Source organism: Myxococcales bacterium, from assembly GCA_012517325.1.
In the GTDB taxonomy this organism is placed as follows: Bacteria; Lernaellota; Lernaellaia; order Lernaellales; family Lernaellaceae; genus JAAYVF01.
In genome coordinates this window covers 1-44,534 of record JAAYVF010000044.1, presented here as the reverse complement: position 1 = coordinate 44,534, position 44,534 = coordinate 1, and the positions used below count along the sequence as shown (strand labels likewise).

Here is a 44,534-nt window from a genome sequence, read left to right as displayed (position 1 = left end):
TCCGGTTTCTTGCTTTTCGATTATAGAGGTTGACCCGGATCGGGCAAGGCATGGTCTTGACAAAGTCCGGCGGATGGTCGAGACCGGAATCATTCCTGCGGCACCAAAAAAGGAGACCGACCGTGAAGGTTTTCAACGACCCGCAAGCCGTACTGCGGCAGACCAGACTCGTCGCCTCGTTCCTCGAATTCGTGAAAATCGACACCCAGTCCGACGACACCAGCAACACGAACCCCTCGACGGCCAAGCAACTCGCGCTGCAGACCGTGCTGCGCGACCGTCTGACAGCCCTGGGCTGCACGGAAATCGTCCTGGATGAGAAGGGCTACCTGTACGCCACGCTGCCGGGCAACGCGCCCGGCGCGCCGGTCGTCGGCCTGATCGCCCACGTGGACACGGCGCCGGATTATTCGGGCACGAACGTCCGGCCGCGGCTGCACGAAAACTACGCCGGCGGGCCGCTCGTCCTCGAAAACGAGGTCGTCATCACCCCGGCCGATTCGCCGGAACTCGACCGCTGCCACGGCGACACGATCATCACCGCCTCCGGCGACACCCTGCTGGGCGCCGACGACAAGGCCGGCATCGCCGAAATTCTCGCCGCGCTGGAAATCCTGGCCGCCGATCCCGCGATCCGCCGGCCGACGATCCGCATCGCCTTCACGCCCGACGAGGAAGTCGGGCGCGGCGCCGAATTCTTCAACGTCAAGGGTTACCGGGCCGACTGCGCCTACACCCTCGACGGCGACGTGGCCGGCGAGGTGAATTTTGAAACCTTCAGCGCCGACAAGGCCGAGGTCACCTTCACCGGCGTCGCGGTCCACCCGGGCATGGCCAAGGGCAAGATGGTCAACGCGATCCGCCTGCTCGGCAAGTTCGTCGACAAGCTGCCCAAAAAGGAAAGCCCCGAGGAAACCGCCGACCGCGAGGGCTTCTTCCACCCGACCAAGATCGAGGGCAACGCCGCCGAGGCGCGCGTCGAGATGATTCTGCGCGACTTCGACAACCGCCGGCTGGCGCGGCGCGGCAAGCGCGTGAAGGCGCTGGCCGAGCGCTTCGTCAAACTCGAACCGCGCTTGAAGGTGAAGGTGGAAATCAAGAAGCAGTACCGCAACATGGCCGACATTCTGAAGAAGCACCCGCAAGTGCGCGACCACCTCATGCAGGCGGTGCGCGACGCCGGGCTGGAACCGAAGATCCTGCCGATCCGCGGCGGCACCGACGGCTCCGGGTTGACCGCCATGGGCCTGCCGACGCCCAACCTCTTCACCGGCGGCATGAACTTCCACGGCCCGCGCGAGTGGATTTCCACCCGCGTCATGGGCCTGGCCGTCTGCACCGTGCTCAACCTCGTGCAGCGCTGGGTGGAATAGCGGCCGGACTCAGTACGCCGCCTCGATCAAAAACGACGGATTTTCTCCCGCGTCGCACGCCAGGCCGTCCCACGCGCCGTAGCGGCGTTCGCCGCCCGGGCCCAGCGACGCGCAGCGGCCCGTCGGCGTCAAATCCACCAACTCGAATTTGGGCGAGGCCCAGAGCGTGCCGCCTTTGCCGCCCGCGGCGGATTTGTTCACCGCCGGCGCGTTCACCGTCGGGCCGGAAACGAGGATTTCGTAGCCGAACGGATCGCCGTCCAGATGTAGGAAAATCGTCGACTGCACCGTCGCCGGGTCCACGGCGACGACGAGGAACCGCGACTCGTCCTCGCGATCGACCAGCACCGTCGTCGCGGCGTCCGGCGCGACGCCCGACACCGTGCCGCCGCCCAGACCCCGCACCGCGACGTTCGCCACGGCCACAGGCGCGTCCGGCAGGCCGAGCGCCGGGTCGTACGGAACGTAAAGCCAGAGATCGGTGCCCTCCGCCGCCGCGACCGCGCTGACGAAAACCGGCGGACCGAGCCGCGCCGGAACGGGATCGACCGCAGCGAGCGTGGCGTCGGGCGCGAAACCGGGGAAATACTCGTCGGCGAACGCGTAAACCTCCGGGTCGTCGCCGGTGGTGCGCTGGTGATTGAGGGCGGCGTTGGACACGCCGTTGGTCATGGCGCGGAAGATGTCGTAGTTGCCGCCGAACACGACGGTCGTCGTGTACACGCGGGTCAGGCGCTGGGCGGCGCGGACGCCGGCGATCAATTCCAAGTCATCGAGGCTGTCCTGCGAGTTGTTGCTGATCTGGCCGTCGCCGGCCATCAGGAAAAAGTAGGGCTGCGTCGCGGCCAGCGAATCGCCGACCTCGAACACCACCTTGCCCTGCAGCTCGCGCACGGTCGGATAACCCAGCACCCGCGCCAGATCGGCCGGCGACAGCGCGCGGATCGCGCCCTGCGTCGCCTCGTCGAGCGCCGTGACGCGCTCGTCGGTCCAGGCCGCTAGGTCCAGCAGCGGCCCCGCGGCGGTCAGCGGCGACGGCTCGACGAAAAATTCCTCGATCAAGGCGCGCAACGCGGCGGTTTCCGCCTCGCCGGTGCCGACGTTCCACTCGAAACCCAGGTTGATCGGCGGATGGCCGGGATGGATGTCCGACCACCAGCGCACGTTGCGAAAAACGCTCGACAGGCGGACGCGATTGGTCGTCTCGCTGTGGCTGATCAGGAAGTCACCGTCCGCCGTGGTTTCGTTTACGTCCAGTTCGATGAATACCTGCTGTTTTTGCAGCGCGTCGAGCACGCCCATGCTGGCGACGACCGTCAGTACGCCCTGCAGGCCTTTCCAGATGAAGGTATTGTGCGAGGCCGCGAGGTGATAGGCGTTGAGCGGCAGATCGGGCTGGACGAAATAGAGCAACGGCGCGGGTGTGTCGTCGTCGTCATTGTCATCATTATCGTCGTCGTTATCGTTGTCGTCGTTATCGTCGTCGTCATCATCGAGGGGCGAGGTGTCATCATTATCATCATCAGCCTGCCCGGGGTCGGTCGAAGGGTCGTCGTCGTCGCAGGCCGCGAGTGAAAGCAGCAAAAAAATGGCGCAGATCAGCAGCCAACCGCGCGGGCTCATCGGCTTTCTCCCATCTTCCAGACGTAAACGAAATAGTCCGTCTGGTTGGGCAGCAGTTGCGGCAGGGATTCCCGCGCGCCCTGCACGGTGACCGTGCCGGAGCAGGTGCGGATCTGCACGGCGAAGTTGCCTTCCTGGGTCACGTCGAGCACGGTCTGCGACGAGCCCGCGAAACCCAGCCGGAACAGCGCCGGCAGCGCGGTCCGGCAGGAGGCGGTCGCGCCGGGCCGGACGACCGTCGGCTCGCCGGCCGTGCAATAAGCGGCGATGGTCTGCGGCGGGTCGGCCAGATTGGCGATGTAAATCCGGGTCAGGGCTTTTTCGGCCCCGACCGGCGATCCGGGCTGAATGAAGAGGGTGCCGATCAACGTCAACAGAACGACGGTCAGGCGCTTTTTCATGCATACCTCCAAGGGCGAAAATACGATTGTAACACAATTGTAACCTTCGCCGACCGCCCCTTTTCAAAGCAAAACAACCAACCTAAACTAATCCGGCCCTGCGAACTCAATTTCAACCTGCTGGAGGAATGCCATGAAAGTCTTGCTGCTGGGCGGCGCCGGCGACATGGCCGTGGAAGCGCTGCGCGAACTCAATCGCGATGCCAAAAACGTCGAACTGGTCACGATCGTCGACCTCAACGTGCCCAAGGCCGAGGACCGGATAAAAACCCTCGAACTGGGTTACAAAACCGCCGTCGAGGGACATGACATCATGGACCGCGAATGGCTGGTCGAAAAAATCAAAGCCCACGATGTGGTGCTGGGCTTCGCCGGTCCGTTCTACATCATGGAAAACTACTGCGCCGAGGCCTGCATCGCCGCGAAACGGTCGTACGTCTCGATCTCCGACGACTACGACGCCTACCTCGCGGTCATCAAGCTGGACGACGAGGCGAAAAAAGCCGGCGTGAAGATTCTCACCGGTTTCGGCAACAGCCCGGGCATCACCCAGATGCTGGCCCGCAAGGGTTACAACAGCATGGAAAAGTGCCGGCGGATCAACGTCAACTGGGCGGCCGGCAGCAACGAGGACGTGGGCGCCACCAATTTGATGCACTTGTTCCACATCTTCAACGGTACGACGCTGCAAACCTTCCGGGGCAAGGAAATCGCCGTGAAAACCGGCGAAGGCCGCAAGATGGTCGAGTTCCCCTACCCGATGGGCTGGCTACCGGTCTACTACACCGGCCACGCCGAAAGCGTCAGCCTGCCGCGCAACCTGCCCGGCCTCGAGGAAGCGACGCTGCACGGCGGCGTGCAACCGCCTTACATTCCGCCGCTGATCAAAACCTTGTCCAAGACCGGCATGTTCAAGACCCACGAGCGGCGCAAGAAGGCCGCCAACTTCTTCCACAAGGTCGAGGGCGTTTTCGCCTCCGGCGGACTGGACAAATCGGTCGGGCGCGTCGACGTGTACGGCGTCCACAAGGACAAGGCGGTTTACCGTTACTACACCTACATCGGCCACATCGCGCAGTTGACCGCCTTCCCCGCCGTCCAGGCGGCCTGGTGGATCGTCAACAAGAAGTTCGACAAACAGCCCGGCGGCGTTTACAGCGCCGACCGCCTGCTCGAAAACCCCGATCCGTTCCTGGCGGAACTGATCGCCCGCGGGCTCGAAATTTACTATTACGAATAAGATCGGTCCGGTTAACCGAAAAAGCCACGCCGCCGGGCGTGGCTTTTTTTATTGGCCGGAGCGTGCCAGGTAGGCCTCGAGGTTGAGGCGATAACGGATTTCCGCGCGAATCCGCTCGAGCGACCCCGAACGAGAGTCGTCGGCAATAGCCGCCCACCGCCGCCGGTACTCTTCCGCGCCCGGCCAGTCGCCGTACCGCAAGGCGGCTTGAATCCGATTGCGATACACGGTTTCGAGAAAATCCCTCTCCGGCGCGGTGTTTCGCAGCAGGCGATCGGTTTCGCTTTGGCAGGCCGCATAAGGCCCGAGCCGGCAGAAGGTCTCCACCAGTGAGCGGTGCATCTCCATTTTACCGCCGGTGACCTCGGCGAACGAATCGGCCAGACGGATCAACTCTCCGGCGTCGGGCGGCGCCCACGACCAGTAGGTGCTGTCGAAGTATTGGAGATCGTATTGGAACCGCACCTGAAGGTAGCCCGGATCGGTTCGTTCCCGTTCGGTCAGCGGATTTTCCAACACTTGAAACGTCAGCGGTTCGCGGCGCAGCAGATCGAGGTAAAAGGTCGCCAACATGCCGCCGGCTTCTTTGAAGCGCGGGCGGATCAACCGCGCCAGGGCCTGGCCCCGGTCGCCCTTGAGCCCCTGCGGGCCTTGCCCGCGATAGAACAGGAAGAGTTTTTCGATGTCGTCCGACTCGATGGGATAACGGCGCGTATAAGCCGCCCACAGCAGGCCCGGACTGTCGAATTGCCGGTCGTCGAGCCGGTTGAGCAAGCTGCTTTTCTGCTGGGTGAACAGCGGCAGCGCGGCCAGATGTTCCAACCGCGGCAGGTACTCGGAGTGAACGGTCTGGCCGTCGAATTCCAGCCGGGCTTGCAGCGGCTGCTTGCACTGCATCGACAAAATCACCGCCGGGTTGTCGGCGTGAATCCGTGCCAGGTCGGCGCGCACCTCCGGCCGGTTGAATTTTTCGCGGAACCGCTCCGGCGAAAACGGCAGGGGGGCGTCGGAGGCCAGGAACAGGTAATCGCCGGGCAGGCTTTCAAAAATGGAAACCCGGCGAAACGAGCGCAGCAGGGTATCGACGACCATTTCGACGGCGGCATCGTTGGCGTTATAGGTATGCATCCATTGCACCAAGAGACCGTCCGGCCGCAGCGATTGTTTGACCAATTGGTAGAATTCCAGGGAAAAGAGGCTGGCGTTGCCGCTTTGCCAGGGATTGCTCGGCTCGGAGATGACCGCATCGTATTGCCGGCCGAGGAACCGCAGCGCCGTGGCGGCATCCTCGGCATAGAGCGAAACCCGCGGATTCTTCAGCGCCTCGTGGTTGTAAGGCGCGAACCACTTTTCCGCCGCGATGACCTCCCGGCTGATCTCGGCCACGTCCACCCGGACCCCGTGCGTCAGCGCCGCGCCGACCGTCACCCCCGAACCGAGACCGACGACGAACACGTCGCGCGGCTCGTCCAGGAACAGCAGCGGCAGATGGCCGAGCAGCGTCTGGGTATACATATCCGAGCCGGTGCCGGCGTCGGGCTTGCCGTTGATCACCAGGCTGCGCATCGGCGCGTCGATCACCGGCGACTCGTCGTTCTCCACCACGGTCACGTAGGCGTGCGGGCCCTCGCCGAGGTAGAGCAGCTTGCCGTGCAAGGCTTCGGCGCGCAGTTGCCCGAAGGTGGTCGTCGGCGGCAAATTGCGGCGGTACAGTCCCAGCCCCACGACCCGCGGATCGATCGGCCGGTAGACGGCCAGATGCAGCGCGATCAGCAAAACGGCGGCCAGCGCGAAACCTCGGGCGCGGCGGCGCAATCCGGCCGTCAACAAAACGGCGGCGATCGCGTAGCTTAAAAACAGCACCCGGAAAATATTGAACAGCCCCAGGGTCTGAAAGAGCAGCAGGCCGGTCGTCGCCGCGCCGGCCAGGGTGCCCAGCGTATTGATCGCATAGACCGCGCCGACCCGGCCGCCCAGCACCCGGCGTTGGGCCGCCAGGCGGATCGTGGCCGGAAAAACGACGCCGGCCGCGATCGTCGGAAGGAACATGCAGAGGAAGCAGGCGGCGTAGATCGCCCCCTGATAATAGGGAAAGTTGCCTTCAATCGGTCGGAACAACAGGCGCAGGCGCCAAAGGAAAAACGGCACGCGATCGTAAAATTGCAGACTGAGCGCCAGAAACGCGGCGGTCGCCAGCAGCGCCCCGGCCAACAGCGGCACCAGCGGAATCCGGCCGGCGCGCGCCGAACGGAGCCAGGCCGAACCGGCGGCGATGCCGGTGATGAACGCCGCCAGCATCAGCGTGAAGGCATAGGTCGAACTGCCCAGCACCAGGTAAAAATAGCGGATCCAGGCGATTTCCAGCGCCATGGTGGCAAAACCGGAAAAACCGGCGAGCGCCAGCGCCGCGGTCCGCTCGGCGCGGGAATAGACCGCCTCGTCCGGCGCCCCGGTTTCGACCGCCGGCGGTTCCACCGCGTTTACCTCGCGGGGCACCGACCGGCCGACCAACGCCATGGCCAGGCCCAGCAACGTGTTGAGCGCGCCCACCAGCATCATGGATGCCGGCAGTCCGAGGTGAAACACCAGGTAGAATCCCGCCAGCAGCGTACCCAGAACCGCGCCGGCGGAGTTGATGGCGTACAAGGCGCCCACGTTGCCGCGCAGTTCGGATTCTCGCGCGGTGATCGCCCGCGTCAGGATGGGCAACGTGCCGCCCATCCAGATCGCGGCAGGCAAAATGCAGAGGATCGCCAGGCCGAATTGCCACAGGGTCGAGAGCATTTCCCGCCCGTACGTCAGGCGGCCGAGCGGCACGAACCAGTCGAAATACAACCGGAAGATCGCGTCGAAAAAGAAGGCGTACAGGCCGATCGCCGCTTCCAGCCAGCCGTAAACGCGGATGGGCTTCCGCAGGCGGTCGGCCAGCCGGCCGAAGGCGAACCCGCCGATCGCCAGGCCGCCCATGAAGGTCGCCAGAACGATGGTGTGCGCGTGGGCCGTGTTGCCCAGCAGGATCGCCAGGTAACGCGACCAGACGACCTCGTAGACCAGACCGCAGGCGCCGGTCAGGAAAAAACAGAAATATAACAGGGCCCGCAGGCGGGCGCCCAATGGTTGGATTGGCGTTGGCAGAACATCCTCCCAATCCGTTGATAGGCCATCGGGAAAATGTTTGTCAAGGCAAAATGGCTTTACGGCGTCCGCAACATCCGCACTTCCTCGGCGCGGCGGCGCGCCCAGGCGTGTTGTGGTTGCGCCTGACAGGCGGCGCTGAATTGACGGTAGGCCTCGTTCCACTCGCGGCGCGACTGGAAGCCACGGCCCGCTTGATAGAGGCGGTCGGCGAGCCGCCACCCCATTTTGTTCAGTTCCTTGTCGCGGGCATCGATCCGCCAGCCGCGCGCCAGCAGGCCGGCGGCCTCGACATCAGCGCCGTTTTGTTCGGCGGCCGCGGCGGCTTGCCGGTAGGTTTCCAGCCGTTGCCGATCGATTTTCGCCACTTCTCGATGTACGGCCTTGGCGCCGAGAATCTGCTCCGCGCGGCGCAAATATTGCGGCGCCTCGTCCGCGCCCGCCGCGTCGCGCTCCGCCGCCGCGCGGGCCTTGGCCAGCAAATCATCGGCGGCCTGCCGGCCCGCTGCTTCGCCGATCGTGACGCTTTGCGGAATCTGGAAAATCTGCCGGTCGCCTTCATCCGAGGTGACGGCGAGATAAACGAAATACTCGCCGTCCACCGTCGGCGCCGTCAGCGGGACAACCTCGCGCAGGTAGCGGTCGGTCGGCCATTTCGTCGGCGGCAGCCAACCCATCAACGGCGAGTAATCGACGAAATTCAGCGCCTGACCCGGGCGGGTGATGGCGATGGAAAACCGGCCCGGCGCCGCATCCGCCGTTTCCCGTTTCCACGTCAGGAAAATCGGCGCCCGGCGGCCGGGCGGCAGAGCGGCGGGGATTTCCGCGCCGTACAAGCCCACGCCCGCGCGGAAGACGAACGGTGGGAAATCGGCGGCCGGCGGCGTTTCCCGTTCGAACCAGACGCGGCGCACGAAATTGCCGTTGGGAATCGAACTGAATTTGCGATCCTCGGGCAGGCGCAGGTAATCCCTCTCGAATTTCGGATTGCTCGGCACCGTCGTCGCCTGGCCCCACCCGCGCCGCATGTGAATCAGGTCCGGCTGGCGCTCGGTGAAGAAATATTCGTCCATCATGCGGCGCCAATCCTTGGTGTAGCGATGCCGGGCCATCGGCACGTCCAGCAGGTAGCCGATATCCAGGATCCGGCCCGTCCAGTTGTACGATGAACCGCCCATGTCCATGTCGCAGTAAAGCAGGTCGGCGGGGCGCAGGGCCGCTTTTTCGGCGACCTTGTCCCACCATTTGACGCGCTTGGCGATCCCTTTGGCCGAGACCTCGCGATCTTCCATGAAACCGGCCAGCGCCTTTTTCGAACCGGGATAAGTCATCCCGAGCGGCAATAACGCATACGCCGCGGCGACCGCGATCGCCAGCGCCGCCGCCACCTTTTCGCCGCCGAAGCGGCGCGCCGCCGCGGCGCACCAGTTGCCGACCTGCCAGCCGGCCAGGCCGAGCAGGATCGCCACCGGAACCGGGAAGTAGGAGAGGAAGCGCCACGATTTCATCCAGTCGCCGTTGGCGACCAGCGGGAAAAAGGCCACGTAGGTGGCGGTCAACGCCAGGTACAAACTCTCGCGCCAGAATCGCCGCGAAAGAAACGCCGGCAACAACAGGGCCAGCACCGGCCAGAAGTTGTATTCTTTCAAATAGCCCAGCAGGTAGACCCAGCCGGGGCTATCCAAATCGAACAGGCGCTCCATCAAGGCCGGTCGGACCTTGGCGTAATAGGTGTTGGGCAGCGGCCAGGCGAAATAAATGTAATGCCAAAGCTGGTAAAGCCCGAACAACCCGCCGAAGGCGAGCGCCCAATAAAGCAAGCGGCGCGTCGGGCGGCGCCAGGTGAACAGGTCGCTCAAAAGCAGGTAGCAACCGGCCAACGCGGCGTGGCCGACGCCCTCGGGTCGCGTCACCGCCAGGGAAAACAACGCCAGCGCCGACCAGGGAATCGCCCGCTCGCGCCGCGCTTCCCGCACCGCCAGCAAGAGGGCGGCCGCGAGCAGAAAGCCGTAGACGCCGTTTTCCAAGCCCGACTGGTTCCAGATCGCGAAGCCGGCGTTCGACGCGATGAGCGGCATCGCCAGCGCCACCGTCCAGGGCCGCCGGTCGTCGCCCAGCGGCAGATAGGCGAAGAGCGCCAGGATCAGCAGGGTGCCGATGGCGAACGCCATGCCCAGGTACTGCGAGGCCGCGAACGGCTCGACGCCCACGCGGTAGGCCAGGACCAACAGCCCGACCCACGAGGGATTCGAAAAGCCCTCCACCCGTTCGCCGCCCGGATAGGCGACCGAGCCGTAGCCCTCGGCGATATGGCGCACGAAAGTGAAACTGATGGCGGCGTCGTCGACCCAGTACTTCTGAAAAAACGCCTTGGCGGCGTCGGCATACAAAATAGACGAAGCGACCATGCCGGCGACAATCAGCAAGGCAATGGCCACCACGGATCGGGTAGGAAGCGCTTTCGTTGGCGCGGCCACGGTACTTCTCCAGTGTTATTTCCGGCGATGCTAATGTCCGCTAGCGGCCCGGTCAAGCGAGACGGTCGGAAACGGCCGTCGTTCGACGGCGGAGGAAGCGGGGAAAAAACCGGCGGACCGGCGGCCGGTCAGTTGCCGAAAGAAACTCCGGTATCGATCGCCGTCCGCACCCAATCGCTCTCGGGATCCACCAGGCGGATTTGCGCGATCGCCTCTTGAATCGGCACGGCTTCGATGCGGCTGTTGCGCAGCACGACCATCTTGCCGAAATCGCCGCGCACCGCCGCGTGGACGGCGCCGGCGCCCAAGCGGGTGCACAGGTTGCGGTCGAAGGCGGTCGGCGTGCCGCCGCGCTGGATGTGGCCGAGTACCGTGGCGCGGCATTCGCCGACGTCGTACTTTTCGAGCCAGCCGGCCAGCCGTTCGCCGATGCCGCCCAGGCGCACCGGTTCGGCGCTGTCGGCCACCATTTTTTTCACCACGACGTCGCCGCCCTTGGGCTTGGCGCCCTCGGCCACGCAGATGATGGTGAAATTGCGGCCGGCTTTGCGCCGGTGCAGGATCGTGTCGTAGATCTTCTCGACCTCGAATGGAATCTCGGGGATGAGAATCACGTCGGCGCCGCCGGCCAGTCCGGCTTCGAGCGCGATCCAGCCGGCGTTGCGGCCCATCGTTTCGATGATCATCACGCGATGATGGCTCTCGGCCGTGGTTTGCAGCCGGTCGATCGCGTCGACCACCACGTTGACGGCGGTATCGAAGCCGAAGGTGATGTCCGTCGCGCCCAGGTCGTTGTCGATCGTCTTCGGAATTCCGATGACCGGCACGCCGCGCTGGAAAATCTTGTAGGCGATGGCGTTGGTGCCGTCGCCGCCGATCACGAACAGGCAATCGAGTTCCAGGTCGTGGATGTTGCTGAGCACCTCGTCGCTGCGATCGGTGGACATCACCTTGCCGTGGTCGACGGATTTGTAGGCGAAGGGATCGCCCTTGTTGCTGCTGCCCAGGATGGTGCCGCCGCGAAAGAGCAGACCCTTGACCATGTTGGTGGTCAGGCTGACGGTCCGCGGCTCGCCCAGCAGGCCCTCGAAGCCGTCGCGGATGCCGATGACGTTGATGCCGTAGCGCGACACGGCGCAGCGGGTGATGGCGCGGATGACCGCGTTGAGGCCGGCGCAATCGCCGCCGCCGGTCAGGACACCGATTCGTTTCAACGACATGAAATTCTCCTCCGGAAAGGCGCTCCGTTCGAGATCGGGTTTTTTATGATTAGTACTCAGTTGCGCGCCATTATCAAGGGGAGGCTCTTGCACCGGCCGGCGGGCAAGGCTACCGTCCTGGCATGTTGTCGCAACCACCGAACGACGGAATTCTGGCGGCCCGGATTCGCAACGAAAACGCGACCGGACGGCCGATCGTTTTCATTCACGGCGCCGGCGGACGCAAGGAAATCTGGGCCCTGGTGGCGCGCCGCCTGGCGGCCCGCCTGCCCGCCCGGCCGCTGGTGACGGTGGACTTGCCCGGCCACGGCGACTCGCCGCCGCCCGCCGCCGAACGGATCGACGACTACGCCCAAGCGGTGTCGATCTTTCTGGAGCGGCGCGGCTGGCCGGCGATCGACCTGGTCGGCCACAGCATGGGCGGCGCCGTCGCGCAACGGCTGGCGATCGCCGAACCCGCGCGCGTGACGCGCCTGGCGCTGCTCGCCACCGGCGCCCGCATGCCCGTCGCGCCGGTCCTGTTCGACCTGCTGCCCGACAATCTGCCGGCGGTCGTCGAAGCCTACAAAAGCTTCGGCTTCGGCCCCGACACGCCGCCGCTGCTGCTCAACCAGACCATGGAGCCTTTCGCGCAAATGGACGGCGCCGTCGTGCGCGGCGATTTCGTCGCCTGCCGCGAATGGCGGGCCGACGACCGGCTGGGCGGCATCACCGCCGCGACCCTGATCCTGGTCGGCGAACTGGATCAACTGACGCCGCTCAAACGGGCCCGCGAGCTGGCCGCGGGCATTCCCGGCGCCCGCCTCGAAATCCTGCCCCACGCCGGACACATGCTGCCGGTCGAAAAAGCCGAGGACGTGGCCAGCTTGCTGGCGGCGCATCTGGTAGCCGAACCGTGAGCCTGACGGGCGAACTGACCCGCATTGTCGGCCCGGCCGGCGTGCTGACCGAGGCCGGCGATCTGATCGCCTACGCTTCCGATCACAAGGCGGTCGGCGTGCCGCCGCTCGTCGTCGTCCTGCCCGCCGAAACCCGTCAGGTGGCCGAGATCGTGCGCGTCTGCGCGGCGCGGCGGATCGCCCTCATTCCGCGCGGCGCCGGCACGGGCACGGTCGGCGGCGTGGTGCCGGAAGCGCCGGCGGTGGTGCTCGATCTCTCCCGCCTGAATCGGCTGCTCGGGGTGGATCGCGCCAACCTGTTAGCCGACGCCGAGGCCGGAATGATCACCGGCGATTTTCAGCGCGCGATGGAAGACCAGGGATTGTTTTTCCCGCCCGACCCCGCCAGCCGCGACATCAGCACCCTGGGCGGCAACGCCGCCACCAACGCCGGCGGCATGCGCGCGGTGAAATACGGCGTCACCGCCGACTGGATCGCCGCGCTGGAGGTCGTCCTCGCCGACGGCCGGACGATCCGGGCCGGCGTGCGGACGCGCAAGGGCGTGGTCGGTTACGATCTGAAGCACTTGTTCATCGGCAGCGAGGGCACGCTGGGCGTCATCACCGCCCTGACCCTGCGGCTCATCCCCAAGCCGGCGGCCCGGCATACCGTGCTGGGAATTTTTCCGGAACTCGCCACGGCCGGACGGGCGATCCACGCGATCCTGCACGGCGGCGCGACGCCAGCGGCGATGGAACTGATGGATGCGGTGGCGCTCGACGCGGTGCGCGGCCGGATCGGCGACCTGATCCCGCCCGGTCACGCCACCCTGCTGATCGACACCGACGGCGACGCCGACCGCGCGGCCCGGGACGCCGAGACGATCGGCCGCCTGCTGCGCGAGAGCGGCGCGACCGAGGTCCGCCGAGCCGCCGATAAAAAGGAAGCCGACCAGTTGTGGAGCGCGCGCCGCGCCATCAGCCCGGCGCTGTACGAAATCCGCCCGAATAAAATCGCCGACGACATCACCGTGCCGGTCAGCCGGCTGATCGAACTGTTCGCGGGAGTCACGCGGATCGCCCGCAAGCACCGACTCCTGCACGCCTGCTACGGCCACGCCGGCGACGGCAACGTGCACGTCAACCTGCTGTACGATCCGCAAAACGGCGACGAGGCCGAGCGCGCCCGCCTGGCGCGGGAGGAAATCTTCCGCCTGACGCTGGCCTTGGGCGGCACGCTCAGCGGCGAACACGGCGTCGGCTCGACCAAGCGGGCCTTTCTGCCGTGGGAACAGAGCGCCGCGCTGATCGACCTGCAGCGCCGCCTGAAGCGGACCTTCGACCCGCTCGACATCCTGAATCCCGGCAAGGTCTTTCCATGAGCGCCGACCGCCCCGAACTTGACCGCTGCTCGCGCTGCGGCGAATGCCGCGCCGTCTGCCCGGTCTTTCGCGAAACCCGGCGGGAAACCGACGTGGCGCGCGGGCGGCTGCTGCGCTACCGGCTGGCGCGCGACGCCGGTCGCTTTTCCGCCGCCGACCGCGAGGCCTTTTCGCGCTGCCTGCTGTGCGGTCGCTGCCTCGAAGCCTGCAAGGCTCAGGTGGACGTGCCCGCGCTGATGCAAATCGCGAAAACCGATAGCGGCTTCGCCGCCGGCTGGCCGTCCCTGCTGACGGAAAAAACGCTGGCCGACGACGGTCGCCTGGACGCCGCGGTGCGCCGCTACCGGAGCCTCAGCCGCTGGCTCGGTCGCGCCACCCCCGACGACAGCGGCCTGCGTCTGCGGTTCGCCCTGCCCTACCTCGACGCCGGGCGGCTGTATCCGAAACCGCCGGCGCGCGGCTACCTCGAACAACACACCGGCCGGCGGGCGAGCGGCGTGCAAAAACTCGCCTTCTTCGCGGGGTGCGGCGCCGGCCGGTTGCTGACCGGCGTCGGCGAGGCCGTCGATCGCGTGCTGGCCGAATTGAATCTGACGGCCGCCATTCCCGAGCAGGCGTGTTGCGGCCTGGCGGCCTGGGGCATCGGGGCGACGGACGCCGCCCGCCGCACGGCGATCGCCTGGGTGCGGAGTTTCGCCGGCGAAGAGTACGACGCCATCCTCAGCCCGTGCGCCTCCTGTACGGCCCATCTGCAGACCCGGTTGCCGCAAATTCTCGCCGGCACCGAGTTCGCCGCCGACGCCGCGCGGCTGGCCGCGAAGGTCGAGGATTTTTTCGCCTGGCTGTCGCGGCAGGATTTGTGTTTCGATCTGGCCGGGTTGAAGGTCGGGGCGCACGTGCCGTGCCACGCCCGGCGCGAGGTGCGCGACGGCGCGGCGTTCGTGTCCTTCCTGAAAAAGTCCGGCGCCGAGCTGGTGAAAATCGACGAACGCCTGGACGCGCAATGCTGCGGAATGGGCGGCTCTTTCGGCGTTCTGCATCCCGAGCTCTCGCGGCGAATCGGCCTGCCGAAGGTCGCCGCCCTGCGCGCCGCCGGCGCCGCGGTCCTCGTCACCAACTGCACCGGCTGCCTCTGGCAGTTGCGCGACCTCGCCGCACGCTTCGATCCCGCCTTGCCGGTCAGGCACCCGGTGGAGCTGCTCGACCGTTGACACGGTGCGGCACGACAGCCCATACTCGAAAAAAACATCCAGGGGTGGCACATGCAGCGGGGACTTTACTTTGAGGAATTAGAACCCGGAATGAAGTTCGTCAGCAAAGGCCGGACGATCACCGAAACGGACGTGGTGAACTTCGCGGGGCTTTCCGGCGACTACAATCCGCTGCACACCAACGAGCAGTACGCCAAGACGACCATTTTCGGCCGGCGGATCGCGCACGGCGTGCTGGGCATCGCCCTGATGGTCGGCTTCAATCAAAGCCTGGGCATCACCGAGGAAACGATGCACGCCTTCCTGGGCCTGGAGTGGGATTTTCTGCGGCCCGTGTTCATCGGCGACACCCTGCACCTGGAGATCGAGGTCGAATCGAAGCGCGAGTCGAAGAAGGACGATCGCGGCATCGTCAATTTCCGCTGCCGGTTGGTCAATCAGCACGGGGAGGTGGCGCAGGAAGGCATTCGCAAGATGTTGATGAAACGGCGCCCGAAGGAAGACAGCCGGCCCTAGGCCGATTGGACAACCTCGCGGACGCGGATTTTTTCCAGCGCTTCCTTGGCGTTTTTCCGGTGCGCGCCGGTTTCGGCCAGCTTCGTGTCGATCGACACTTCGAACAGCCAATCCATGATATCCTGATCGTTCATATAGGCCAGTTCGCCGATGAGGAAGATGGCCCAGCGCGAGACCTCGTATTTCTCGTCGCGGGTCGTCGCCTTGCGTTGCGAGCTTTCGATGTTGTTGCGCCAATCCACCACATACTGTTTCAGCAGCGGCAGCGCTTTCTTGCCGATATCCTTGAACCGTTCCACCATTTGTTCGCTGACCCCGGCGGTGGCGAAATTCTTTTCCCAGTCGGCGATCAGCATCTTGGCCATCGCCTCCGGACGCATCCGCACCATCGCGTCCATCAGCATGGTATGAAGCGCCCTGTCCTGCGGTCGCGGCTGCTGGCTTTGCAAAACGTATAAGGTTTTATCGGCGATCTCGCCGCGGTCCCAATAGTTGAACAGTTCAACGAAACGGTAGGCTCGCTGCACGTTGAAATTTTCCAGCGTGATCTCGCCGGAAAGGTCTTTTTCGATCATTTCGTGGATTTTTTCACTACCCGACAGGCTGTTGCGCACACGGTCGGGATCTTTGGCGCGAACGTCGTCGAAATAGCGCATGGCGATTTCCGTCATCACCGGGTCGTTGCCGGATTCCAAAAACCGAACCATGTCCGGCATCCATTTCAAGTCGTTGTTTTTCAAAAGAATTTGCCAAGCCTTCACGCTGCTGCGGGAGTCGGGACTTTTGGCGAATTTTTCGATTTCCTGCATGGCTTTGGGCGAAATCAAGGCGAACGAGAACGACTGCGCGAGTTTCAGAAACGCCTCGCGCGCTTCCTGGACGGTTTCGGCGGATTTGTCGTACAGAAACGGGATCAAATCGTCCAACTTTTTGTTTTCAGCGAGTTTTTTTACTTTCGAGCCGCCAAACAGCCCCATGATATCCCCCTGATTCTTTTCTGATCGATCGTATTTTCCATCCGTCTGATTGGTTCATCGGACTGTCGGTCATACACCTCAAGTATTCATGAAGCGAAAAAAGGCGGGGCGTAAAAGAAGTCAACCGTCGCCGGCCGGCCTAATGGCCTTCCAGCTCGATCGACAGCATCCGGTCGCCGATCACGATGTCCTCGATGACCGCCAGCGATTTTTCATCCGCCTGGCCGAAAGCCGTATAACGGCCGTCGAGGTGCGGCGTCGGCAAGGCGGTGAAAAAGAACTGGCTGCCCCCCGTGTCGTGGCCGGCGCTGGCCAGGCCCAGGGTTCCGGCCGCGAACGGAACCGCGCCTTCCTCATCGCGCACCGAGTAGCCGGGGCCGCCAAAACCGAGGCCTTGCGGGTCGCCGGTCTGGATCACGAAACCCGGCACCACGCGATGGAACACGAGGTCGTTGTAAAAACCAGTGGTCGCCAGGCGCAGGAAGTGGTCGACCGTCAGCGGGGCGCGGTCGCGCCGTAGCGTGAAGCGAATGTCGCCCTTGTTGGTGCGCAGGACCATCTGGAGTGGCGGTTCGTTTTGCAGGCAGCGTTTCGCCAGGGCGCGGTAATCCTCGAGCGAGCGGCCCGTCGCGACGCCGTACAGCTCCTTTTTGTTGATCTCGCGCGTCAGCTTGTGCAGCAGTTCGACGCCCTTGCGCCGCACCTCGAGACGCTTGTCGGCCAGCGATTCGCGCGCCATCTGGCTGACCGCCACGCTCGCGCCGACCGCCAACTTGTCGTCGTCGGTCAGCAAATCGAGCGATTTCAGGATTTCCAGGGTCGCATCGGGCAACGAGTCGTGTTTGGCCCGCTTCCAGGCGGCGACCAGCGTCTTGAAGGATTTTTCATCCTTGCCGGCGATGAGCGAAGCCGCGGCCGCGCCGCGAATCACCGGATCGGGGTCTTTTAACCACTCCGGGTGGGCGCGATACGCCTCGGGGCGCGCTTTGCCGTCGGCGTCGTACACCAGCGCCATGACCAGCCGTTGCCGCACCGGCAGGCTGCGCACGAACCGCTCGGGCAGGCTCAGACCGGAGGCCAGCCAGTTCAGCTTGTCCATCAGCCCCGCCGCCTCGAGCACTTCGATGTAGTGAATCGCGTCCTCGTCCGCGCCGGCGTACTGATCGGCGGACAGGCCGTTGATCTGCTCTTTCGCGCCGGCCCGCGCCGCCGCGATCCGCGCGAGGCGGTGATACGGCACCTTCTGCCGCGAAACGTCCCACAGGAATTCGGCGACGCCCTTCGCCTTCAGCCCGGCCATGGTTTCGAGCACCGCCTGATGGACGCCGGTCGACCGGCCGGTCCCGGCCGCCCGCAACGCCTGCTGCAGCAGGCTAAAAACTTCCTCGGGGGGCAACAGCAGATTCACCGCCTCGACGGCGGCGATTTTTTCCTGCGTCGTGCCTTCGGCCAACAGCCGGCGGGCCGTCGCGGCCACCGCCTCGTCCTTGACCTGCCGGCGGGCGAGGCCGAGCAGCACCTGGGCGCGCAGCAACGGTTCGTTTCGCGTCAGCACCTGTTTGAGCGGTTCGGTCAGATTCAACTCGCGGGTCGCCGGCCGGGCGGCGAAGTAAGCCGCGAAATACGCGACATCCGCGTTCGGATGGGTCAGCCCGAACGCCAGCACTCGCTGCCGTTGTTCGTTGCGTTCCTGCACGAGCAGCGGCGGTTCGAGCGGCAGTTCGATGGCGGGCGCGCCGGCGACGCGCATCAGCGCCTGCAAGAGTGGCGCGGGGTCGCCGGTCAGCTTGCCGGCGGCCACTTCCGACTGCACGGCCGCCGCCTCGCGATAGCCGTGACCCGGAAACGCCAGGGCGATCGCCTCGAACGCCGCGGCCCGCGCCGCCGGATCGGGGCTCTTGGTCGCGACGTCCAGCAGTTTGCGGGGGATGTGCGGCAGAATTTCGATTTTGTAAAGCAGCGCGGGGGTATTGGCCCACAACTCGCCCAACGCCCGGCAAAGAACAGCCTGATTCACCTTGCCGTCATCCAGCGCCCGGAGCAGCGCCGGCGAGCCTTCGGGATCGCCGATGTGGCCGATGGCCTGCGCGGCCCATTCGCGGACGCGCATCTCCTGTTTGGCGTCGGCCAAAATATCGCCCAGGAAAGCCTGGTATTTCAGGGAATCCTCGGCTTGCAGAATCCGGGCCAGATCATCCGCCGGCTCGGCCGCCGCGACGGACGAAAACCACGGAACGAAAACCAGCAACAAGGAAAGAACCAGCCAGCTCGTTTTTGGCGACCCCACGATTATCCTCCACCAATGTTTGTCCGAGAATAGTGCGGCGTCACGGCGCTTTGGTCAAGCAGGCGGCGGGATAAAATAACGGAAAAAGGCCGAATCGGCGCTATTCGTCCTCTTGTTCGGCCTGCAATTGGATCACCATCGACCGAATGTCCCGGGTGAACTTCACCGTGTGCCGGACCCGTTCGATGTGCAGCGGCGTCGGGACGGTGCCGCCGATGACCGCCACCTGGCCATACACCTCCACCTGCAGTTGGCTCATTCGCAGGCCGGAGATTTTCGCCAGGCGGCGCAACAATTCCTTGCGGATCGCTTCGTCGATGGCGATCTGTGTCAGCAGCCGCGGATCCTTTTCGGCGACCGGCGGGCGGAACCCCGGCGCCAGGGTGATTTTGCTTTTCACCTCGGCGACTCCCGGCAAGGTGCGGGCGACCGCCTCGGCCAGCGAGCGGTCCTGCAGGGTCTTCACCCGGCCGCTCATTGTCACCACGCCGCCTTTGACCTCGAAGGCGATCCCCTGCAGATCGGCCCGCCGGGTCGCCGCCAAACCCGCGTGGATTTTTTCCCGCAATACCGGGTCGGGCACTATTTTCTTGGCTTTTTTCAGCGTGCCCGGCGCGGGTTCGGTCGCTTCGGGAGTCGGCGCCGGGGTCGGTGTCGGCGTCGGGTTGACGGCCGGATCGTGCTCGTCGGTGGTGTCATCGTCATCTTGAGCCTGCCCCGGACTTGATCCGGGGTCATCGTCGGCCCAAAGCGGCGCGGCGAGGCCGGCGAGCGCCAATCCGCACAAAACGAAAACGACGGCCAAGCGGTTCATGGACGAAAAGTGCCACCGGCGCGAAAGTTAGGCAAGCGTTTTTTCGCCCGGGGGCTCTTTCCAACCGGGCCGCTTTCTGTTAACTAAAGACAACATTTCCAGCGAGGTCTTCCGTGATCCGTCGTGCCTGCCTGTGTCTCTCGCTTTTCCTGCTGCTTCCGGTTGTCGCCCTCGCGCAGACGTTGCCCAACCCGGAGGATCTGCCGACCGGTCCGCGGCCCGCGAGCTGGCATCTGTACAACGGCATGGCGGTGGGCTTGAACGGTCCGGTCTTCGGCGACCTCTTCAAGTTCTATCGCAAAATGCCCTGGGGCGAAGGCAAGACCCTGCTCACTTCCGACTCGCACTGGCGCGTGGGCACGCACGATGTCGTCAGCCCGGCCTACGCCCGCCCGGCGATCCTGATCGGCGTTTCGCCGCTGTTGATCATGGACCTGGACGTGCACTACGGCCCCGGCATCAGCTTCACCTACGAAAAATACAAATCGGTCTACGCCAATTACGATCCGCAAAACCTCGGCGATCCCGACGGCTACATGAAAATCTTTCACCAGGCGCAGGCCAACCTGGTGCTCAAGGCCGCCGTCGGCCCCGTCGCGATGCTGCACTTCGACGACCTGGATTACTTCTACTGCGACGAACCGATCTTCCTGTGGGAAGTCGCCACCGTCGTCAAGGACGGCTTCTTTCTGCGCGACAAAACCTACGTGCTGATCGAGTTCCAGCCCAACTGGCGGCTGCTGCTCGATTACGAAAACTTCGAGTACTTCAAGTCGGACTACAAAACCGAACTGCTCGCCAGCGGCATCGTCATCCAGAACCCGGCCTTCCACAACCTGACGATGATCGTGCAACTGGGCTACCACCTGCGAAACCCCGATTTCAAAGGGCTCAAAATCTGGTCCGCCGCCCAGATGGAATGGGATTTCCCGGACAAAAAGAAGTAACGGCCGCGCGGCCGGTTTTCACGGCCGCTTTTCGGTTCTATATTTTTTCATCAATTTCGTCCAATTTCAGTAACGAACGACACCAAACACGGCAAAATCGGTTATCGTGGAACCGATCACAAAGGAGATTCCCATGGCCGACGAACCCAAAACGATGATTCTCAACAACGATGTCGCGATCGAGGCGTTGAAAAAAGTGGGGGCGATGAAACCCTGTCCGCGTTGCGGCAACGACACGTTCAAAATCCTGTCGGGATTCTTCAATCCCTCGATTCAGCAGAGCACCAGCGGCGTGGTGCTGGGCGGCCCGAGCCTGCCGTGCTGGGTGCTGGTTTGCGCGCGGTGCGGTTTCGTCTCGATGCATTCGGTGGAGGCGCTGACCGGGGTCACCCAGATCGAGCCGATCACGCACTGATCCCGGCCGGTGGCCGCGCCGGTCCGTCCCCACTTCTTGCGAACCAGGATCGCCGGCGGGATAATAGCCCGATCGGCGCCTCGGCTTTGTTCGTCCAGAAAATGAACCACACGGAGCGGAACATGCGAACCACGGCGGTTTTCTTCGCGGCGTTGGCGGCTCTTCTCTTTTTGTTCGCGGCGATGATCGCCTGCGACGACGACGACGATAATGACAATGATGCCTCCGGCGTCGACGACGACCAGTCGACCGGCGACGACGACAGCGCCGCCGATGATGACGACGACAACGACGACGACGACTCGGCCGACGACGACAACGACGACGATACCGTGCACCCGTCGCTGATCCCCGGCCCGGACGACCCGGGTTACGACGAGGATCTGGAAGCCGCGGCGGAGCAGCGCGAGCGGCAGTTCCACGTCTTCAACGCCTACGGGATGGACATCAGCGCCGACGTGTCGGTGTCGCTCGACGAGCCCGCGAACCGGGCGCTGATCGAGGACTTCATTCTCAATTCCGACAGTTGGGATTTCGCGGCCGTCACCGGCCTGGATCCGTTCGACGTGGTGACCGAATGGCAGTTCACCGCGGGCCTCTATTCCGGGGTCGGCATCGCCGCCGACGCTTATCGTTACGGGGTGTTGCGCGACGAGGGTTATCCGCAAGCGGACATCGACCGCGCGCGCGACTTTCTGCAAAAGGCGATCGAGGCGCTGAAGGTCGCCTACCTGATCACCGGCACCCCCGGCGTGATCGCCCGCGGCTACGTGCGCACCGACATCCCCGGCCCCGGCCCGGGCATCGAAACGACGCCGCTGTTCGACGAGGAAGGCAACCCCCTGCCCGCCGAAAAGAACAACGGCACCAACCGCGCCGACAATTCGGTGGGCGGCCTGTATCCGAACTACGTCTGGGTCGACTCGTGCAGCCGCGACCAGTACATCGGCTGGGCGGCGGCCTTCGCGGCCGTCTGGGAAGTGATCCGCGACGACCCGTCGTTCGACGACGACCTGAAGGCCGACCTGCAGGATTACGCGCGCGAACTGGCCCTCGCCCTGTCGGTGGTGCGCGAAAGCGGCTTCGACCTGGAAATCCCCGACGCCGACGGCCGGACGACCTACCACGGCTACCTCAACGAAAACAACTACGACCGCATCTACATCCCGTGGCTGCCGATCAAAAACGGCATGTACTCGCTGATGGCCATCGGCATCCTGGGCGCTTTGGCCTACGTGGCCGAGGACGAGGAAGTCGATGCCTACCTGTACGACACGCTGATCGACCAGCGGCAACTGGACCTGATCGCCCGCCAGAACCAGATCGGCGTCGACCTGTGGGTCATCTCCAACTACAGCAGCGTCAACATGGCGTTTCAGGGCGCCTGGCTGGCCCATCGCTACCTCGACCGGCCGCGTTCGCGCAACCTGGTCAAGCTGACCCTCGCCGAGCGGCTTTACGACAAGCCGATGTGGCATCAGCGGCAGGCCAAGGAAATCAAGCAGAGCCTCTTCGATTTCGTCTACGCGGCCAGCCTGGCCGACGCCAGCGTCTACACCACCATGTCCGCCGAACCCGACGCCGAGGCGATGGCCCACGGCCTGGAAACGCTGGCGGACTTTCCAGTCGCGCCGTTCTGGGAATACGGGGTCGTCAATTGCGACGAGGACGAAATCGCCGCCGGCCATTGCCTGTGCGTCGACGGCGAAACCGAACTCGACCTGATGCCGATCCTGGGGCGCGGCGACAAGGTGGTGTCGGTGCAGCCGGTGCCGATCAAGGTGCGGCCGACGAGCAATTACTACTGGCGTTCGAATCCGTACGAGGTCAACGGCGGTTCGGACGGCACCCGGCTGCTGCCGGCCGTCGATTTCCTCTATGCCTATTGGCTGGGGCGCTGGACGCGCTGAGGGCGGTCAATCGTCGAACCGTTTCTCCCGAACGTGGCAGTAGGGCTCGCCGCCTTTTTTCTCGTAATAGTCCTGGTGGTAATCCTCGGCGGGCCAGAACGTTCCGGCGGGCTTGATTTTCGTCGCCACCCGATAGCCCTTGGCGGTCAACAAGCCGATCAGTTTCTCGACGATCCGCCTTTCCTCGTCGTTGTTCACGAAAACCACCGAACGATACTGCTTGCCCCGGTCGGGCCCCTGGCGATCGACCTGGGTCGGATCGTGGATCTCGAAAAACAGCCGCGCCAGCGTCTCGTAACTGACGCGCTTGGGATCATAGGTGACACGCACCGTTTCGGCGTGGCCGGTGTCGCCCGCGCAGACCTGGCGATAGGTCGGCGCATTCACGTGGCCGCCCAGGTAACCCGATTCGGCGCGAATCACGCCCGGCACGGCTTCGAAATGGTATTCGACACCCCAAAAGCAGCCGCCGGCGAAATAGGCGGTCGCCGTCCCGTCGGCCGTCGCCGCGGGTTCGGCATTTTTCGCGGCGAAATCGATCGAAACCGAGTTGACGCAGAACCGGGCGTCGGCGGGGGTGAAGCCTTCGCCGCGGAAGATGTGGCCCAAATGCGCCCCGCAATTGGCGCAGACGATCTCGGTGCGAATGCCGTCCGGGTCGGGGATTTCCTTGATCGCGCCCGGCAAGGCCTGATCGAAGCTCGGCCAGCCGGTGCCCGAATCGAATTTCGCCCCGGATGAAAACAGCGGCGTGCCGCAGCGCTTGCAGGTGTAGGTGCCGTCCGCGTGGTGATCCCAGAACTCGCCGCTGAACGGCGCTTCGGTGCATTTGCCGACGATCACCCGCTCTTCCCGCGAAGTCAGTTTTTTCCAGTTCGGATCCATCGGTTTGCTTTCCTTCATTTTGCCGCAGGCGCCGGCCAAGAGCGGCAGCAGCAGCACGATCCATAACAACCATACCCGCCGGGGCATGACAATCACCTCGTCTTTTGCGACCGCCTGATACGGTCGTTGGATAAATATAAGAATCGTTCCTGATAAGCGCAATGAAACGATGCCGCTTCGATTTTCAAACCTTCGTGACCGGCTTATGATTTGCGTCTCGCGATCATCACCGAAAGGGAGGCTTTCGATGCCCGTGCCCGAAAAACAACGCCTGCCGCGCCAGGTCAAAGCGCTGGGGCTGGTCAGCCTGCTCAACGATTCGGCCAGCGAAATGATTTTTCCGCTGCTGCCGGCGTTCGTCACTTCCGTGCTCGGTTTGGGCCCGGAAGTGTTGGGCATCATGGAGGGCCTGGCGGAGACGGTGGCCTCGGTGCTCAAGTACCTGTCGGGCTGGTGGTCGGACAAGGTGCGCCGGCGCAAGCCGCTGGCGGTGGCCGGCTACACGCTCAGTTCGCTGTTGCGGCCGTTCATCGCCCTGGCGACGGCCGGTTGGCACATCGTGGCGCTGCGCGCCTTCGACCGCGTCGGCAAGGGCATTCGCACTTCGCCGCGCGACGCCTTGCTGGCCGAATCCACGACGCCGGAAATGCGCGGCAAGGCGTTCGGCTTCCACCGGGCGATGGACCATGCCGGCGCGGTGCTCGGCCCGCTGGCGGCGTTGGCTTTGTTGAACCTGGGGCGCCTCGATCTGCGGACGGTTTTCCTCTGGTCGGCGATTCCCAGCCTGGCGACGATTCTCTTGGTCGTTTTCGCCGTGCGCGAGCCAGCCGCCGTGCCCAAGGCCAACGCGCCGGTCGCCGCTAGCCCCGCCCCCGACCGGGAGAAAAACCGGCCCTTCGTCGTTTTTCTGCTGTCGATGATGATCTTCACACTGGGGAACTCGAGCGATGTGTTTCTCGTCCTGCACGCGCAGGAACTCGGGATGCCCGTCGCGCTGGCGCCACTGCTCTGGATCGTGCTGCACCTCGCCAAGAGCCTGTTTTCAACGCCGGGCGGCGCGCTGTCGGATCGGATCGGGCGCAAGGCGACGATCCTGCTGGGCTGGGCCGTTTACGCGCTGGCCTACCTCGGGTTCGCGCTGGCGAACCAGGCCTGGCAGATCTGGCCGCTGTTCGTGTTTTACGGCCTTTTCTATGGGCTGACCGAGGGCGCCGAAAAAGCCCTGACCGCCGACCTGATTCCCCCGCGGTTGCGCGGCCGGGGCTTCGGGTTCTATCACCTGAGCATCGGCATCGCGTCGCTGCCCGCGTCGGTCGCGGCGGGTTTTCTCTGGAAGGCGTACGGGGCGCCGGTCGCGCTAGGACTGGGCGCGGGTTTCGCCGGGCTGGCGGCACTGATTCTGGGCCTGGGCCTGCCGGCGGCGAAAGCCGGCGAATAATCTCGGATGTCTCGCTTGATTGATCGGATCATTCCAGCCGGTAACATTCTTACCGGAATCTATTACAGATAGCGTCCATGCGATTGACAGATGGAGCATTGACAGGGCCTTTTACCGGTAAAATGTCTGATTCCGACGGCAATGCCATCTTTTCGATCGATGCGATTTTCCACTAATTCCCATAAATATTTTTCATCCTTTTCAATATACCTGCGCAGGGCGTAGGCACAAAGGTCGGCCATTTGAATCATACTGGTCAGGCAGCTATCGACAAAAAAGGGCGTTTCAATAATGTTATCGATCATCCGAAAAAAAGTTCCGGAGCGATGAAATTTTCTCATCAATTGGTTTAGGCGAGGCGCCACAGTGGAATTATTATCCTGAATGACTATCCCCTTTTCGTCGAAAGCGGCCAAGAAGGCCTGAAACCTGGTAAGAACTTGTTCAAAAGCGATTTCATACGGCTGATTTCCTTGAATGGTAAAATGCGGTTTTGAAATCGCTTCCGCGAAAAGCCGAAGATATCCCCATCTGCCCAATTCAGCCGCCAGATCGATCAAACATTTTTTTCTTTCATCAAAGGTAAGGTGGATATAGGGCCGTATTTTACTCACTTCTTTTCGATAATTTTTTATTTTTTTCTGATTTCCCTGGATGCCGATTTGTCCGGCCCTTTTTCGAATATTCCTTTCCACCTCCATTCGTCTCTCATTCCAGGATAATTTTCCGAAATCGGCAAGATTGCTTTGTTCGACATACCGCCGGGCCATCCAAGCCGTATGGATTTCCTGATTTTCCAACTGATATTTTTGTTTTATCTGAAGCAAGTTCAGGTCCAAACTTTTCCATTTCTCGGCTGGAATCGCCAGTCCAATTAAAATGAAATGATTTGTCCCGCCCGTTAAATCCTCGATTCCCGATTCATCCACATAGAGAAAATACATCCTCTTGCTCCATTAAAAAAAAAAAGCGTCTAGAGCGAAGCCTGATGGCTCCGGAGGGGTCGCATCGCGTCCCCGTCTCTAGTCGCTGATTTATTAATGCCCATTATTATAAATAAAGTCAAGAATTATTTGCCCCAACATAATTCAGCATCATGATAATATGGAAAGGGAGAAAAGGAAAATTATTAAAGACGCTCCAATAAAAATCCTCCTTTATTTGCAATCACTTTAACACCTTGACGAAAAAGGCCGCACACCACAATATATGGTGCACCAAGTAAAAGACGCATCAACTATTAGCGATTTTTCTTTGACTTGCATCGTTCGGTGTGCTAGGAAATGGGCCGGCACACCTTCGGGGTTTCAGCTGGGGACAATTTGAATGCGAATTAAAGACCTGGAATTAGTCGGTTTTAAATCGTTCGTCGATAAAACCCGCTTCACTTTCGACGACGGGATCAGTTCGATCGTCGGGCCCAACGGCTGCGGTAAAAGCAACATCGTCGACGCCATTCGCTGGGTGATGGGCGAAATGAGCGCCAAAAGCCTGCGCGGCGGCGAAATGCAGGACGTCATTTTCAACGGTTCCGACACCCGCAAACCGATGGGAATGGCTCAGGTTTCCGTCATTTTTTCCTGCGAGGACGGCATCACCCCGTCCGGCTACGAAGGGATGAGCGAAATCCAGGTCACCCGCCGGCTGTATCGGTCGGGCGAGTCCGAATACCTGATCAACAAACGCGTCTGCCGCCTGAAGGACATCGTCGACCTGTTCCTCGACACCGGCATCGGCTCGCGCGCCTACTCGATCATCGAACAAGGCCAGATCGCCAAGGTCATTTCCGCCAAGCCCCTCGAACGGCGGATTCTGATCGAGGAAGCGGCGGGCATCAGTAAATATCGCGTCAAACGCGAGGAGGCGCTGCGCAAGATCGAGGCCACCCAAACCAACCTGGCGCGGGTCAGCGACGTCATTTTCGAGATCAAACGCACCCTGACCAGCCTCCAGCGGCAGGCGGCCAAGGCCGAGCGCTACCACGAACTCAAGGCCGAACTGCAAGAACTCGACGTCGAACTGGCCGGCCGCGAAAAAGTCTTGCTGGCGCGGCAGGCCGAGCAGACCCTGGCGAACATCAAGCACCTGGGCGACATGCAATTGCAGGCCACCACCCAGCTCGAGGTGGAGGAAACCCAGCTCACCAAGCTGCGGCTGGACGTGCTGGAGCACGAAAAGGCGATCAACCTCGCCGCCGAAAAAGTCGCCCGGTTGCGCGAAACCGTGCGGGCCGACGAGTCGCAGCGCGATCTGTTGTCGCGCGACATCGAGCACCTCGAGGCGCAGATCGGCCTCTGGCGCGAGGAAATCGAGGCCGCGCGCGAGCGCATGGGCCTGATGGATCAGGAAGTCGCGGCGACCGTCGAAAAAATTGCCGACCTGCAAACGGCCGCCACGGAAGCGAGGGCGACGCTCGCCCGCAACCAGGAAATACTGCAAGGCGCCCAGGCGCGCCGCCAGGATTTGGACCGCGTGGCCGAAAGCGCGCGCAACGAACTGCTGCGCCTCGCCGGCCGGCAGGCCTCGCTCCGGCAGGCCGTGCAGAACCACCAGGACAACCGCGCCGCACGGCAGCGGCAAATCGAGCAAAACCAGGCCCGCGCGGCGGCTAACGAGGAACTGCTCGGCAAGACCCTGGCCGACGGCGAAGCCCTGCGCGCCAAACTGGCGGCGCTGCAGGAGGAACGCGGCAAGCTGGAAAGCGACCTGGGCGACAAACGGACCCGGCTCGCGAATATCCGGCAGACCGCCGAGGGTAAAAAGAAGGCCTTCAACGAGGCGAAAGAAGCCCACGACAAAACCCGCGTCCGCCTGGAAAGCCTGGAGGAAATGCGGCGCAACCTCGAAGGCTATCAGTACGGCGTCCGCAAAATCATGGAAGCGGTGCGGCAGGGTTCCGGCGGGCTGAACGGCACGCGCAAGGAAATCCTGGGTGTGCTGGCCGAAAAAATCAGCGTGCCGGCCCGGTTCGAAACCGCACTCGAAGCCGTCCTCGGCGAACGCCTGCAGGCCGTCCTGGTCACCGACCAGGAAGCCGGGCACACGGCCGCCGATTACCTCAAAACCGAAAAGGCGGGCCGCGGCAGCTTCGTGCCGCTCGAACCGCGCCTGCCGGCCAAGATCGACTACCCCGAAAAGACCATCGGCCAGACCCTCGGCTGTCTGGTCAATCACGTCGAACTGGAGCCCGAATACCGCCAGGTCGCCGAGGTGCTGCTGGCCAATGTGCTAGTGGTGGAAAACCTCGACGCGGCCATCCGGCTGCACAAGGAAAACGGCTACACCGGTTCGTTCGTCACCCTCGACGGCGAACTGGTCGACGACACCGGCACGATCACCGGCGGCCAGGTGGACGCGGTGACCAGCGGCATCTTGCAGAAAAAACGGGAAATCGCCGAACTGTCGGCCAAGGCCGAGGAACTGGCTGCCCTGCTGAAAAAAGCCGAGGGCGACTACTATGCCAGCGAAGGCATGATCAGCCGCCTGCAGGAGGTCATCGCCCAAAACCAGCAGGCGCTCGACGACAACCGGATCGCCCTGTCGGAAACCGCCGGCGAATCGCGGCGGCGGCAGCAGGAAATCGAACGCCTGCAGACAGAAAAAGCCGGCTTGCAGCAACAGGCCGCGCGCCTGGCCGAGGAACTGGCCGAACTGGAAAAACGCCACGCCGCCGAGGAGCGCGAATTGGGCGAGGTCGACCAGGCGCTCGCCGCGGCGCGCCACGCCGCCGACGAAAAAACCGCCGCCCAGAAGGCGCTCGCCAGCGAAATCGACAGCCACCAGAAAGCCGTCACCGAATCCCTGCTGGCGGTGAACAACCTGCGGCAGGAAACCCACAACACCGAAAACTACCGCGCCAACCGCCTGCACGCGAAGGACGAAGCCGCCGCTCTCGTGGCCCGGCGCAACGAACAGGTCGAGCAAGCGCGCGAAACACAGTTGCGCCACCGCGAAAAAATCGCCGTCTTCACCCAAAGCATCGGCGAGAAGATCACCCATCTCGAGGCGGCCGAGCGGGAAGCGGTGCAGGTGCGCGAGGGCGTCGACGAAAAAATCGCCCGGGTCAACCAGAGCGAAAACGTCATCAAGATGCTGCGCCGCGACCTGGAAAGCCACGCGCGAGAGATCCACTCGGCCGAACTGACCGCGTCGCAGATCGCCATGAAGCGCGAGCACGTCGCCGAGCGGCTGCGGGAAAAATACCAGATCGAGCTCGACACCCTGCCCGAACCGGCCGACGAGGCCGAGATGGACACCGAGGCCTTGCGCAACCGGGCGCAGGAGATCAATCAGCGCATTCAGCAGATGGGCGAGGTCAATCCGAACGCGGTCGAGGAATACAACGAGCAGAAGACGCGTTACGACCACTACGAGACGCAGAAGCAGGATCTGGAAAACGCGATCGACGAATTGAAACAGGCGATCGCCAAAATCAACAAGACCAGCAAGGAGCGGTTCGAGGAAACCTTCAACCTCGTCAACCACAAATTCGGCGAGGTCATTCCGCTGCTGTTCGGCGGCGGCAGCGCCCAGCTCATTTTGACCGAGCCGACCAATCCGCTCGAATCCGGCCTGGACATCGTGATCCGGCCGCCGGGCAAAAAGCTGACCAACGTCAATCTGCTCTCCGGCGGCGAGAAGGCGCTGGCCTCGATCGGGCTGATCTTCTCCATCTTCCTGATCAAACCCAGCCCCTTCTGCCTGCTGGACGAGGTGGACGCCCCGCTCGACGACGCCAACGTCACCCGCTTCAACAAACTGGTGCAGCAGATGGCGAACCACAGCCAGGTGTTGCTGATCACCCACAACAAGACGACGATGGAAGTGGCCGACAGCCTGTTCGGCGTCACCATGCAGGAAAAAGGCGTCTCGAAGCTCGTCAGCGTGCAATTCACCAACGACGGGGCCGCCGCCAACTGAGCGCCGCGGAATTAAATGAAAAGCCACGCCGCCGGGCGTGGCTTTTTTCGTTCGCTTGGGGGCGGACTATTCCTTGGTCAGGGTGTCCATGACCACCGAGGTCGGCCGCGTGAAGAGCACCGTGATATCCACCCGACGCCATTCCTGATCTTTCTTGCGGCTCCCGGTTTTGCCTTCACCCGTCGCGCTGGTCGCCGGCTTGCTGCCGAGGGCCTGCATGTAAATGCGGTTTTTCGAAAGGCCGTTTTCCGACAGAACGAACCGCGTCACCAGGGCACGCCGCTTGGCCAAGTCCGCGTTGGCGCCCGGCGTTCCCGGAGCGTCGCAGTACGAGGTAAGCAACAGGTAGAATTTGTGATCCTTGGACATCTTGCGCAGGTATTCGATGGCCTTGTCGAGCTTCTCGCGCTCGCCGACCCGGATCGTGTTCGAATTGTAGTCGAAGTAGACCGAAGTCTTGAAATTCTTCAACTCGTCCGGAACGACTTCCTCCACTACGGGCTGGGTGGGCTGGCTTTTGCGGGCGATCGCGCATTTCTTCGCGAGTTCCGCCAGCTTGCCGGTCTGGGTGGCCACGACGCCGGCCTGATCGTTCTCGCCGTCCTGCAGCAGCAACTCGGCCTGCCGCAGTTTCATTTCGGCGCTTTGATATTCGTCGGCGCACAGCTTATCGGCGTTTTCGGCCTTGGCATCCAGCAGCGCCTGCTTGGCGACGGCGATTTGTTCCACCGCCGGCGACGGCGCCGAGGCGCAGCCGACGAACATTCCGCAGGCAACCAAGATCAGCAGAGCAAAAGCGATCCGCTTCATGATCTTCCTCCCGGACAAAAAACGAGTCCGCTTGGTAGTATTTCGTTTTTGCGTCGAAAAGATAAGTCGTTTATAGCGTGAATGAAAACCCGGCGCAAGCATTGTTTAGTGCATCATTTTTAACTTTTTGCGCGCCAGATCGGCCTCGGGGCTCCGCGGGAATTGTTCGACCACCTTGTCGAAGAACAACTTGGCGTCGCCGACCCGGCCGGTTTCGTAGAAGGAGATTCCCATGTTCAGGTAGGCTTCCGGAACGCGCTTGCTCTGCGGATATTTCGAAGCCAGGGTGTCGAACTCGAGGATCGCGTCCTCCCACGAACGTTGCTTGAAGAGGCTTTTCGCCAGGTAATACTGCGCCTCGCTGCACTTGGGGCTTTTCTTGAATTGGGTGAGAAAATCCCGGAACCGCGATTTCGACGCTTCCAGGTTGCCCTGGTTGAATAGCGCCAAGGCCTCGCGGTACACGTCGTCCTCGTTTTTCGGCTGGGGCGTATCCGCCGCCGGCAACGGCGCCACGTTTCCGGTCAATTCCTCAAGGTTGCCGCGGTCGACGTCCTTGATGCCCGCTTTCTTCTCCATGACCGACAACCGGGTGTCGATCGCTTCGAACTGCCGCGCCAACTGCCGCCTCATCAGGGCCAATTGCTGCGGCGAAACCTGTTGCTGGCCGGCATTGTGGTTCATTTCGTCGATTTTGCCTTCCAAGGCGCCGACCTGCTGTTGCAGCTGGTCGAAATTCAACACCGCTTCGCCGGACATCTTGGTGCTTTCGTTGAACCGATCCACCAGATTCTGGTTGTTTTTCTCCAAGGCCTCGAGGCGCCGCTGCATGTCGGCGATGTTGGATTCCAGCTCATTGCCCTGGCTGGTGCGGATCGGGCAGCCGGTCAGGGAGAACAACAACACCGGCAATAAAAACAGGCCCAGCAGATTCCATTGGTTCTTCATCGGTGATCACTCCTCGCCGATCCGGCGATCGGACAGAAAAAACACCCGTAAAAAAGCGGGAGGATCATAGCATTTCGTCCCGGCGCGTTCAACTTCAAATGCCCGCCCGCGCCCGCGAAATCGACCGCTATTACCGATCGTTCGCCTTGACAACCGCCGGCAACAACTGCCCCCTTGGACACCCGCGACCGGGCTTTGGTTTCCCGGCCCGGTCCCGGCCGGCCGGAATAAAAAAAGCTCGGAAGCGGTTACCCGCCTCCGAGCCCGATTGTCCACTAAGCTCAGAGCTTATTTGCCGAGGTCGACGAATTCGACGATACGGTTGGCCTGATAGCCGGCTTCCGTTTCGGCAGCATTGAACTTCTTGGTCTCGCCACCGGATTTCTTTTCCAACTTGGCCTTGTCCACGCCCGAAGCGAGCAGGAAGTTGTACACGGTGGTCGCACGGCGTTCGCCCAGCGCCAGGTTGTACTCTTCCGTGCCACGAACGTCGCACCAGCCGAGGAGCTGGAACTTGTGGTCGGCGAACTTTTCCTTAATCTTCGCAGCGGTGTCCTTCATCTTCGCGAGCTGGTCCGGACGGATCGCATATTTGTCATAGTCAAACAGGATCGCATCCAGGCTCGCTTTGATCGCGGCAGGCGGAGGAGGAGGCGGAGGAGGCGGCGGCGGCGCCGGCTTGTTCATCTCTTCCGCTTTCTTCACGGCGCAGATCTTCGCGATATCATACAGGTTCTTGGCGTTTTGGAACAGCGGCATCGCGGTGTCCCAATCCTCGGCGGCATCCGCCTCGAGGGCCTGCTTCATGGTCTGCTCGGCAGCAGCCCATTCGGTCGCGCAGAGTTCGTTGGCTTTCTGGGCGCTCGCACCGGCTTGCGCGTCCAAAGCATTTTGCTTGGCCACGTCATAGCCGTCAGGCGGACCGCAGGCGACCAACAAAAAGGCCGCGGCAACCGCCAGCAATACGAAAATAGACCTTTTCATTCGTACCTCCATTGGTTTTAGTTACGAGGTTATAGTCATTTACAATTGCGACTAATATAACGCCCAACCGGCGTTTTGCAAACGACTAATTCAATAATCTGGGAGACCAGGCAGAATTCTTATCATCCGTGCCCGGTCTTGTCAACTGTTTGGTGTAACTTCCATCGACATTAAACAGTCGCAGCATCCTCCCGGAACCGTTATTGGAAGTTAATGCGATCGCCCTGCCATCCGGAGAAAAGCTTGGATATTCGCAAGATCCGAAGCCTTGTCCCTGCGTGATTACGGTCGCATCCGTGCCTTCGGGAGTGACCATCAGAATGTTGAAAATTCCCGATTCCCGCGAACTGTAAACAATCCGGTCTCCGTTGGTGGTCTTGGCCCAATCCGGGCTCATGTTGTAACTGCCAAAATAACTAACCCGCTGCGGGTCGCTGCCGTCCGATTTCATCCGCCAGATTTGCGGGCCGCCCGACCGGTCGGAGACAAATGCGATCTGATCGCCGCTCGGCGACCAGGCGGGGAAAATTTCGATGCCGTGGGCGACGGTCAGGCGTTTGGGTTTGCCGCCGTTCGCGCTGACCGTATAAATCTCCATGTTGCCGTCGTAGGAAATCGCCATGGCGATGCGGCTGCCCGACGGCGAAAAACGCGTGGTGATCAGAATTCCCTTGATCTTGAGCAGTAGTTTCGGTTCGCCGCCGGTGGTCGGGACCACGTACAGCGAGTTGTACATATCGGAGACATTGGCGCTGTTTTCCCAGGCGAAGGCGATCTGGCTGCCGTCGGGCGACCAGGTCGGGTTCTTGGCCTTGCCGCCGAGGTACGTCAACCGTTTCTGATTGCGTCCGTCAACGTCGATGACGAAAATTTCCTGCGCCCCGCCGACCGTGGAGGCATAGGCGACCTTGGTGCCGAAGATGCCTTTTTCGCGGGTCAGTTCGTAAACCACGTCGTTGCCGAATTTGTGCACCATCAGGTACCAGTCGTCGGGTTTGCCGCTGTATTCCTTGCCGACGAGCATTTTCTGCGTCGGCACGTGGTAGAGCCGGAACTGGACGGTCAATTTGCCGCCGTCGAGCGCGAAGTTGCCTTTGATGAGGTATTCGGCGCCGATCACCTTCCAGTCGTTGAAATCGAACTCGCCGGGTTTCACGCCCGCCGCGTGGGGGTTTTCCACGTACATCGAGCGATCGATCACGTCGAAGCGGCCGGTCATCCGCATGTCCTCGGCGATCAGGTCCGACAATTTGAGCGACAAGCCCAGGTTGTCGGCCTCGGCGCCGGTATTTTTAAACAGCGGTACCGCGATCGGATCCTTGCGTACCATCGGCATGCCGCTCGTGGTGCCGTAGATATCGATCACCAGGCCGTCGCCGCTCGGCGGGGTCGGGTCTTCGGTGAGACCCGCCGCCAGCCAGGTGGCGCCGCCCAGGAGGCCGGTCAGCATCAACGTCAAAAGAATCGCCCAACGTGGCCTCATCGGTCCCTCGCTTGCTTTATGCTAGTGTTGTTTTTCGCGCGGAATAAAACGAATCACGATGCCTTTGTTTCGCAATTCGTCGGCCAACAGCGACGGCGGCGGCGGCAACGGACTGGCTTTGACGATCGCGGAGGAACAACTCCGGTCGAGCGGCTCGAAGCCCGACGGTTTCGCCATTTCCTGTTTGAGCACCGAACCGTTGGCCGCCACGTAAATCCGCACATACACCATTTTTTCCAACAAATCGGCCGGCAGGCCGCCCGGCAACGACCAGACTGACAGAATGCGGCTGCGCACGTTGGCGATGTAGATGCCCAGCACGCCCGTTGTGCTGGAGGTGCCCTGCCCGCCGCCGCCCACCGAGTCCATCAGGGCGCGTTTTTCGCGCAGCTTCTCGATCGCCTCCAGGCGCTGCCGGTCTTTCCACCCGAGTTTATTGGTCTCGACCTGCCGATGCTCGGTCAGCTTGACCGCGTCGGCGCTCTGTTTTTGCTCGCGTTCCTTCATGATATCCGACAGGCGGCGCGGGTCGGCGGTGCGCACGGCGGCCTGGTCGCGATCCGGCGCCATCGGCCCCAGGCCGGGCCCCTTCGGCAACGAGTAGGACAGATCCACTTCGATCGGTTGCGGCAGGACGCGGTCGCTGCCGAAAATTCCCGGCAGAAAAATGAACGCCGCCACCGCCAGGGCATGCCCGAACAGCGAAACCGCGGTCGCCTGGGCGATCAGCCGCTCGAAATTAATCGCAAACAGATAGCGCGTCCCGGCGGTCATCCTCGGTTACTTCGTCTCTTCCGGCGGCTTGGTGACCATCGACAGCTTCGCGGCGCCGGCCTGCTTGGCGATCGCCATGGCCTTCACCACCTGGCCGTAGGATACGTCCTGATCGGCCTTTAAATATAAGGTTTTATCGGCCCGCTGTTCGAAGATCAGCTTGAGCTGCTCACCCAGCGTGTCCAGGGATACCTGGGATTTTTTCACCGACATGCCGCCGCTTTTGTCGATGGTCAGCACGACCGGCTCTTCCTCGTGCTGTTCGAGCGGCCCCGCCGAAACCTGGGGCACGTTGACCGACATGCCCTCCTGCAACATCGGCGCCGTGACCATGAAGATGATCAACAGCACCAGCATGACGTCGACGAGGGGCGTCACGTTGATATCGCTCATCAGGCGGCGGTCGCCGCCTCCCGCACTCATCGCCACGGATTATTTCTCCCGCGGAGCGGCCTGCAAAATGTACCGCTCCAGGATGTTCATGAACTCGCTCGAAAAACTGTTCAGGCTGCTTTCCAGCGACCGCAGTTTCGCGGCGAAGTGGTTGTAAAACACGACCGCCGGAATCGCCGCGAACAAGCCGACCGCCGTGGCCACCAAGGCTTCGGAAATGCCGGGGGCCACGACCGCGAGCGAGGCCTGGCCCATGGCGCCGATGCTGTGAAAGCTGTCCATGATGCCCCAAACGGTGCCGAACAAACCGATGAACGGCGCGGTATTGCCGACCGTGGCCAGGAACGGGATGGCTTTTTCCAGCTTGGCCATCTGGTCGGTCATCGAGCGCTGCAAGGCGCGGCTGACGTTCATCTTGGCGGCCGAAAGCCGTTCGCGATCGAGATCGGAATGCACGTCGGCGGCGGTGAACTGGTCGGCGCCGGCCCGGAAGCGCTTCAATTCCTCGTAGCCGGCGGCAAAAACCTCGGCCAACGGCGCGTACATGAGCTGCTTGCTGTGGCGGTAGATTTCCTCGAGTTGGCGCGTTTCCCAGAAAATCTTCATGAAGATATCGCTCTCTTTGTGAGCGCGGCGCAGCAGCAGCCACTTCAGGAAGATGATGGCCCAACTGGTCACGGAAAACACGACCAAAAAGCCCAGGACGACTTTCACCACCGGCCCGGCGTCTTTGACGAGGTCCAGGACGTTGGCACCTTGAGCGTTGGTCGCGGCGATGACGGATAGGATTTCAGCAGTCAAAATCGATTTTCTCCTGTTTGCCCCACGGTTCTCGAATTGGCGACAAACGTATTTCACAAAGCCCGAGAAGTCAAGATTTCAGGCGTATTTATTTATATACTACGCCCCTTTGCGAAAGTCGCCTCTACTTAGAAACCGTCGCGGGAAAAAAGTTGCGCCGAGATTGGCGCGCCCGATGTTTTGAGTTAGAGTACCCCACGGGTCGGCAGTCAGGTAGGGAGGTTTGATGAACCGCCGAGTGATTGTTGTCGCCGCTTTGATCGCGGCGCTGATGGGAGTGTTGTTCGCTTTTTCCACCTGCGGCAAAGACGACGACGACGACAAAGACGACGGGAAGGACGGCAAGACTCCGCCGCAATTGTACGACATGACCATCTACGGTTGGGGCTTTGGGGATTCGCTCTACCACTATCAAGCCGGCCAATGGAACGTTGACGCGGCGACGCCCTTCAGCAACCGCATCATCGGCAGCGCCTTTTTCAACCGCGCCTACGGTTTCGTCTGGGGCCAGCGGGTCGTTTACCGCTACAATGCGGGCGCCTGGCAGAACCTGACCCCGCCGGGAATGCCGACCGCCGACATCGTCGACGGCGTTTTCCTGCCCGACGGCTCCTTCTGGGTAGCCGCCAACGATGCGCTTTATAACGGCTATCTGGTCTGCTTCCTGCTCGACGGCAGCGCCAACATCATCCCGGTGCAAGGCGCCATCACCTCCAATCCGATGTATCTGGTGGCCCTGTTCCCCGTGCCGGAAGATCAGGCGATCCACCTGGTCGGCGTCGTGGACGGCTGGTACCAGCACTTGCGGTGGGACGGCTCCACGGTGACCCCCGACCCGATCTTCCAGGTTCAATACATCGAGGTCGGCGCCGACGACGACGACGATACCGCCGCCGACGACGACACCTCGGCCGACGATGACGACGACGACGACGATTCCTCGCCGGTGTACGTCCCCGCCGCCCAGATCCTCGACGCGGCCCAAGCCGCCGACGGCTCCATTTGGGCGGCCGGCTACAGCATGGTCGAGGGCGAAAAGCGCGGCACCATGTGGCACCGCGGAGCCGAGGCCACGGAATGGGCGTCGTTCCTGTTGACGCCGACCACCGGCTGCAAAACCAACCGCGTGCGGCGCTTGTACTTCACCGCCGACGGCGCCGGGCTCGCCATCGCCGATTGCCTCTACTCGCAGATTTACGAACAGGTCGCCGGCGACCAGTGGGCCGAAGCGTCGCTGCCCGGCGTCAAGGGCGACAAGTACGTGCTCGAGGACATCAGTCTGGTCGACAAGGATCGCGGCTGGGCCGTGGGCTACACGTCCGACTTCAACGAACCCCTGTTCCTGATGCGCAGCACCGAAGGTTGGCAACTGGCCCGGTTCATCGAGGGCGACCAGGGCGATCACCTTTACGCCGTGACCATGTTCGATATCCCCGACCCCGGCCTTCCTTCCGATGACGACTCGGCGACCGACGACGACACCAGCCCGGCCGACGACGATGCCGCCGACGACGACACTTCGCTGCCCCCGGCCGACGACGACGCCGCGGAATAAATTCGCCACCCCTTAATCTCCCCGGGCGGCCGCTTCCGGCCGCCCGGTTTTTTTAAAACCTTTTCAGCCAAACGGCATTCGACTTTTCAAGTTTTTCACTCTTAAGCCCTGTTGACGACACATTTCATCCCGGATTATCTTTGCCGGGGTTAATTGGGTGTCATAACTTTCCTATCAACTTGGTTACGCGACATTGGGTATTGGAAAGCATGCCATCATGGAACAGTCGCGCTGCCCATGATCGCGACAAGCATCATGAACACACACGATTGCCACAATAAAAAAATGCCGATCAGGGCTCGCCGCCATAAATGGATTCGACTACTTGGCGTAGTCGAATAAATCCGGGCGGTGGCCTGCGCCGCAACGGAAAACAAGCAAAAACACTTATCGGTTCAAGGATGGGAGTATGGTCATGAACTATAACTTGATTGAAGAAAAGTGGATCCCGGTACTATGGACTAATGGTAAAGTAAGCCGCGTCGGCATCAAGGACGCGCTTACCCAAGCCGGCAACATTCGACAGATCGCGGCAAGCAATCCAATGGACCGGTTCGCGATTTTCCGCTTTCTGTTGGCCACTCTGTATTGGTGCAAGGGGAATCCTTCAGAAGAAATTCTCCATGATCTTACTGACTCCTCTTTTCCTGCATCTTGGTTTGCCAAAATGGATGCGGAAAAAGAATGTTTCAATCTCTTTGGCGAGACTAAAAGGTTCTATCAATTTCTCAATCCAGGGAAAGAAGGGCTGGAAAAACTCTCAATTAACTACCTCATTCATGAGATCCCAACCGGATCTAATAAATGGCATTTTAGACATTCCACCGATCATATAGATGGCTTATGTCCAGCTTGTTGTGCAATGGGATTATTGCGTTTGCCTTTATTCGCCACATCTGGTGGTCGGGGCAAACCACCAGCGATAAATGCCAAACCTCCAATATATGTTGCCCCAATGGGTTTTTCATTAGCCTCAACCCTTCGTTTTTCTTGGCAAGAAACATCAAAATTGGGAACTCCCTTTTGGGAAAATCCAACTGGAGTATCCAAATTTTTAGGTGAAGTGCCATTTCTAGTCGGGCTAACTTGGTTACCACGCCAAATATGGTTAGATCAACCAGAAGGCTTCGAAAGCAAATGTATTTCATGCGGCAGACAAGAGCATTTAATAAAACAATGCATTTTTGCCGGTATCGGAAGTACGAAAACCGTTGAGACTAGCCAAGAGAAAAAATGGACAGATCCGCATGTTCTATATGTCAAAACAAACAAAGGTGACGGTTCGGAATCGTTACATGCCAGTAATGCTCTTGGAGCTAATGATGCTGCTGCCGGACAATGGACAAAAATATTATCGGGAATAATTCAAAAACGAGAAATTCTTGGTCGAGCAAGAAACGTTTGGGTTGTTGGCTTTTCAACAGTACAAAACGATAAGTACCTCGAGGCAAAAGAATTTTTCATCCCCACTTCAAACGCCGAGAATCTCTTTTCGGACATTCTTGAAAAAATCGGAAAATGGCAAAAAGAATATTTAAAAGTTATCAACAAAAGCAACCCTAAAAAAGAAGACACAGCAAAAAAAAGAAAACATAGCGAAATCCCAGCCACCATCGCCGCGATCCGGCCCCACGTTGAAAACCAGGTCTCCGCCAAGATCGACGAATTGCTCACCGGCGATGAAAACGCCTGGGAGCAAGCCGCGAAGGAATATTCACCCCTAATGGGGGCGGTCGCCAAATCACTTGCGCCGGGATTCACGTCCGGGGCCGTCCAAAGGCAACGACAAATTGCTATCGTCAAACCGGACATGCGGGAAAAAGCCGTTGCCGAAAATAAACCAGCCAAAAAGAAAGGGGATGAGCAATGAGCGCCACGGCACAATACATTGAAAGCCTCACTAATCTTCAATCAGGCGCTCTTGGTTTGCTGCGGACTCAGGCGGGAAAAGGGCTCGATGAAACGGTCGACGGCTTCGACCTGTTCGCGGGCCTCTGGTGGCCGTTGAGGCAAAAAAATCAAAAGGCACCGCGACGTGAGGTGGCTTGGCTGATCGCCAAGCTCTACGCCTTTTGTCCACTCGAAAATACACCCGGAAAAACGCTGGCCGGCCAATTACGCCTCTGCCAGCCACATAAAGATCCGGGGAAAATTCGCTTCGCTCAGCGGTTCGATCGAATGCTGCTTTTACCGCTGGGAAAAATCGAGCCCGCGCTTCAATGGGCTTTGCATCTAATCGCCGACAACGACGGAAAGCTGGATTGGGTCAAGCTGACCGACGATCTTTCATTCTGGCAAAAGGAGTCCACTCGACTGCAGTGGGCAAATCAATTTCTCGCAACAGAGGAAAGGGAATAATCATGTTGATCGAAATTCATGCTATTCAAAATCACAGCCCGGCCAATTTGAACCGCGACGATCTAGGCGCGCCCAAAACCTGTTACTTCGGCGGCTTTCTGCGCTCCCGCATTTCCAGCCAATGCATCAAGCGAAGCATTCGGATGAGTGACGAGTTCAAATCTCTTTGCGGCGGAGTACGCACCAGACAATTGGCGAAACTGATTGCCGAACAGGTCACCGGCAAGGCTGACGTGAAAAAGCGCGCGACCAAAATTCTCAAGGAATGCGGTATCAACCCAAAGGACGAGGACCGCAGTGATATGTTGGTCTATACGACTCACGAAGCCATCCGCGAAATGGCCGCCCTGCTGCAAAATGAAGAAGAAAAATCCGATGAAGCCCTGGCGAATGAATTCGGAATGCTGATTTCCCAATGCGTCGCCGTACCGGATATGGCGCTAGGCGGTCGCATGTTGGAAACCGGGGTCCTCAAGGACACAACGGTGGAAGCGGCGCTGCAAGTGGCGCATGCCATTTCCACCCACGAGGCTCGTCCGGAGGTCGATTATTACGTCGCCGCCGACGACATCCCCGGCGACGACACGGGTGCGGGATACGTGGATGAAGCCATGTTCGCCTCGGCGTGCTTCTATAAGTACTTCTCGATTAATTGGGAAACGTTGGTTCGGAACCTACACGGCAATCGGGAATTGGCCGCGCATACCGTCGGCGCCTTTATTCGCGGCGCGGCAATGGTCAATCCCACCGGGAAACAAAACAGCTTTGCCGCGCACAATCCGCCGGACGGGATATTGGTCGAGATTAAAAATTCCCCGATCAGTTACGCCAATGCCTTCGCCAAGCCGGCCATGCAGGGAGAACGTGACCTTGTTGCGCAAAGCATCGCCCAACTCGGTCAATATGTGCATGATCTCGATGAAGGATTCGGCAAGCCACAGCAGCGCTTCTGGTTCTCCCCCAACCTGCGCCATTCCTTGAGCTTCATTCATGAAAAGAAAGAAAATCCGCTCACCGACGACAACTTCAAATCGCTTGACGCCCTGATCCCCGCCGTGCTCGCAGCCGTCGGTTTTGATTGGCAGGCGGTGCAAAGCGTCGTCGCGATTCAGGTGTGACCATGGACGCCAACACCTTGTTGCTTCGTCTTGCCGGTCCCCTCCAGGCATGGGGAAATCAGGAGTCAAAATTCGTCGTTCGCCGAACGGCGGAAGCGCCGACGAAATCCGGCGTGATCGGCTTGCTTTGTGCGGCCTTGGGCATTTCACGGTCGGAAACCGCCAGCGAATGGTTGCCAAAATTGCGCGCCCTGCGAATGGGCGTGCGCCTCGATATTCCGGGCGTGCGCTGGTGGGATTACCACACCGTCGGCGCCGGAATGAACATGCGGATCGCCGAAAGCGAGGGTAAAACCAAGCCCGGTGCTCTGCTCACCCGACGTGAGTATCTGTGTGATGCTTCCTTTCTCGTGGCGTTGCAAGGTGAACCGAAACTCATCGCCGATCTGGCGGCGGCCGTGAAGAATCCGAAATGGACGCTATTCCTCGGCCGAAAAGCTTGCCCGCCGTCGCGTCCGATCATCGAAGATCTCCCGGGCGCATTCCCCGATTTGCTGACGGCTCTGTGTTCCGTCCCCTGGCAAAAAAGACTGAACAACGACCAACTGCCGGAAAGGATTGATTGCCTGCTCGATTGGGAACCGACGCCGGATCAGCCGATCGCGCCCGCTGACGCGCTGGTCTGGTATGATGTTCCGTTGACCTTCGACCCCCCGGCCCATGAACCGCGATTCGTCATTCGCCGTTACTTTCGGTTTGGCGAAAACGGCGACCTTCGCCTCGCGGAAAAAGCCGCGCAGCTTTCGACTCCGCCTCCGCCGCGCCCGCGCGCGGACTATCGGAACTCCGAATATCGCCACATTCGCGCGGCTCGTCTCGATGCCGACAAGGGTCTTTGCGTATTCTGCAAATCGCCCGCCACGACCGTACAACACATCACCTACCGCCACGCCGGCGGCAATGAGAACATCGAGGAATTGCGTTCGCTTTGCCGCCTCTGCCATGACGCGGTGACCATGATCGAATACGGATTGGGCATGGGCTTGGATCGCATCAATCCGGAGGACCCGCAATGGCGCGAACCAATCATCCGGAAGCGGAAAGAAATTATTAATTTCCGTTCGCTGGAAACCCGCCGCCGTCGTCTGGCCGCCGAGGAGGTGGAATGAACATGTACTTGTCATACCTTTTGATCGATACCGGCGATAACCCCGACCGGCCGCGCCCGGGGCGCTTGTGGATACGGAACCGCTACCACGTTCATCAGCGACTCTGTATGGCGTTTCCGAACCGGAACCGAAAAGCCGACGACCCGGATTTCATTCAACCCTTTCAACCGGCGGATTTCGGTGTCGACCAGGTGCACGTTCCTCGCCAACCGGACCAGGGGTTCCTCTTTCGCATCGATCCCCTGCCCGGCGGCCGCGTGGCGATTCTCGTTCAGTCGGCGACGAAACCGGATTGGGACTACGCTTTTCACAATGCCGGATTTCTTTTGGCCGCGCCGCCGGAAATAAAATCGTTCGCCGTCGATTTCCGGCCGCGACAACGTTTGCGCTTTCGCTTGTTGGCGAATCCAACCCGCAAGATCGATACGAAAACCGGGCCGGGCGGGAAACGGCGTAGCGGCAGACGCGTTCCCCTGGCCAAGGGCGAACTGGCGGCGTGGCTGATACGAAAAGCCGCCACGGCCGGCTTCAACGTCGATTCGAACGCCCTCGCCATTCAGCCGAGCTTCGTCTATTTCAGAAAAACCGAAAAGCACCTGCCGGAAAATTCCGCTGACGAGCAGCGCCCCGGCGGGCAAAAACTCCGCGCCGTGCTTTACGAGGGAATCATCGAGGTTGCCGACCCCGAAAAATTGCGGGCCGCGCTGGTCGCCGGCATCGGCAGCGCCAAGGGATTCGGGTTTGGCCTGCTCAGCGTGGCGGCGTGTCGTTAGACTTTAACGGCGAAACGTTCCTTGAAAACCGAAGAAGACCGAATTTTCCAACAATGGGAGGGTCACATGATCGTGAAGGATCTGCATGAGTTGCCCAAGGTTCGCGACGGTTTGAGCTTTCTTTACGTGGAACACGCGCGCCTCGACCGCGAGGGCGGCGCCGTCGCGATTTACGACGAAAACGGCGTGACGCCGGCGCCCGCCGCCGCCCTGGCTTTGTTGCTGCTGGGACCCGGCACCGCCATCACGCACGAGGCCGTGAAAACCCTCGCCGAAAACGGCTGTACGATTCTTTGGTGCGGCGAGGGCGCGGTGCGATGCTATGCGCAAGGAATGGGCGAAACCCGCAAGGCCGACAAGTTGCTGCGACAGGCCGAGCTTTACGCCGATCCCACGCTTCGGTTGCAAGTGGCGATGCGGATGTACCGGATGCGCTTCGTGCAGCCGTTGCCGGCGGATTTGACCATCGAACAATTGCGGGGAATGGAAGGCGTGCGCGTCCGGCAGGCTTATGCGGAAGCGGCGCAACGCTACGGCGTAATCTGGAGCGGCCGCAATTACCAACGCGGCGACTGGACGGCCGCGGACCCGGTCAACCGCGCCCTGTCGGCGGCCAATTCCTGCCTGTACGGTTTGTGCCACGCGGCGATTGTCTCGGCCGGCTATTCCCCGGCGATCGGCTTCATCCACACCGGCAAACAACTTTCGTTCGTTTACGACATCGCCGACCTTTACAAAATGGACGTCAGCGTGCCGATCGCTTTTCGCGTCGCCGGCGAAGGGGTCGCCGAATTGGAGCGCGAGGTCCGCCGCCTCTGCCGTGACGCTTTTCGCGAAGTGCGGCTGCTCGACCGCGTGGTTCCCGACCTCGCCCGCGCGCTCGACATCGACGAATCGCTCGACGAAACGACGGAAAAGAATTTTGACGCCGACGCCGCCGAACCGGGCGGTTTGTGGGATCCGTCGGCGGGCACGCTGGAAGGAGGTATGAATTATGGTGGTGATGATTCTGGAGAACACCCCGCCGAACCTGCGGGGCCAACTGACGCGCTGGATGATCGAACCGCGGGCGGGAGTGTTCGTCGGAAAGATGAGCGCGATGGTTCGTGACCGGCTCTGGGAAAAAGTGATCCGCCACAAACGCACCGGCGGATGCATTCAGATTTATCCGGCCGCCAACGAACAAGGATTCTCGATCCGCGCGGAAGGCGATACCAGCCGAACGCTGGTCGACTTCGAAGGACTTACACTGGTTGCGCGACGAAAAACTCTTTAGTTTCGAAGAGTGCTCCCCCCGCACGGGGGGCTGAACCGTTCTCTATCGGCCCAATGACGCGCATTTCGTCGTGCTCCCCCCGCACGGGGGGCTGAACCGCGGT

The 44,534-nt window shown here is 61.6% G+C and carries 36 protein-coding genes; 19 read left to right on the top strand and 17 right to left on the bottom strand.

The window, feature by feature from the left end; genetic code table 11:
* Window positions 1-122 precede the first annotated feature (122 nt).
* Window positions 123-1,373 carry a peptidase T gene (pepT, locus tag GX444_08160; GenBank protein ID NLH48564.1) on the top strand — a complete coding sequence of 417 codons (1,251 nt, stop codon included), beginning with the start codon at window positions 123-125 and terminating at the stop codon, window positions 1,371-1,373.
* 9 nt (window positions 1,374-1,382) lie between these two features.
* Here pepT and GX444_08155 read toward each other — a convergent pair whose 3' ends face one another.
* On the bottom strand, window positions 1,383-2,996 hold the full coding sequence (locus GX444_08155; protein NLH48563.1) for a hypothetical protein: 1,614 nt from the start codon (window positions 2,994-2,996) through the stop codon (window positions 1,383-1,385).
* Window positions 2,993-3,397, bottom strand: coding sequence for a hypothetical protein (locus GX444_08150; GenBank protein NLH48562.1), 405 nt, complete (start codon window positions 3,395-3,397; stop codon window positions 2,993-2,995). The genes GX444_08155 and GX444_08150 overlap by 4 nt, the downstream gene beginning before the upstream one ends.
* A 133-nt stretch (window positions 3,398-3,530) precedes the next feature.
* On the opposite strand from GX444_08150, the gene GX444_08145 reads away from it, so the two are divergent.
* Complete coding sequence (locus GX444_08145) at window positions 3,531-4,637, top strand: hypothetical protein (protein NLH48561.1); 1,107 nt, start codon at window positions 3,531-3,533, stop codon at window positions 4,635-4,637.
* 48 nt (window positions 4,638-4,685) lie between these two features.
* Here the strand turns inward: GX444_08145 and GX444_08140 are convergent, their stop codons facing one another.
* The 3 genes from GX444_08140 to GX444_08130 form a co-directional block, all read right to left on the bottom strand.
* Complete coding sequence (locus GX444_08140; GenBank protein ID NLH48560.1) at window positions 4,686-7,751, bottom strand: fused MFS/spermidine synthase; 3,066 nt, start codon at window positions 7,749-7,751, stop codon at window positions 4,686-4,688.
* 80 nt (window positions 7,752-7,831) lie between these two features.
* Entirely contained in the window at window positions 7,832-10,249 is a 2,418-nt protein-coding gene (locus tag GX444_08135; protein ID NLH48559.1) for a hypothetical protein, read from the bottom strand.
* A 128-nt stretch (window positions 10,250-10,377) separates the two neighbouring features.
* Entirely contained in the window at window positions 10,378-11,469 is a 1,092-nt protein-coding gene (locus tag GX444_08130) for an ATP-dependent 6-phosphofructokinase (GenBank protein ID NLH48558.1), read from the bottom strand.
* Between the two features lie 122 nt (window positions 11,470-11,591).
* Between GX444_08130 and GX444_08125 the strand changes: the two genes are divergently transcribed.
* Genes GX444_08125 through GX444_08110 form a run of 4 tightly spaced genes read left to right on the top strand, consistent with a single transcriptional unit; the run spans window position 11,592 to window position 15,456 of the window.
* Window positions 11,592-12,368 (top strand): alpha/beta fold hydrolase, encoded by a 777-nt coding sequence (locus tag GX444_08125; protein NLH48557.1) that lies wholly within the window; start codon window positions 11,592-11,594, stop codon window positions 12,366-12,368.
* Window positions 12,365-13,729 carry an FAD-binding protein gene (locus GX444_08120; protein ID NLH48556.1) on the top strand — a complete coding sequence of 455 codons (1,365 nt, stop codon included), beginning with the start codon at window positions 12,365-12,367 and terminating at the stop codon, window positions 13,727-13,729. Before GX444_08125 ends, GX444_08120 begins: the two co-directional genes overlap by 4 nt.
* Entirely contained in the window at window positions 13,726-14,940 is a 1,215-nt protein-coding gene (locus GX444_08115) for a (Fe-S)-binding protein (GenBank protein ID NLH48555.1), read from the top strand. The genes GX444_08120 and GX444_08115 overlap by 4 nt, the downstream gene beginning before the upstream one ends.
* A 51-nt stretch (window positions 14,941-14,991) precedes the next feature.
* Window positions 14,992-15,456 carry a dehydratase gene (locus GX444_08110; GenBank protein ID NLH48554.1) on the top strand — a complete coding sequence of 155 codons (465 nt, stop codon included), beginning with the start codon at window positions 14,992-14,994 and terminating at the stop codon, window positions 15,454-15,456.
* On the opposite strand, the gene GX444_08105 is transcribed toward GX444_08110, so the two are convergent.
* The 3 genes from GX444_08105 to GX444_08095 form a co-directional block, all read right to left on the bottom strand.
* The gene (locus GX444_08105) at window positions 15,453-16,433 is read right to left on the bottom strand and encodes a hypothetical protein (GenBank protein NLH48553.1); all 981 of its coding nucleotides are present in this window, start codon (window positions 16,431-16,433) and stop codon (window positions 15,453-15,455) included. The genes GX444_08110 and GX444_08105 overlap by 4 nt on opposite strands.
* 139 nt (window positions 16,434-16,572) lie before the next feature.
* Window positions 16,573-18,720 (bottom strand): hypothetical protein, encoded by a 2,148-nt coding sequence (locus GX444_08100; protein NLH48552.1) that lies wholly within the window; start codon window positions 18,718-18,720, stop codon window positions 16,573-16,575.
* Between the two features lie 100 nt (window positions 18,721-18,820).
* A complete protein-coding gene (locus tag GX444_08095; GenBank protein NLH48551.1) occupies window positions 18,821-19,534 on the bottom strand; it encodes a BON domain-containing protein in 714 nt (237 codons plus the stop codon).
* Between the two features lie 113 nt (window positions 19,535-19,647).
* Between GX444_08095 and GX444_08090 the strand changes: the two genes are divergently transcribed.
* From GX444_08090 to GX444_08080, 3 genes are all read left to right on the top strand, one after another.
* Window positions 19,648-20,481, top strand: coding sequence for a hypothetical protein (locus tag GX444_08090; protein ID NLH48550.1), 834 nt, complete (start codon window positions 19,648-19,650; stop codon window positions 20,479-20,481).
* 133 nt (window positions 20,482-20,614) lie between these two features.
* The gene (locus GX444_08085) at window positions 20,615-20,896 is read left to right on the top strand and encodes a hypothetical protein (protein ID NLH48549.1); all 282 of its coding nucleotides are present in this window, start codon (window positions 20,615-20,617) and stop codon (window positions 20,894-20,896) included.
* 122 nt (window positions 20,897-21,018) lie between these two features.
* Window positions 21,019-22,806, top strand: a complete 1,788-nt coding sequence (locus GX444_08080; GenBank protein NLH48548.1) for a hypothetical protein — start codon at window positions 21,019-21,021, stop codon at window positions 22,804-22,806.
* 6 nt (window positions 22,807-22,812) lie between these two features.
* Here the strand turns inward: GX444_08080 and GX444_08075 are convergent, their stop codons facing one another.
* Window positions 22,813-23,778, bottom strand: coding sequence for a bifunctional methionine sulfoxide reductase B/A protein (locus GX444_08075; protein NLH48547.1), 966 nt, complete (start codon window positions 23,776-23,778; stop codon window positions 22,813-22,815).
* Between the two features lie 160 nt (window positions 23,779-23,938).
* On the opposite strand from GX444_08075, the gene GX444_08070 reads away from it, so the two are divergent.
* Window positions 23,939-25,129, top strand: coding sequence for an MFS transporter (locus GX444_08070; GenBank protein ID NLH48546.1), 1,191 nt, complete (start codon window positions 23,939-23,941; stop codon window positions 25,127-25,129).
* A 62-nt stretch (window positions 25,130-25,191) separates the two neighbouring features.
* Here the strand turns inward: GX444_08070 and GX444_08065 are convergent, their stop codons facing one another.
* Window positions 25,192-26,073 carry a DUF3800 domain-containing protein gene (locus GX444_08065; protein NLH48545.1) on the bottom strand — a complete coding sequence of 294 codons (882 nt, stop codon included), beginning with the start codon at window positions 26,071-26,073 and terminating at the stop codon, window positions 25,192-25,194.
* A 382-nt stretch (window positions 26,074-26,455) separates the two neighbouring features.
* Between GX444_08065 and smc the strand changes: the two genes are divergently transcribed.
* On the top strand, window positions 26,456-30,049 hold the full coding sequence (smc, locus tag GX444_08060; GenBank protein NLH48544.1) for a chromosome segregation protein SMC: 3,594 nt from the start codon (window positions 26,456-26,458) through the stop codon (window positions 30,047-30,049).
* Window positions 30,050-30,115: 66 nt separating this feature from the next.
* On the opposite strand, the gene GX444_08055 is transcribed toward smc, so the two are convergent.
* From GX444_08055 to tolQ, 7 genes are all read right to left on the bottom strand, one after another.
* Window positions 30,116-30,859, bottom strand: a complete 744-nt coding sequence (locus GX444_08055; protein ID NLH48543.1) for an OmpA family protein — start codon at window positions 30,857-30,859, stop codon at window positions 30,116-30,118.
* A 105-nt stretch (window positions 30,860-30,964) separates the two neighbouring features.
* Entirely contained in the window at window positions 30,965-31,807 is an 843-nt protein-coding gene (ybgF, locus tag GX444_08050; protein NLH48542.1) for a tol-pal system protein YbgF, read from the bottom strand.
* A gap of 288 nt (window positions 31,808-32,095) precedes the next feature.
* Window positions 32,096-32,791, bottom strand: a complete 696-nt coding sequence (locus tag GX444_08045) for an OmpA family protein (protein NLH48541.1) — start codon at window positions 32,789-32,791, stop codon at window positions 32,096-32,098.
* A gap of 85 nt (window positions 32,792-32,876) precedes the next feature.
* Window positions 32,877-34,274: a Tol-Pal system beta propeller repeat protein TolB gene (locus tag GX444_08040; GenBank protein ID NLH48540.1), complete on the bottom strand. Its 1,398-nt coding sequence runs from the start codon at window positions 34,272-34,274 to the stop codon at window positions 32,877-32,879.
* Between the two features lie 21 nt (window positions 34,275-34,295).
* Complete coding sequence (locus tag GX444_08035; protein ID NLH48539.1) at window positions 34,296-35,048, bottom strand: TonB C-terminal domain-containing protein; 753 nt, start codon at window positions 35,046-35,048, stop codon at window positions 34,296-34,298.
* A 6-nt stretch (window positions 35,049-35,054) separates the two neighbouring features.
* Window positions 35,055-35,471: an ExbD/TolR family protein gene (locus GX444_08030; protein ID NLH48538.1), complete on the bottom strand. Its 417-nt coding sequence runs from the start codon at window positions 35,469-35,471 to the stop codon at window positions 35,055-35,057.
* Between the two features lie 9 nt (window positions 35,472-35,480).
* Complete coding sequence (gene tolQ / locus GX444_08025) at window positions 35,481-36,185, bottom strand: protein TolQ (GenBank protein NLH48537.1); 705 nt, start codon at window positions 36,183-36,185, stop codon at window positions 35,481-35,483.
* A gap of 283 nt (window positions 36,186-36,468) precedes the next feature.
* Between tolQ and GX444_08020 the strand changes: the two genes are divergently transcribed.
* The 8 genes from GX444_08020 to cas2e all read left to right on the top strand — a co-directional run bounded on the left by GX444_08020 (window position 36,469) and on the right by cas2e (window position 44,431).
* Window positions 36,469-37,797: a hypothetical protein gene (locus GX444_08020; protein NLH48536.1), complete on the top strand. Its 1,329-nt coding sequence runs from the start codon at window positions 36,469-36,471 to the stop codon at window positions 37,795-37,797.
* 415 nt (window positions 37,798-38,212) lie between these two features.
* A complete protein-coding gene (locus GX444_08015) occupies window positions 38,213-39,667 on the top strand; it encodes a type I-E CRISPR-associated protein Cse1/CasA (GenBank protein NLH48535.1) in 1,455 nt (484 codons plus the stop codon).
* Entirely contained in the window at window positions 39,664-40,155 is a 492-nt protein-coding gene (locus tag GX444_08010) for a hypothetical protein (GenBank protein ID NLH48534.1), read from the top strand. Before GX444_08015 ends, GX444_08010 begins: the two co-directional genes overlap by 4 nt.
* A gap of 2 nt (window positions 40,156-40,157) precedes the next feature.
* Window positions 40,158-41,273, top strand: a complete 1,116-nt coding sequence (gene cas7e / locus GX444_08005) for a type I-E CRISPR-associated protein Cas7/Cse4/CasC (protein NLH48533.1) — start codon at window positions 40,158-40,160, stop codon at window positions 41,271-41,273.
* 2 nt (window positions 41,274-41,275) lie between these two features.
* On the top strand, window positions 41,276-42,382 hold the full coding sequence (cas5e, locus tag GX444_08000) for a type I-E CRISPR-associated protein Cas5/CasD (GenBank protein ID NLH48532.1): 1,107 nt from the start codon (window positions 41,276-41,278) through the stop codon (window positions 42,380-42,382).
* Window positions 42,379-43,155 (top strand): type I-E CRISPR-associated protein Cas6/Cse3/CasE, encoded by a 777-nt coding sequence (gene cas6e / locus GX444_07995; protein NLH48531.1) that lies wholly within the window; start codon window positions 42,379-42,381, stop codon window positions 43,153-43,155. The genes cas5e and cas6e overlap by 4 nt, the downstream gene beginning before the upstream one ends.
* Before the next feature lie 66 nt (window positions 43,156-43,221).
* Window positions 43,222-44,265: a type I-E CRISPR-associated endonuclease Cas1 gene (gene cas1e / locus GX444_07990; protein NLH48530.1), complete on the top strand. Its 1,044-nt coding sequence runs from the start codon at window positions 43,222-43,224 to the stop codon at window positions 44,263-44,265.
* Complete coding sequence (gene cas2e, locus GX444_07985; protein ID NLH48529.1) at window positions 44,150-44,431, top strand: type I-E CRISPR-associated endoribonuclease Cas2; 282 nt, start codon at window positions 44,150-44,152, stop codon at window positions 44,429-44,431. Before cas1e ends, cas2e begins: the two co-directional genes overlap by 116 nt.
* The last annotated feature ends 103 nt before the right edge of the window (window positions 44,432-44,534 follow it).

Excerpts from the sequence above, each read along its gene's own strand:
- GX444_08095 (NLH48551.1), bottom strand. The coding sequence starts at position 19,534 with ATGAACCGCTTGGCCGTCGTTTTCGTTTTGTGCGGATTGGCGCTCGCC.
- GX444_08105 (NLH48553.1), bottom strand. The coding sequence starts at position 16,433 with ATGGGGCTGTTTGGCGGCTCGAAAGTAAAAAAACTCGCTGAAAACAAA.
- GX444_08085 (NLH48549.1), top strand. The coding sequence starts at position 20,615 with ATGGCCGACGAACCCAAAACGATGATTCTCAACAACGATGTCGCGATC.
- cas5e (NLH48532.1), top strand. The coding sequence starts at position 41,276 with ATGGACGCCAACACCTTGTTGCTTCGTCTTGCCGGTCCCCTCCAGGCA.
- GX444_08035 (NLH48539.1), bottom strand. The coding sequence starts at position 35,048 with ATGACCGCCGGGACGCGCTATCTGTTTGCGATTAATTTCGAGCGGCTG.
- GX444_08065 (NLH48545.1), bottom strand. The coding sequence starts at position 26,073 with ATGTATTTTCTCTATGTGGATGAATCGGGAATCGAGGATTTAACGGGC.
- GX444_08125 (NLH48557.1), top strand. The coding sequence starts at position 11,592 with ATGTTGTCGCAACCACCGAACGACGGAATTCTGGCGGCCCGGATTCGC.
- smc (NLH48544.1), top strand. The coding sequence starts at position 26,456 with ATGCGAATTAAAGACCTGGAATTAGTCGGTTTTAAATCGTTCGTCGAT.
- GX444_08150 (NLH48562.1), bottom strand. The coding sequence starts at position 3,397 with ATGAAAAAGCGCCTGACCGTCGTTCTGTTGACGTTGATCGGCACCCTC.
- GX444_08020 (NLH48536.1), top strand. The coding sequence starts at position 36,469 with ATGAACCGCCGAGTGATTGTTGTCGCCGCTTTGATCGCGGCGCTGATG.
- GX444_08040 (NLH48540.1), bottom strand. The coding sequence starts at position 34,274 with ATGAGGCCACGTTGGGCGATTCTTTTGACGTTGATGCTGACCGGCCTC.
- GX444_08115 (NLH48555.1), top strand. The coding sequence starts at position 13,726 with ATGAGCGCCGACCGCCCCGAACTTGACCGCTGCTCGCGCTGCGGCGAA.
- GX444_08045 (NLH48541.1), bottom strand. The coding sequence starts at position 32,791 with ATGAAAAGGTCTATTTTCGTATTGCTGGCGGTTGCCGCGGCCTTTTTG.
- GX444_08070 (NLH48546.1), top strand. The coding sequence starts at position 23,939 with ATGCCCGTGCCCGAAAAACAACGCCTGCCGCGCCAGGTCAAAGCGCTG.
- ybgF (NLH48542.1), bottom strand. The coding sequence starts at position 31,807 with ATGAAGAACCAATGGAATCTGCTGGGCCTGTTTTTATTGCCGGTGTTG.
- cas6e (NLH48531.1), top strand. The coding sequence starts at position 42,379 with ATGAACATGTACTTGTCATACCTTTTGATCGATACCGGCGATAACCCC.
- cas1e (NLH48530.1), top strand. The coding sequence starts at position 43,222 with ATGATCGTGAAGGATCTGCATGAGTTGCCCAAGGTTCGCGACGGTTTG.
- GX444_08155 (NLH48563.1), bottom strand. The coding sequence starts at position 2,996 with ATGAGCCCGCGCGGTTGGCTGCTGATCTGCGCCATTTTTTTGCTGCTT.
- GX444_08130 (NLH48558.1), bottom strand. The coding sequence starts at position 11,469 with ATGTCGTTGAAACGAATCGGTGTCCTGACCGGCGGCGGCGATTGCGCC.
- GX444_08145 (NLH48561.1), top strand. The coding sequence starts at position 3,531 with ATGAAAGTCTTGCTGCTGGGCGGCGCCGGCGACATGGCCGTGGAAGCG.
- cas2e (NLH48529.1), top strand. The coding sequence starts at position 44,150 with ATGGTGGTGATGATTCTGGAGAACACCCCGCCGAACCTGCGGGGCCAA.
- cas7e (NLH48533.1), top strand. The coding sequence starts at position 40,158 with ATGTTGATCGAAATTCATGCTATTCAAAATCACAGCCCGGCCAATTTG.
- GX444_08010 (NLH48534.1), top strand. The coding sequence starts at position 39,664 with ATGAGCGCCACGGCACAATACATTGAAAGCCTCACTAATCTTCAATCA.
- GX444_08030 (NLH48538.1), bottom strand. The coding sequence starts at position 35,471 with ATGAGTGCGGGAGGCGGCGACCGCCGCCTGATGAGCGATATCAACGTG.
- GX444_08075 (NLH48547.1), bottom strand. The coding sequence starts at position 23,778 with ATGCCCCGGCGGGTATGGTTGTTATGGATCGTGCTGCTGCTGCCGCTC.
- GX444_08015 (NLH48535.1), top strand. The coding sequence starts at position 38,213 with ATGAACTATAACTTGATTGAAGAAAAGTGGATCCCGGTACTATGGACT.
- GX444_08080 (NLH48548.1), top strand. The coding sequence starts at position 21,019 with ATGCGAACCACGGCGGTTTTCTTCGCGGCGTTGGCGGCTCTTCTCTTT.
- GX444_08055 (NLH48543.1), bottom strand. The coding sequence starts at position 30,859 with ATGAAGCGGATCGCTTTTGCTCTGCTGATCTTGGTTGCCTGCGGAATG.
- GX444_08110 (NLH48554.1), top strand. The coding sequence starts at position 14,992 with ATGCAGCGGGGACTTTACTTTGAGGAATTAGAACCCGGAATGAAGTTC.